Below are 57,671 nucleotides of genomic sequence, written 5' to 3'. Positions count from 1 at the left end.
TATCGATTGGGCATGATTTGCGGACTGGTGGTGCAACCTATAATGGCGAGGAGGCTGTTTTGGGTATCGCCATGATGATGATGGGTGAAAATAGCCGAACTGTGGCGAAAGCAGTCGATGCGAAAGTCAAAGAAGTTCAGCAATCTTTACCGAAAGGTGTGGTGATTGAAACTGTTTATGATCGTACTGACTTAGTCGAACGAGCGATAACCACTGTTCAGAAAAATCTCGTTGAAGGGGCGATTCTGGTTATTGTGATTCTCTTTCTATTTTTAGGAAATTTCCGAGCTGCACTAATTACCGCCTGTGTCATTCCTTTGTCGATGCTCTTTACATTAGCGGGTATGGCTGAGCAAAAAATCAGTGCCAATCTGATGAGCTTGGGGGCTTTAGACTTCGGTATTATTGTGGATGGTGCAGTGGTGATTGTCGAAAATTGTATTCGACGCTTGGCTGAAGCACAGCATGCCAAAGGGCGTTTATTGACGAAAAATGAACGCTTTAAAGAAGTTTTTCTTGCCGCACGGCAGGCACGTCGTCCATTGATTTTTGGGCAATTGATCATCCTCGTCGTGTATTTACCGATCTTCGCTTTATTAGGTGTAGAAGCAAAATTGTTCCATCCTATGGCGATGACCGTGGTGTTGGCATTGGTCGGGGCAATCATTCTTTCAGTGACTTTTGTACCTGCTGCCGTGGCTTTATTCGTCACAGGAGAGGTGAAAGAAACGGAAAGTCGTTGGATGCTGTGGTTAAAGCGAAACTACGAAAAATTACTCAATATTGCTTATGAATTTAAATTCTTCGTGGTTACTTTTGCGGTATGCATTCTCATTCTAACAGGCGTGCTGTTTACTAAGATTGGCAGTGAATTCGCACCGACGTTAAGTGAAGGTGATTTCGCTGTACAGCAAATGCGTTCACCAAGTACAGGCTTAGAGCAGTCTTTGCGTATGCAGGAAAATACGGAAAAGTTACTCTTGAAGGCATTTCCAGAGATCAAAGCTATATTTGCACGTACTGGAACTGCAGAAGTCGCAACCGATGTCATGCCACCTAATATTTCCGATGCAGTGGTATTACTCAAGCCACAGCAACAATGGCCTAATCCCCAAGAAAGTACCGATGAATTGCGTCAACGGATGATCGCTTTTCTAAGTACACTGCCTGGAAATAATAGTGAATTCTCTCAACCGATTGAATTGCGTTTTAATGAACTTATTTCAGGTGTACGTAGTGATGTCGGAGTAAAAATCTTCGGTGATGATATGGCGGTTTTAAACCAACAAGCCAATCATATTGCACAGCAAATCAAGACTATTTCAGGCGCTACAGCGGTCAATGTAGAGCAAACGTCTGGTTTGCCTTTGATTAATGTGGAAGTGAATAAAGCGATTGCTGCTCAATATGGGCTTTCCGTGAGAGCCATTCAGGACTTGGTTGCAACCAGTGTCGGTGGGCAAAATGTTGGGCAGATTCTACAAGGCGATCGCCGTTTTGACTTTGTGATTCGTTTAGATGATGCACAACGGACATCTGAGCATTTGGCTGTATTGCCCATACAAACCCCGAATGGTGGTCTGATTCAGCTTCAAGATGTCGCCAAGGTTGAAAATATTCTCGGGATTAATCAAGTGAGTCGTGAGGATGGTAAACGCCGTGTGGTGGTGACTGCCAATGTCGAGGGGCGTGATTTAGGTTCATTTGTCATGGAACTACAAAATACGCTTGCTAAACAAGACATGCCAGCAGGGTATTGGCTGAATTACGGTGGACAGTTTGAAAATTTAACTTCTGCAAAAGCGAGAATGCAGTTGGTTGTGCCCTTGGCTTTGATCACCATCTTTATTTTACTCATGGCTGTTTTCCATAACGTTAAGGAAAGTTTATTGGTCTTTACGGGTGTGCCTTTTGCATTATGTGGTGGTTTGGTCGCATTGTGGTTACGTGATATTCCACTGTCAATGTCTGCAGGGGTAGGTTTTATTGCTTTATCTGGTGTGGCTGTTTTGAATGGTTTGGTAATGCTGACCTTTATTAAAGAACTACGCCAACACATGGCTATTGATCAAGCGACATGGCAAGGTGCAATCCTACGTCTAAGACCTGTGCTAATGACTGCATGTGTCGCTTCATTAGGCTTTATTCCTATGGCGCTTGCGACGGGCACAGGGGCAGAAGTACAACGTCCCTTGGCGACAGTGGTTATTGGTGGAATTGTTTCATCAACACTTTTAACCTTGTTAATTCTGCCAGTGATTTATCGCTGGATGAATGAGGGAAGTAAAATCAAGTCTAAGCGAGTACAGATCAGTAAAGCGACATTTTAATGTGAATAGTGATTTAGGAGGATGATGGTATCTGCCTAGATCCTTAAATAACCTATTCTTTCGAAGGATGGTGTATTGACGTTATAGAAAGCTTCCTTGCTTGTCTTAAAGTGAAATGAGGAAGCTTTCTATCAGCAGGTCTTGAATAGATGGTGATGAATCTACAAGCGCATGATTCAATCTATCGACCTTATTTATTCATTTATTATTCTGTCGAAACAGGTAAAACCCCCAAACTAATTATGGTGTAGTACTGATTCACAGGTTTTGTTGTGGTATCGATTGTTTCACTGACTTCAATTAAATATTGACCTGAATGAGGGAAATTTAAAGTCGCTGAGCCATCTGAACTGACTATAACTTTTTGAGCTTGTTTGTCTGTTTGACCTTGAGCTCGAACTAAAAGTTCTACATTTTTCAGTGCTTGATCTGATTTTTTAATGATGATTTGTACAGGTTGCTGCGCGTAAATGCTATTCGGATGTGTTTTAAACTCAACTTGAATTGGCGAAGTGGTGATGCTGTGTACTGGAGAAGTTTTCTCTTTAGATACAAAACTTTGAATAGACCATTCACGGGTAATTTCTACAGGTGTTGGGACTTTTTTAAAGTCGGATGGGATGACGTAATCACGTTCACTAATGGGTGAAGCTTGATCTGCTGGCATATCAAACAACATTTTCCATTGTTTATTGTGTTGAACATATTTTAATGGGTAAGCGGTTTGAGCAGAAATTTGATAAGTCCCCTGATCTTTGAGTGTTAAATCAAAGACAGTGGCTGTTTTTGCATTTTCTGAGGTTTGAATTTCAGATTTTTTATTGTCTGGTTGGATAATGGTGAACGATATTTTGCCGAGTGCATGTTCGGCATTTAACGCTTCCTCTGCATAACCACCGATGACAGGAATCTGGGTATTGGATGTGATATAGCCTAAGGGCGCAACATAGGGTTCATGGGCTTGTACGATCGAGCAAAAAAGTGAGCTAAGTACTAAGCTAGGAATGATGTATTTTTTCATGTGAAATAGTCCTATAAGTGTAAAACGATTATTTATACAAGCGCTCATTGGTTGAAGAGTATATATGAGAATATTATTGTTTGATAATAATTATCATTATTGTTTTTTGGTGTTGAATTTAAATGGTCATAAAAATGAACAACTCAAAAGAGGTAAGTCATGGGTGAGCACGCTGGGCATGATCACAATCATGCAGTTGTCACAGAAGGCAATGCTAAAAAGCTAACTTTTGCGCTGGCATTAACAACAGCATTTTTAATCATTGAAGTCATCGCTGGTTTTATGACACAGAGTTTGGCTTTGTTATCAGATGCAGCACATATGTTTACAGATGCTGCAGCACTTGCGATTGCTTTGGTGGCAATCAAAATTGGTAAATTACCTGCCGATGATAAACGCACTTTTGGGTATCAGCGCTTTGAGATTTTGGCTGCGTTGTTCAATGCTTGTATGTTATTCATGGTCGCCATTTATATCTTGTTTGAGGCATACCAACGTTTTAGCCATCCTCCCGAAATTCAAAGTATGGGCATGATGATTGTTGCGGTGATTGGACTGGTCATCAATTTGATTTCGATGAAAATTCTATTCTCAAGCTCGCAAGAGAGCCTAAATGTAAAAGGTGCTTATCTTGAAGTATTGAGTGATGCAGTCGGTTCGATCGGGGTCATTATCGGTGGTGCAATCATTTATTTTACAGGGTGGATGTGGGTCGATACAGTGATTGCGGTTTTAATCGGGTTTTGGGTTTTACCTCGAACTTGGATTTTATTGAAGCAAAGTATCAATATTTTATTGGAAGGTGTGCCTGAAGAAATTGATATAGAAAAACTCCGTCATGATTTATTAACAGTGGATGGCGTTGAAAGTATTCACCAATTAAAAGTTTGGGCAATTACCTCTAAAAATATACATTTAACTGTGCATTTATTTGCGCCTACCGCGGATCGTAAGCAAGTGTATCAAGATGCGATTGAAGTATTGAGCCATGAGCATGGTATTACTGAAATGACTTTGCAGATTGAGGATGATGAGTGCATGGTGTATTCACACGAATCAAAGGAACATGTCGATCACGATCACGATCACGATCACGATCACGATGAGAAAAAGAACTCATTATAAAAAAGATATAAAGAAAAACAGCACCAGATAAATCGGTGCTGTTGTATTTGACGAAGCCTATTTTTAAAAGCAATTTAGAAAATTAAATCTTCCATTGGTGATTACAATCACGACATTTCCATTCTTTATTGGCTTGCATGAAAGATTGCATAGAAATTTTAAAATCAGGAAGATCACGCCAAAATAATAAACCTGCGATCACGGTTGCAATAAACACAACCACAGTTGCGATTTGTAAGGTTTGTCCTGCACCATCGCCAAAAAGCCACATTGCAATACTAATGACAACCAACAACAGTAGAATAAAAAGCAAAGGAATCAAAAAAACAAGGCTTTTAGGTACAACGGGACGTACTGCAGGTTCATTTGCACTCGCAACTGGAATGATTTTCCGACTCTGACATTTTGGACATTGGTATTGCATGGTTGCTCCATATTTTTCATCTGACTGCCATTTTAATCGTAATTAGGCAGAATGCAAAAGCCGTAAGAAAATGCCAAGTCAATCTTATCAATAAAATTTAGGCAATAAAAAACCCAAGTCACAATGCTTGGGTTTTTTATTAAGATGTCGCCATCTTGAATATGGCGTCCCTACGGGGATTCGAACCCCGGTTACCGCCGTGAAAGGGCGATGTCCTAGGCCTCTAGACGATAGGGACAAGTGAGGCAACACAACAGAGGATTTAAAAGTGGTGGAGCCAAGCAGGATCGAACTGCTGACCTCTACAATGCCATTGTAGCGCTCTACCAACTGAGCTATGACCCCAGTCTGTGTGAGCGCAATATTAGGGATATTACGCTCATACGTCAACAGGAAATTTAATTATGCCTCATCGATTGCATCATTTTTCGGCAATTTTAAGCTTTCGTTGAGTTTTTCCCAAACTTTCGCTTCTTTTTTACTCGGGCCACCTACAATTTCCAGTGCATGACGTAAACGAGCGAAGGTTAAATCAGGACCGAGAGTCACCATAGATTGCATCACTGGTGTAGATGAAGTTGAACCTGCAATCGCAATGAAGAATGCAGGCATGAAATCACGCAGTTTAATCTCCATTTGATTTGCCAGATCCATTAAGGTTTGGCTTACCGTGTCATTATTCCACGTAAATAAACTCTCTAAACGCCAAATTGCAAACTGTAAACTTTGACGAACTTGTTCTTCAGACAGTTTCTTGCTTTCAAATTGCTCTTTTGACAGGGTTGGGAATTGGTTGAAATAGAATCCTGCCCAATTCACAGCTTCTGACAATAAATGAATACGTGGTTGAATTGCTGCTGCGATTTCTTCTAATGTTTGACGATCAGATTTCCACGCAATCAGTCTGTTTAACAATTCAGCAGGTGTTAAACCTTTGATCCATTGGCCATTCAGCCAGTTCAATTTTTCAACATCAAAAATTGGACCGCCTAAAGATACACGTTGAATATCGAAATGTTCAATCATTTCTGCCAATGTGAATTTTTCACTTTCATCAGGCATAGACCAACCCATACGACCTAGATAGTTCAACAAGGCTTCTGGAAGCACACCAATATCTTTGTAATAGTTGATTGAGGTTGGGTTTTTACGTTTAGATAATTTTGATTTATCTGGGTTACGCAATAATGGCATATGGCATAAAACAGGCATGTCCCAACCAAAGTATTGGTAAAGTAACTGGTGTTTAGGTGCAGATGGAATCCACTCCTCACCACGAATCACATGTGTGATTTGCATTAAATGATCGTCAACGACATTGGCCAAGTGGTAAGTCGGTAATCCATCAGTTTTCAGTAGGATTTGCATGTCGACTTGTGACCAAGGAATTTCAACTTCACCACGTAATAAGTCATTAAATTTACAAACACCTTCTTCAGGTATTTTCATACGAATGACATGTGGTTCGCCATTGGCTAAACGTTGTTGTACTTCGTCTTGGGAAAGTTTTAAACCACGACCGTCATAACGAGGTGTTTCACCACGTGCTTGTTGCTCTGCACGCATTTGATCAAGCTCTTCAGCTGTTGCAAAGCAATAGAAAGCATGGTTTTTTTCAATCAGTTCCAAAGCATAATCTTTATAAATGCCCATACGTTCAGATTGGCGATAAGGTGCATGTGGTCCACCAATATCCGGTCCTTCTGACCAATTTAAACCTAACCAACGTAGTGAATCTAAAATCATTTGCTCAGATTCAGGGGTTGAGCGCAGTTGATCGGTATCTTCAATACGAAGAATAAATTCGCCGCCATGTTGTTTAGCAAAACATAAGTTAAACAATGCAATATAGGCAGTACCTACATGCGGAAAACCAGTAGGAGAGGGTGCAATACGAGTACGGACTTTCATAACTAAATATTATTCAGAATGTAAATTAAGGACATTATAACGAAAAAGCCCAATCGCTTAACGGTTAATTCACCAATAAACAACTGGGCCAATAAATTCTTTTGGGGAGTTTTGAATTTATTTAATTTAAATCAAAATTTTAAGAGCTATGTGGTTGAAATAAAGCTTGAACAAAACGTGAAAATTTTTGGTGTTGTTCAGCTAAAAAACTCTGTGCTGGTGCCACTTTAATTGACGTTAACACTTTGATTTGGTCTTTATCTGAAACCAATAGATAATCGCCACGCTTTTGCTGGCTTAAAGCTTTTTCAATCGGTGATTGCTTATCTATAACAATCATAGATTGAATTGGTTTATTGGTATCTTTAATTGCAGCTGTATGACCAGTTTGCGCAAGTAAAGCAAGGCTAAAACCTAAAATACTGATGAATTGTTTGTCCATGCCATCAACTCCCCCTAGATGGTTGATTATTGTTTTCCACAGACTAAATTGTAGCAAACTTAGTTACTAAAATGTATAACTGCGTCACATTTTTTAATAATACTACACAAAAAATGTCTAACAAACAATCATTGAAACGAAATGTAATAATTTAATAAATAACATATAAATATGAATGAATAGTGAAGAATTTCACTTTAATCCATGTTGTTGCCTAGATATTCAAATAAATAAAGATAAAGTTAACATTTTTTTAGATATCACGAATTATGAATTTGATAGTATTAAATATTATAACTATATGATTGTTAAAATAAAATATCCTGAATATAGTGCATTTAATCGTCGATAAATTGATTTTTAATGAGAAATTAAATGAAAAAATTACTGATATTAGGTTTGATCAGCTTGGTGGGTGCGGGGCAAAGTTATGCAGCAAAAGAGTTTTTGAATGTGTCTTATGATCCAACCCGTGAGTTCTATCAGGAATATAACAAAAGCTTCGGTACTTTTTGGAAACAAAGAACGGGACAAGATGTTGAGTTTAAACAATCGCATGGAGGCTCTGGAAAACAGGCTCGTTCAGTTGTAGATGGCCTGCAAGCGGATGTTGTGACTTTGGCTTTGGCGAATGATATTGATGAAATCGTCAATGCAGGCTTAATCGATAAAAACTGGCAAAAAGAATTTCCAAATAATTCAGCGCCATATACTTCGACAGTGGTGTTTTTAGTACGAAAGGGCAATCCCAAAGGGATTAAAGACTGGAATGATCTTGTAAAACCTGAGGTTGAAATTATTACGCCGAATCCAAAAACAGGTGGAGCACCACGGTGGATTTATTTATCGGCATGGGGCTATGTTTTAAAGCAACCAGGCGGAAATGATACAAAAGCAAGGGCGCTGGTAAAGCAACTCTATAAAAATGTCAAAGTATTAGATTCAGGTGCGCGAGGTTCATTAACGACTTTTGCAGAACGTGGAATAGGAGATGTTTTGCTGTCTTGGGAAAACGAGGCGCTTTTGGCAACATCAGGGCCTGATAAAGATAAATATCAAATTATTTATCCTTCAATTTCAATTTTGGCAGAACCATCGGTTGCGATTGTCGATAAAACTGTAGATAAAGATGGCAATCGGAATTTAGCCAAAGGCTATTTGAATTATTTATATTCACCTGTAGGACAAGACCTTGCAGCAAAATATAATTTCCGTCCACGCAATGCTCAAGCAGCTAAAAAGTACGCAGGAAAATTCCCGAGAATTAAATTATTCACCATAGATCAAGTTTTTGGTGGCTGGGCAAAAGCACAGAAAACACATTTTGCCAATGGTGGAATTTACGACCAATTTACTGCTGAAAGGTAATCAATTTACCTCTGAGAGATAATCAATATGACTCAATTTAAGGCTTCTAAATTCAATTTTGTTGAAGAAGCCTTAAATTTTTTCCATGTATTTATTACTCAAAGTAGTAGAAATATAAAGGAATAACTTGATTTATTCTCACAGATTAAAAACTAAGCGAGGTAAAAGCTGAATCTATAAAACTTTCTATTTAATCATTTATGAATATGAAATTGAAGTTTATTAGCCAATCTCATATATTGAAGTTCATTAGAGATGAATGATTGATATAGTGATGAAAATCAATTTTAAAGCGTTATTCGCTTCAACACTTTGTGTCGCTGGTTTGAATTTAACGCTCACAACAGCGTCGCATGCTGCTGATCGTGAATTTTTGAATGTTTCTTATGATGCAACACGTGAATTTTATGATGAATTTAATCAATCATTTGGTGCATATTGGTTAAAACGCACTGGAAAAACGGTTAATTTCAAACAATCGCATGGCGGTTCTGGAAAACAGGCACGTGCAGTCGTTGATGGTTTAAAAGGCGATGTGGTGACTTTGGCTTTGGCAAATGACATCAATGAAATTGCTAAATCGGGGCAGATTAATGCAGGATGGGAGAAAGAATTCCCTTATAATTCTGCGCCTTATACTTCAACTATTGTGTTCATGGTACGTAAAGGTAACCCAAAAAATATTAAAGATTGGACTGATTTGACCAAGCCGGGTGTGCAGATTATTACGCCTAACCCTAAAACGGGTGGATTACCACGTTGGATTTATTTATCGGCATGGGGGTATGCACTTAAGCAACCGGGGGGTAATGATGCCAAAGCACGTGAATTTGTATCGAAGATGTACCATAATGTGAAGGTTATGGATCCAGCAGCACGTGCTTCAATGACAACATTTGCAGAACGTGGCATCGGTGATGTATTACTGACTTGGGAAAATGAAGCCATGATCAGTAAGAAAACCTTAGGAAATAAATTTGATATTATTTACCCATCTATTTCGATTTTAACTGAGCCCTCAGTCGCGATTGTGGATAAGACCGTAGAGAAGAATGGCAATAAATGGTTAGCAACAGGCTATATCAACTATTTATATTCTCCATTGGGTCAAGAAATGGCGGCTCGTCATTTCTATCGTCCACGAAATGAAAAAGTTTTAGCAAAATATGCAAAACAATTTCCGCCGTTAAAAACCTTCACCATTGACGAAGTGTTTGGTGGTTGGGCGAAAGCGCAACAAACGCATTTTGTAAATGGTGGGGTGTTTGATCAAATTTATAGTTCGAAACGCTAATTTTTTAATCCTCCCCCTTGCGGAGTGTACTCCTCACCTTTGATAAACAAGGGATGAGCAGTACTGCTACGCAAGGGATCTAAAATTATTTTAAATTCTAAGTAGTTCCCCCTCTTTTCCTTGCGCCATATATTGCACAGGGTTAGGGGGGCTTAGATGAGTAGCTACTCAATTACTCTTAACTGACTGGCATTATCTACTTTGGAGGTTTTTTTATTGTGATGAGAATGGTTTAATCACACACCAATTTGATTATGTTTTGGTGTTTTTTTGCACTTAAATTTGATTCAATCAATCATAAAACGGTTTTCCCTATAAAAAGTAATATTTCCCTACAAAAAGTCGTTTGGAGCTTTGGCAAAACAAGGTAATAATGTGCAGTTACTTTTTTGCTTGAACTGAACCATACTTATGTCTCATATTTCTGTATTACTACATGAAACTGTCGATGCTCTACTTGCAGATCGCAATACAGGAATTTACGTGGATGGAACATTTGGGCGGGGTGGTCATACCCGTTTATTGCTGTCTAAATTAGATGAAAATGCACGTGTATATGCTTTTGATAAAGATCCTCAAGCTTTAGAAGTGGCTTATCAGCTCGAAAAAGAAGATTCAAGATTTAAAATTATTCATGCCAGCTTTGCAGATTTACAACAAGAACTCAATCGACTTGATATTTATCAGGTGGATGGTGTTATGGCAGATTTAGGTGTTTCATCGCCACAGTTAGATCAAGCAGATCGTGGTTTTAGTTTTATGAAAGATGGACCACTAGATATGCGTATGGACAATTCACAAGGGCAGACCGCTGCTGAATGGTTGGTTGATGTTGAAGAGGAGCATTTGGCGAATGTGATTTTTCAATACGGTGAAGAGCGTTATAGTCGCCGTATTGCCAAAGCTATTAAAAATGCAGGTTATATTGAAACCACGGCTCAACTGGCTGAAATTGTGAAAGTTGCCCATCCAAAGTGGGAAAAAAATAAACATGCAGCAACACGGACCTTTCAAGCGATTCGTATTGAAATCAATAAAGAACTCGAAGATGTTCATCATTTTTTACCTCAAGCTGTAGATTTGTTAAAATCACATGCACGCTTAGCTGTGATTAGTTTTCACTCACTTGAAGACCGAATTATTAAACAATTCATTCAAAAAGAATCAACTTTAGCAGAAGATAATGGTTGGGGATTACCACAAAAAGTCCAAGATACACGTAGACTGAAAAAAGTAGATCGAATTCGTGCAAGTGAAGAAGAGGTGAAAGTAAACCCTCGTTCACGTAGTGCTTGGCTTCGAGTTGCAGAACGCTTAGAGCAAAAAGGCGCAGAATGAAAGAACAAATTGTAGAAGAATCAACGCAGAAGTTGACCATCAAAAAATTTATTGTTTATGGCATATTGATTTTTTTGGTATTGATGAGTGCATTTATGGTGGTCATGCAAGTTTTTGCTTATCGTCATGACTTTCGTGATTTAAATAGCTATATGCGTGAGCGTGAAGATATCAATGCCGAATGGGGGCGTTTGCTCATAGAACAACAAACTTTTGGCGCAACAGCTCAGATTGGTACTCGAGCCGTTACACAACTTAGAATGTATTCACCGCCAGCTGCTCAAACAGTTGTCATTTCATTACCGTCCGAATCAGAGCAGAAAAAGTAAGGCATCTGTATGGTAGATAAGCAAACGAAACAGACTCGGCAGCCACGTAAAAAGCAGCCATCAATTACAGAGAAAAATACAGTTTCTTTGGAAATGTGGCGTTTTTATTTATTGTGGGGTGTCGTTTTACTCTGCTTTGTCGGATTGGTTGGGCGTGCATTTTATGTTCAGGTGATTAATAAAGACTTTTTACAAAATAAAGCCAATGCCAATATTTTACGTTCTGAAAAGTTGAAAGCCATGCGTGGCGTGATTAGTGATCGACATGGTGTTCCTTTGGCCATCAGTTCGCCGATTATGAAAGTGGTGATTGATCCACGTGAATATTTTGAGACCAAAGAACAGTTCGACAAAATCACAGCCGAATTACAAAAAACACCGAACAGTCGTAAATTAAAACGTCAATTACCTGATGAAAATTTAAATTTAGATGAGTTGGCAGATGTTGTAGGTATCGATCGAGCTGATTTAAAGAAAAAGTTAGCAGATCGTCCGCGCTCACGTTATTTGGTCCTTAAAAAGGAAGTCCCACCACCGCAAGCTGATTTAATTACACAACGCAAGTTTGCAGGTGTGTATGCGGAAAAAACCTATAAACGCTATTACCCTCAGCCTCAACCGAATGCACAAATTATTGGTTTGACCAATAGCGAAGGTACAGGTATTGAAGGTTTGGAAATGCAGCTCAATACTCGTCTTGCTGGTGAGGACGGTGAGCAAAAAATTTCTCGTGACAAACACGGTAACCGCATTACAACACCTGAAGTCGTTAAAGAAGTTAAAACAGGTGAAAATATTACGCTGAGTATTGATTCACGGTTGCAATATATTATGTACCGTGAGTTAACTGCTGTTGGTGTTGCAAATAGTGCCCGTTCTGCTTCGGCAATTGCTGTTGATGTGAAGACGGGTGAAATTTTAGCCATGACCAGTTGGCCATCTTATAATCCAAATGATAAAGATGGATTAAGCAATAAAGATGCAATGCGTAACCGTGGTGCAATTGACATGTTTGAGCCTGGTTCAACCATGAAGCCTTTCACAATTGCTGCAGGTTTGGAAAGTGGTCAGTACACACCAAATACAGTGATTAATACGGGTCCGGGTTCTATGCGTTTGGGTTCTCATACCATTCGAGATACGCATAACTATGGTTCATTGACTGTGACTGGGGTGATTATTAAATCATCAAACGTTGGCTCTGCAAAAATTGCGTTATCTCTTCCTAAGGAAACATTACCCAGTTTCTTTAGAAAAGTTGGTTTTGGTCAGCGTTCAGCAGTCAAATTTCCGGGTGAAAGTGGTGGTTTAGTTCTTCCACCTGAAAAATTAAATTCGTCACAAATCGGAACAATGGCTTATGGTTATGGTCTAAATGCAACTATTCTACAGTTGGCTCAAGGCTATGCCATGTTGGCAAATCATGGTGTTGAATATCCGCTGAGTTTATATAAGCTCGAAGATCAACCTAAAGGTAAGCAAGTTTTAGAGCCTAAAATTGCGGATGAAGTCTTACTGATGCTTGAGCAGGTAACGATGCCGGGTGGTACTGCAAAACAGGCCAATATTCCAGGTTATCGTGTAGGTGGGAAGACAGGTACGGCACATAAGTTGCGTCCTGACCATAGAGGCTATTCAAATACTGAATATCGTGCTTTATTTGCAGGTGTTGCACCAATTAGTGACCCACGTTTAGCGATTATTGTAGTGGTCGAAAACCCGCGTGGACAATACTATGGTGGTCTGGTGGCAGCGCCCGTATTTGCTCGAATTATGCAAGAATCATTAAGATTGATGAATGTTCCATTAGATAAGCCGCTTGAAACTGCGCAAGTATCCAAATAGGTAAAATATGACGATACATTTTCAAGACATCGTAAATGTCGAAACGCAACTACCTTGGATGTCTGAGCCCTTTGCTGGATTCAGTTTAGATAGCCGCTATATACAAAAAGGGCAAATTTTTATTGCTTTGACCAGTTATTCGCAACCAGAGAAAACACTGCAATTTGCACAATCTGCTTTAGAAAAAGGTGCTTTGGCAGTTGTGAGTGAAACAGATTTGGGACTTGCAAATGCTCTGATTTATCCTGAAGTTCGTCAACACATGGGGCAATGGCAAAAGCAGTTTTTACAAGCAACTGATCCAGTTCAAGCAGCGCATGTACTCGCGGTGACAGGAACCAATGGTAAAACCACCATTTCGCGCTTAGTTGCTGAGTTATTGATGTTGCAAGGTCAAAAGTGTGCAGTGATGGGGACGACGGGGAATGGTATTTTACCTCAGCTAGAAGCCTCATCGCATACCACCTTGGATGCATTACATTTACAAAATTTACTGCATGATTTTGCTCAACAAGGTGCGGAATTTGTTTCGCTTGAAGCAAGTTCGCATGGTTTGGAGCAAGGTCGTTTAAATGGCTGTAATATTGAGATTGCCGCGTATAGTAATTTAAGTCGTGATCACTTGGATTATCACGGAACGCTTGAAGCATATGCAGAAGCTAAATCTCGCCTATTTAAATTCTCAAGCTTAAAAGTTGCTGTCATCAATATCGATGACACATATGCCAATATCATGCTGAATGCTGCAAGTAGTAATCTTGCTCATCCTAAAGTATTGACCTATTCAACGTCTAAAGCTGCGGATTATCAAGTCTTTGGAATTAAATACAGTCTGGAAGGCGCCAGTTTTCATTTAAAAACAGTGAGAGGTGAGTTCACTGTGAATAGTCCTTTGCTTGGGCATTTTAATATTGAAAACTTAGTTGCGAGTTTAATTGTTGCTGAACAGGCAGGTTTTGACCTTGAGCAACTAATTGCAGCCGTTCCTAAACTTAAAGGCGCACCAGGGCGAATGCAGGTGATTCGTGATCAGGATCGTCTATTTGTCGTTGATTATGCGCATACCCCCGATGCTTTAACACAAGTATTAAAAACCTTAAAGCGTCATGTTGAAAATCAACTTTGGGCTGTGTTTGGGTGTGGTGGTGATCGCGATCGTGGTAAACGACCATTGATGACGAAAGCAGCATTGGAACAAGCGAATCCTGTGATGCTAACGTCAGATAATCCTCGCACAGAAGATCCTGAGCAAATTTTTGCAGATATGAAACGTGATATTGATTTTAGCCAACATGATGTTTATGAAATTCATGATCGTCGTGAAGCAATTAAGTATGCTGTAAAACATGCTCAAGCAGGTGATATCGTTGTGATCGCAGGCAAAGGGCATGAAAATTATCAAGAAATTGATGGCGTACGCCATTGGTTTGATGATGTCGTGGAGGTGCAATCAGCGATTGATGCACAACACCATAAACCAAATTCAGCTTATCCAGCTCAGTAGGAAAAGAGATGCACACCTCTACCACCAGTACTGTGCCTTTGGAGCCATGGTCAGCAGAGCAACTTGCTGAAGCGACTCAAGGTTATTGGTATTTAGATAAAGCACCACAAGGTGAAATTAAACGTATTTTAACCGATTCTCGTCATGCAGAATCTGGCGATGCATTTTTAGCCCTTAAAGGCGAGCGTTTTGATGCACATGATTTTGTAGCGCAGGTTGCGGCCAATGGTTGTCAAATTGCGATAGTAAGTCATCCTGTTGAAGTTGATATTTGCCAATGGGTTGTAGCAGATACGCGTTTGGCATTGGGGCATTTAGGTGCTTATCGTCGAGCGCAACATCCTCAGTTAAAAGTGATTGCATTGACAGGTAGTAGTGGTAAAACCACTACTAAAGAAATGTTGGGCAGTATTCTTTCACGTTTAGCGCCGACCTTAATTACACGTGGTAACCTCAATAATGATTTGGGTGTGCCGATGATGTTGTTAGAACTTCGAGCTGAACATCAATATGCAGTGATGGAGTTGGGTGCAAGTCATCAAGGTGAAATTGATTACACTTCAAACTTAGTTCAACCACATGTGGCAGGTATTCTCAATATCGGAACTGCGCATTTGGGTGAGTTTGGTGGGCGTGATGGCATTTGCCGTGCTAAATCAGAAATTTATGCACATATTGATTCGACAGGAACCTCAATCGTCCCTGCTGTTGATGATTTTACGGATACGATTCGCCAAGCAGTACAGACTGAAAAGGCGTTGAGTTTTGGGCAGAGTGGTGAAGTATTTGCAACAGAAATCCAATTACAGGCTCAATCTGCAACATTTACAATCAATACGCCTGTAGGTGTTCGTACAGTAAACTTACCTTTTGCAGGTGAGCATAATGTACATAATGCCGAAGCCGCGACAGCATTTGCTTTGGCGATTGGTATTGATTTAGATGATATTGTACAGGGTTTAGAGTCTGCCCAAGGTGCCAAAGGTCGTTTAAACTTTATCCATAAAGGCAATTATTTATTTATTGATGATACTTATAATGCTAACCCGACCTCGATGCGTGCAGCAGCAGAAGTACTCGCTCAACAAGAAGGGATCCGGGTAATGGTGATTGGTGATATTGGCGAGCTTGGGGATTCGGCTGCTCAACAGCATTATATGTTGGGACGTGACCTTGTTTCAGTAAAAGGGATTAATTTTGTGGTTGCTGTTGGTGAATTTTCACCTGCGACACAAGAAGGTGCAAGAAGCACTCAGTACGGTAAAAAAATGCAAGCTTTTCTTAACCAAGAACAAGCATTACCTTTATTATTAAGTTTAATTGAAACACATCAACCACAGTCCATGAGTTTCCTGTTTAAAGGTTCTCGTTATACCCATATGGAAACGTTGATGGCTGATTTGATGGAGAAAGTTTAATGCTGTTTTGGTTATTTCAGCACTTGGCGGGTTATGAAAATGCATTCCAAGTTGTTCGATATTTGTCATTTCGAGCACTGCTAAGTGTATTGACTGCATTGGCGATTGGTTGGGCTTTAGGTCCAGTCATGATTCGTAGATTGCAGGCCTTGAAATATGGGCAAGCTGTGAGTTCATTTGCACCTGAAAACCATGCAAAGAAAATGGGAACGCCAACGATGGGTGGGATTCTAATCCTACTTTCAATTGGTATCAGTACCTTACTTTGGGCTGATTTATCTAATCCGTATGTATGGATTGTACTGGGTGTTATGGTAATTTTTGGTGCTGTTGGATGGGCGGATGATTGGATTAAAGTTCGTTACAAAGACAATGCTGGATTACCTGCCAAGAAGAAATTCTTTTGGACTTCTGTGGGTTCATTGGGTGCTGGGATTGCGTTGTATATCATTGCGACACAACAAGAAAATCCTGTACATACTGCAAATATGCTAGATTTATTGATCCCATTCTTTAAAAATCTCAGTATTCCACTCTCTGCAATCCCATTGGGTATAGGTTTCATTATTTTCACGTATTTGGTGATTAATGGTGGTTCAAATGCAGTGAATCTAACAGATGGCTTGGATGGTTTGGCTATTATGCCAATTGTATTGGTTGCGGCAGGTTTAGGTGTATTTGCCTATTTGGCTGGTGATATTCGTTTTGCCAATTATTTACATATTCCGTATGTTAAATATACTTCTGAATTGGTCATTGTCTGCGCAGCAATGATTGGTGCAGGCTTGGCTTTCCTTTGGTATAACGCACACCCAGCTCAAGTATTTATGGGGGATGTTGGTGCATTATCATTGGGTGCAATGCTTGGTACGATTGCAGTAATGGTTCGTCAGGAGATTGTATTTGCAATAATGGGCGGTGTGTTTGTGGTTGAAGCCATTTCTGTATTTTTGCAAATCGGTTCATTGCGTATGCGTAATAAGCGTGTATTTCTTATGGCGCCTTTGCATCATCATTATGAGAAAAAAGGTTGGCGTGAAACCCAAGTGGTGATTCGTTTCTGGATTATTACAATTATGCTGGTAGTTTTAGGTCTAATGACTTTAAAATTGCGTTAAGCAAAAGTTGTTTGAGAAAGTCGGCAGTTGCCGGCTTTTTTTATGGCTTTAAAAGAGTTTGGAGAATGTTATGAATGTGTTGATGTGCCCAGTCTGTCGTGAAGCACTCAGCTTAACGGATAAAACGTGGCGCTGTATAAACAATCATAGCTATGATGTGGCAAAACAAGGCTATGTCAATTTACATGTCGTACAGCATAAACACAGTAAAAATCCGGGAGACACGCCTGAATCTGTTCAAGCACGCCGTGCATTTTTGAGTGGTGGTTTTTATGCACCCTTGCAACAAGCCATTGTTGAAAAAATTCGTGATTTAAGAATTGAAAATCTGTTGGATATAGGCTGTGGTGAAGGCTATTACACAGATGCAATGCAACAGGAAGTCATGCAATGTGTAGGCGTAGATATTGCCAAAAATGCAGTACAAGTTGCGGCGAAACTCAATAAAGAGGTGACTTGGGTTGTCGGTACTGGGGCAACTTTACCTGTATTAGATCATTCTATTGATTTGTGTACTAGTTTATTTAGTCCAATTCCGCAAGAAGAAATTCTACGTGTACTTAAAGCTAAAGCATATCTTATCGTTGTCACACCTGCACCTGAGCACTTATTGGCTATGCGTGAAGGGTTGTTTGAAGAAGTTAAAGCACATGAACCGCATAAGTTTGTGGAGCAGTTAAGAGAACATTTTGAATTGCTTGAGCATCCTATTGTTGAGTCTGTTTTCGAATTAGATCAAGTGCAATTGAAAAATCTTATCGCCATGACCCCTTATGCATATAAAGCAAAACCTGAAAAGCGTTTGGCTTTAGAAGCTCAAACAAAGACTCAATTAAAAGCAGCATTTCAAATTTATTTATTCCAGAAAAAATAATCTGGTCTATTTTCACAATCAATTTTCAATAAAAAACGCCATCATTGGATGGCGTTTTTTGAGAGCTGATTATTGGACTTCATTAATCAAGTTTTCCAATGCGTCACTTTCACGTTTTGGTGGACTTTGATCCATTGATGGTGGTGTTGCAGTACTTGGCTTAAGCGGTTGTTCTGCCTCATCAGGTAAATCATCAAAGTCATTTGATGGATTACGCGTTGGCGTAGTTGGTGTTGGGCGATAAAGAGGACGTGCTAAAGGTGGCGAAGTACGGTATTCCTCATTATTTTGATCAGCGGAAGGCTGTCCTCGTTGTTCACGAGAAATAGGTGCTTTGGCATTTTTATCGAAATGTACCCATGAAGATGGTGTGCCATCCAAAGCTTTACCCATGAAACTTGTCCATACAGGTAATGCTGCGATCCCCCCATATTCACGACGCCCTAGCGTAGTGGGTTGGTCAAAACCGACCCAAGCGATGGCAACCAACTTACCGTTGAAGCCAGCAAACCACGCATCTTTTGCATCGTTGGTGGTTCCTGTTTTACCGCCAATATCATCACGACCAATTTTAAGTGCTGCACGACCAGTACCATGTACAATCACATCACGTAAAATATTTGCCATATCAAAGGCAGACTGTGATTTTAAAATACGTTGTGCTTGGCGGTATTTGCTTTGTTCTTCTTTGCTAAGAGTAGTTTCTGGTTCAACAGCATCTTGAGTTGCACCTTCAATTACTTCGTCATCTGGGGTAACTTCAGGATCAGCACTAGTATCTTTAGTGTTAATACATGGAATACATGCATAATCGGGATTGGCTTCATAAATCACTTTGCCATAAGCATCTTCAATACGACTGATAAAGTGGGGTTGGATACGATAACCACCATTTGCAATGGTTGCATAACCTGTTGCCATTTGCACAGGCAATACTTGTGGTGTTCCTAGGGCAATGGTGAAATTACGTGGAATTTGATCTTCTTGAAGTCCAAAATCCATCAATAATTGTCGTGCACGTTCTACCCCAACATTTTGTAGTAATCGAACAGAAACAGTATTACGGGACAAATACAAGGCACGTCGTAAAGGAATCATTCCTAAATAACGTCCATCAGAGTTCTTTGGTGACCAGCGACCAATTGAAATTGGGCTGTCATTTACCATCGAATAAGGGGTCATACCACGTTCAAGTGCCAATGCATAAATGAATGGTTTAATGGTTGAACCAGGTTGACGCCAGCCTTGGATTGCACGGTTAAATTTAGATTGATAAAAGTTATAGCCACCTACAACAGCTTCAATCGAGCCATCATTGGGATTGATCGCAATCAATTGGCCTTGAACTTTAGGGGTTTGAACCAGTGACCATGCTGTTTTGTTGTCATTCGGTCTTAAACGGATAATATCTTTTACCGTAACAATTTGAGATGCTCGGCTTGGTGCTCCACCCACAGCATTGGCATTAATATATTTTCGAGCCCATGACATGCCTGACCAAGGCACAGTAACGGTTGAACCATCTTGTAATTTTGCTTCAAAACTATTATTACTGACTTTGACTACTTCAGCAGGGTAAGTATTTGCATAAGGTGTAAAATCTTTTAAGGGCTTATCATGTGCTTCCGCACCACGCCAGCCATGGCGTCGATCGTAATCCTCTAAACCTTTTTGTACGGCATCCTCAGCATACTGTTGGCGTTTACTGTCAATAGTTGTGTACACCTTATAGCCAGAATCAATCGCTAGTTCACCAAATTTTTCGACCAATTCTGAACGAACCATTTCTCCAACATATGGAAATTTATTGCTTAAACCACGATCTGGCATGCTCAGATTAATCGGCTCGGCAACTGCTTTTTGATACTCGGTTTGGTTGAGGTAACCCAGTTGTAACATTCGCCCTAAAATCCAATTGCGACGTTCTAAAGCACGTTCAGGATTAACCACAGGGTTATACTTGGAAGGTGCTTTGGGTAAGCCTGCAATCATGGCCATTTGGGCAACACTAAGCTGATCTAAATTCTTGTTATAATAAATTTTTGCAGCAGCGGCGATACCATATGCATTTTTACCCAAAAAGATTTTATTGACATATAACGATAAAATTTCTTCTTTAGATAAGTTCTGTTCTATTTTACGTGCTAAAAAAACTTCAGTCAGTTTGCGCTTTAAAGTTCGTTCTGGGGATAAATAATAGTTTTTAGCCACTTGCATGGTGATGGTCGAGCCACCAGTTTGGACGTTCGAGCCTGTCACACTTTCACTCACAGCTCGACCTAAACCTTTGAAGCTAATTCCACTATGTTCAAAAAATGAAGAATCTTCTGCAGCTAAAAATGCATGAATGAAATGCGGAGGGATCTGATCGTATTCAACAGGTACAGAAAGTTTGCCTCCATATTCTGCAATTAGCTGATTATCAGCTGAATAAACTTGCATAGGTTTAAGCAATGGCGCCTTTTTTAAAGAGCTCATTTCTGGCAACGATGGGGCAATATATAGATACATACCATAAAAGCCCATCGGAATTGCGACTAAAATAATAATAATCAGCAAAAAAAATGGATGAATATGACCTGAACAAGATAGCTTTTTCATAACAAGTAAGTTTTAATAATAGCTAATGGCAAACTAATTGCTGGTCAGTATAGCTTTTCATTTGATAGATTGTTAGATGGGATATTGTATCTGTAAAAAATTAAGACCAATTGCAGTCGGTTTGTGTTATGTATTGGGGATAAAAAAATAATAGGAAATGTATCGTGCTTAGACTATATCGTAAGCCAAATAAGGGGTTAATAGGAGTAGATATTAGTTCTACTTCTGTAAAAATATTAGAACTCTCTGTTAAGAACGGTCGTTACTGGGTTGAAAGCTATGGATTAAGCCCCTTGCTTGATGGGAGTGTTGTAGAAAAAAACATTCTGAATCCAGAAGCAGTTGCTGATGCGTTGGAAAGAGCAGTCAATATTGCCAATCCTCAATCGCAAAATGTAGCTGTTGCAGTTCCAACCTCTATGGTGATTCATAAAGTCATAGAAATGGATGCTGATATGTCTGATGAAGAGCGGGAAGTTCAGATTCGAATGGATGCAGAGCAATACATTCCATTCCCATTGGATGAAGTGAGTCTGGATTTTGAGGTTCTTCAAGATAAATTAGCAGTTTCAAACCGTGTGAATGTTTTATTGGTTGCAACACGTACAGAAAATATTGATTCTCGTATTGAAGTCTTAGAGATTGCAGGTCTATCCCCAAAAATTGCTGATGTCGAAAGTTATGCAATTGAACGGGCTTTTGATGTTTTTTCAGATACCTTGCCGATCGGCGCAAATATGGTGGGTGTCTTGGATATCGGCCATACCATGACGACACTTTCTGTGATGCAAAATGGCAAGATTATCTATACCCGTGAACAAGTTTTTGGTGGAAAGCAATTAACCCAAGACGTGCAAAATCGTTATGGTTTGTCTTATGAAGAAGCAGGCCGTGCCAAAAAAGATCGAACTTTACCTGATGATTTTGAAACAGAAGTACTCATGCCATTTCTTGAAGCTGTTGTTCAACAAGCTGCACGTTCATTGCAATTCTTTTTTTCATCTTCTCAGTTTAATGAGATTGACCATATTCTGTTGGCTGGGGGGAATGCAAATATTCCAGGGCTAGCAAAATTATTACAACAAAAACTAGGCTACCGCGTCACTATAGCAAACCCTTTTTTACAAATGGGATTCTCTCCACAAATTGACTTAAACAAAATAGAGAATGATGCGCCATCGTTGATGGTAGCGTGCGGCTTAGCTTTGAGGAGTTTTGATTAATGGCAAAGATTAACTTACTCCCTTGGCGTGATGAGCTAAGAGAACAGCGAAAAAAACAATTTATTGCGATTTGTATTGGGGTTGCACTTTTAGGTCTATTGAGTGTATTACTGACTTGGTTCTATTTTGATCATAAATTAGAAGATCAAGAGCAAGCCAATCAACTGATTACCAGTACTAATCAAAATTTGGATGCCCAATTAAAAACATTAGATGGCTTGCAAGAGCGTCGCAATGCCATTATTGAGCGAATGAAGTTGATTCAAGGCTTACAAGGACAACGCCCTGTTACGGTACGTTTGGTTGATGAATTAGTGCGAGTTACACCTGCACAAATGTATTTGACGAAATTCAGTAGAGTAGGTGATAAATTTACCATCGAAGGTCGAGCTGAAAGTCCAAACACAGTTGCAGAGCTTTTACGTGGCTTAGAGGCTTCAGAATGGTATCGTAATGCGTTTATGAATTCTTTCTTAGCTGTAGAAGAAAACAAAAATAAAACACCAACATCTGTTATTCCACGCGTTGAAGAGTCGTATGGAAGTTTTGTGGTTACGGTAGATTTAGGGGAAATTGCAGTATCTACAACAACAGATGAAAATACTGCGAATAAAGCTGAACAAGTTCCAGCTGCTGGGGGTGCGAAATGAATCGTGAAGATTTAGAAAAAATAGATTCATCCGTCAAAGATGCGCCAAAGAAAAACAGCATGACCGTTGAGAAATTTTTTCAACAGTTTAATACATTGGATATGAATAACTATGGAAGTTGGCCTTTCTCGGTCAAAATCACTTGTTGGTTATTCTTATTCTTTGTTGTATGTGCAATCGGTTATTTCTTAGCGATTAAACCGAAATTGGATGCGATTGATCAAGCCCGCACGGTTGAACAAAATTTATTGAATGAGTTTAAAGAGAAAGATTCTAAGCTAAGAAATTTGCAGCAATATCAGGCGCAATTACAGCAAATGGAAATCAACTTTACTCAGCAATTAGAACAACTTCCGAAAGAAACTGAAATTCCAAGTTTGGTTGAAGATATTAACGTTACTGGCGTAAGTTCTGGTTTGAAATTTAAAAATATCAAATTGGAACCTGAGGTTAAGCAAGAATTCTTTATTGAACAACCGATTTCGATTGATGCGACAGGTGATTATCACTCTTTTGGTAGTTTTGTGAGTAGTATTGCAGTGTTGCCACGTATTGTGACGCTCCATGATTTTACGATTACTGGAACACCGAGTAATGATAAAAAATCGGATGTACCTGTCATTGATTATACAATTAAAGCAAAAACTTATCGTTATGTCGGTAGCGATGAAAATCAAAAAAATACGCAAACAAATAATGTTGCTCCTGGTACAACGACACCACCGCAAGGAGGGAAGCCACAATGAAAAAGGTCTATAAAATAATTTGTGGGATCTCATTTGCTGCGTTATTGGTGGGTTGTGATTCACGAATTGATGCAGTAAATCAACAAATGGCTAATATTAGGAATGAACAGCCATTACCCATTGAGCCTGCTCCTGTATTTACACCTGTTCCGAGTTTTAACTATTCAGCTCAACAGTTGCGTAGTCCCTTTTTACCAAGCTCCTTGGCAAATGAATTAAAAATTATGTCTGGTAAGCGCGTTTATCCGAACTTTTCTAGACAGTCTCAACCCCTTGAAAGTTACCCTTTGGAGTCCTTGACACTTAAAGGCAGCATGAAAAGCAATACGGGACAAATAGTTGGTTTAATTCAAACGCCTGATGGTGAAATTGAACGTGTACAACGTGGTAACTATATGGGAATGAATCAGGGACGAATCATTGAGATTACACCTACTCGTATTGATTTATTAGAAATAGTACCAGATGGTCGGGACGGTTATATAGAGCGACCACGTAGTTTGGTTCTAATAGGTCCAGTGGATTGAAACTGAATTAAGGAATAAAAATGAAAAATAGTTTGAAAAGCATGTTTAGTGGGGATGGTCAATTTATGAATAGTCACCTTCGTCAATTCACTATGGCGGCTGTATCGATTGCAGTAATGCAAGTTGCAACAGCACAAACAACGATGACCAATGTCGTGCCAATGAAAATACCTGGGCAAGGGACTGAGATTCGTGTCATGTTTAATGGCCTACCACCACAGCCACAAGCATATCAATTAGAAAATCCATCTCGATTAATTTTGGATTTTGATAATGCAAAACAAAATCTAACGCAAACGACAATTCCAGTAGCAAGTGAAGAGGCATCCTCTGTAGATGTAAGTGCTGATGATCAGCGTTCCCGTTTAACGGTGAATTTAAAAAATAGCGGTGTTTTTACAACAAGAGTTGAAGGCAATACCTTTATTTTGAAAATGAATAGTGCAAGCCAAGCAACAGCGTTACCAACGTATTCAACGCCTGTTGCTACAAAGCAGGCTCAACAAGGGATTGCAGATATTGGTTTTCAGCGAGGAAATGTTGGTGAAGGTCAGGTTTTTGTGACCTTGGCTGGAGCGAATACGCCGATTGATGTGCAACAACAGGGGAGTAAAGTTGTTATTCGTACCTTGGGGAATAAAATCCCAGCACATTTAATTCGTCGTTTAAACGTCAATGATTTTGCAACGCCAGTCTCATCAGTTGATGCTTATAACGATGGTGCAAATGGTGTTATCACAATTCAGTCTTCTGGTAGTTATGAATATATGGCTTATCAGGCTGAAAATAAGCTAACTGTCAGTTTGAAACGTCCTGTTGAAAATAAACTTGCTCGACCAAGTGCAAGCCAATCCTATACAGGGAAGAAAATATCTTTAGATTTCCAAGATATTGAAGTACGTCGTGTACTACAATTACTTGCTGACTTTACGGGAATCAATATGGTGGCTTCGGATAGCGTACAGGGCAATATTACCTTGCGCTTAAAAGATGTACCATGGGATCAGGCGCTAGATATTGTTTTAAAAACCAAAAATCTCGATAAACGTCGTAATGGTAATGTGATTTGGATTGCGCCAGTAACAGAGTTGATTAAAGCCGAAGAAGAAGAGGCTAAAGCACTTGCGCAAAGCATAAAACTTGCGCCAATACAAACGGAATATATCCAACTAAGTTATACCAAAGCTGCTGATATTTTAAAGTTATTAGAAGATTCAAGAGAACCTAAGAATGCGCAGACTAATCGTACAAGCGCCTCAGATTCTTTGGCTTTAGAGAGTTTATTGAGCTCAAGAGGAAGTGTGGTTGCAGATACCCGTACCAATACATTAATTATCAATGATACCGCTCAGAATATTGATAAAGTGCGTAAAATGATTGATTTATTAGATGTGTCGGTAAAACAAGTCATGGTTGAGGCGCGTATTGTGCGAGCGAGTACTGATTTTACCAAAGAGATGGGGGTAAAGTGGGGTATTTTATCTAAAGGAATTAACCAAAATAATGATTTGCTGGTTGGCGGCAGTGATACAACTTTATGGGATTTAAAAACACCTGACGATGATGGAAAATATACAATCAATCGTCCAGATAACCTAAACGTAGATTTAGGTATTGAGAATGCAGCGGGTAAAATTGCCTTTGGTTTAATCAGTTTGTCTGATTTTATGTTGGACTTAGAGCTATCTGCATTACAGGCTGATGGTTATGGTGAGGTCATTTCTACTCCAAAAGTGATGACTGCGGATAAGCAAAAAGCCAAAGTAGCTTCGGGTCAACAGGTTCCTTACCAATCTGTAGAAACGGCCGGAGGTACTGCAACTGCAACAACTTCATTTAAAGATGTGTTGTTGAGTTTAGATGTAACACCTAGTATTACCCCTGACGGTAAAGTACAAATGCAACTCAATATTACCAGTGATACTGTGGGTGCTCCTGCACCAAATGGTGAGTTGACATTGAATAAAAATGAAATCAATACCAATGTATTGGTGGATAATGGCGAAACTGTTGTTTTGGGGGGGATTTTTGAACAACAAACTCAAAATAGCCAGACTAAAGTTCCGTTCTTAGGGGATATTCCTTATCTAGGTCGTTTATTCCGTAAAGATGTGAAATCTGATAACAAGCGTGAGTTATTAATCTTTGTGACACCTAGAATTGTTAATGACAGTCGCACTAGAAATCATTAATATACTTTCAATGAAAGCAATTCGATAGGTGACTCCTTGCCAAGCAAAGAGTTTGAAACCCTACCAAATATTTATTTGGTAGGGCCCATGGGAGCAGGCAAAACAACAGTCGGTCGGCATTTGGCAGAACTGTTAGGTCGTGAATTTTTAGATAGCGATCATGAAATAGAACGAAAAACTGGGGCGTCGATTCCTTGGATTTTTGAGAAAGAAGGTGAGCAAGGTTTCCGCACAAGAGAAACCATCGTTATAGATGATTTAACTTCCAAGAAAAATTTAGTTGTCGCAACAGGTGGTGGCGCTGTGACACAAGTGATGAATCGAGAGTATCTCAAGCATAGAGGTATTGTGATCTATTTATACACACCTGTGGAAATTCAACTGTTACGTACACATCGAGATAAAAATCGTCCTTTATTACAAGTTGAGCATCCAGAACAGAAATTAAAAGATTTGCTTAAAATCCGTGATCCGCTATATCGAGATGTTGCACATTATATTATTGAAACCAATCAAGGTGCTGCACGAGATTTAGCTTTGAAAATATTGCAGCTTATTGTTTCAAAAGAGATTGTTTAATTTATAAATCAGCTTTATTTATTATTTGGCAGAATCATGCAAACTTTACATGTAGAACTGGGTGAACGTCGTTATCCAATTTTTATTGGTAGTCATTTAAATCCACAGCAATTACTTGAGCCCTATATCCATGGGCGTCAGGTCATGGTTGTCACCAATACTACAGTGCAACCTTTATATTTATCTCATTATGTAGAAGCGATTGAAGAACTGGGTAAGCAGGTTGCGGTATGTGTATTGCCTGATGGCGAAAAGTATAAAAACATTGAACATTTAAATCTTATTTTCAATGCTTTGCTTGAAGCAGGTTTTAATCGTGATTGTACGGTACTGGCTTTAGGTGGTGGTGTTATTGGTGATATGGCAGGTTTTGCATCCGCATGTTTCCAACGTGGCGTATATTTTATTCAAGTACCTACAACTTTATTGTCACAAGTGGATTCAAGTGTAGGTGGAAAAACGGGGATTAATCACCCATTGGGTAAAAATATGATAGGGGCTTTTCAACAACCCCAAGTTGTTTTAGCTGATATGGCTCAGTTAAAAACTTTACCAGCACGTGAATTATCAGCAGGTCTAGCCGAAGTAATTAAATATGCTTTGTTGGGTGATGAAGACTTTTTGATTTGGTTGGAAACCAATATTGAGGGGTTGGTAGCAAGAGATTTTGAATTACTCGCTGAGGCGGTCTATCGTTCTTGTGCGCATAAAGCACGTATTGTTGCAAATGATGAAAAAGAGCAAGGAGAGCGAGCTTTACTTAACCTAGGACATACTTTTGGTCATGCCATTGAGTCATATCTTGGTTATGGGATATGGTTGCATGGTGAGGCTGTGGCAACAGGTATGGTGATGGCTGCAGACTTATCTTATCGAATGGGGTGGATTTCGCAAAATGATGTAGAGCGTACAAAAAACATCATACAACGTGCTCAATTGCCTGTAGCATGTCCTAAAATTCCACTCGATGAGTTTTTAGCATATATGTCGCATGATAAAAAGGTATTGAATGGGCAACTCCGTTTAGTCTTGTTGAAGCAGCTTGGTCAGGCGATTATCACGAAAGATTTTGATGTAGAATTGATGAAACAAGCGATTTTAGCAAATCAAGTATAGAAAAAGGTTAGTTTTACATGGTAGCAATTCGTACAAATTGGCAAAATATTCGACAATATATTTGGTTAGTTGGCGGATTGCTGTGTCTCCTTGTGGCTTTGATTTTTTGGGCAATCACGGATACCAAAGATTTGGTTACGGTAACAAATCCAATTGGTGAAACTCAAGTCCAGATTCAGCCTGAAAAAGTTGCTGCATCTGCTCATTTGGGAAGTTTGATGGACGAGGTGCGCCCACTTGAAATGACGACTCGTGTTGTAACCGCAGGGAATCATGCTGCTGAATTTCGTGGGACTAAATTCTTCCAAGAAAATAAGAAGACTTGGACAGTCGAGCTATTTAAAGTAACGGATGAAGATATTATTCGTAGCTTTTTACAAAAGCAGCTCGATCGTAAGAACTTTATCTATTTCCGTCTAAGTGGTGAAAATCAAACTGAACAATATGTTTTGGTTTATGGTGTATTCAAAAATGATGATCAAGCTCAGGCGCAATTAAAACAACTAAACTTTAAGTTTCCTAATACGATCCATCCTCAAGCAATTCAATTCGAAAAATATGCATCCTTGGTGAATGATCTAGGATCAGATGAAATGATGGGTACAAATAAGCTTTATGAAGTGAAATTGAAATCAGCACCACTTCCTGTGATTGATGAATCTTTATTGGCTCAAGCAAAATCAGCGCTTACGGCCATTGGTTCAGCAGCGCTCAATACTACACAAACAACAATTACTCGTCGTGATGAATCGGGTACGGTCGTAGATGTGCAAAAATCACAATCAACAATTGCACAACCACAAAACAAGACCAAAGATCCAACTGTGACTTCTACTGAGAAAAAGCCAGTAGAGCACGAAATCAGTGATCCTTTTAATTAATATTCAGCTCTAATATGGTGCAATTTTAAGTAATAAACTTATTTTTGATCACTATTGGTGCTTAAAGATTGATTAGGTATTTAAGCAAATTTATAGCAAGGCTTTTATTTTAATATATTTGAGTAGTTTGGTGACTAAGAATAATAATTGGCATATTTTTTGCTTTATTGTTGCGCTAATTGAGTTAATTGTCCCTATTTTGGCGCGAAATGATTCAATTGGTGTGCGATATTCGTCTATTTAAGTGCTTTAATACAGTGCGAAAGTTGTAAAACAATTTTTCAATTAAAGTGAAAAGAGACTGGTGTTTCATTGTAACTAAGTGGTTTACTAGCTTACGAAAATGCCTGAAAAGTCGTAATTTAAGGTTTGAATGTTTTTCGCCCTTAATGGGCCTATGTAGAAAGAAGGGTACGCTATGCACATGCCATCGCCTAACACTGTAGCTCCCGCTCAAGGTTTATACCAACCGGATGAGTTTAAAGATAACTGTGGTTTCGGCTTAATCGCCCATATGCAAGGTGATGCAAGTCACGACTTGGTCAAGACCGCAATTCATAGTCTAAGTTGTATGACGCACCGTGGTGGTATTGCTGCAGATGGTAAGACCGGTGATGGTTGCGGATTGCTCTTGGCTATGCCGAAAGCATTCTTCCGTGAAGAAGCAAAAAAAATTAGTGATATTACACTGAGCGAAATATTTGCTGTTGGAACTGTATTCTTAAATTTAGATCCAGCATTAGCCGCGCATGCAAAGCAAATTTTGACCAAAGAAATCGAAGAAGAAGGTTGCCGTGTGATTGGTTGGCGTGTTGTTCCAACCAATAATGATGCTTTAGGTTCGATTGCAATGCAGTCATTACCTGCGTTTGAGCAAATTTTTGTGAATTGCCCAATGGGTGTAACAGAAGCAGAATTCAATCGTAAGTTATTTATGGCACGTCGTCGTGCAGAACAAAAAATTACTAATGATCCATACTTTTATGTGACTACACTGTGTTCTACCGTGATTAGCTATAAAGGTTTGATGATGCCTGCATATATTGCAGAATTCTATACAGACCTTGCAGATGAGCGTTTAGATTCACATATTGTTGTGTTCCATCAGCGTTTCTCAACCAATACTTTACCACGTTGGCCTTTGGCACAACCATTTCGCTATTTAGCGCACAATGGTGAAATAAATACTATTACAGCAAACCGTAATTGGGCTGCTGCGCGTACACCTAAATTTGAAAACCCACTATTACCAGGTTTAACTGAGCTTAATCCGATCGTCAATCGTACAGGCTCAGATTCATCAAGTATGGACAATATGCTTGAAATCCTCGTTGGTGGTGGTATGGACTTGTTCCGTGCATTACGTATGCTTGTTCCACCAGCTTGGCAGAACGTAGAAACTTTAGATGCAGACTTACGTGCATTCTATGAGTTTAACTCGAAGCATATGGAAGCTTGGGATGGCCCTGCAGGTCTAGTTATTCAAGATGGTCGTCATGCGATTTGTATGTTAGACCGTAATGGATTACGTCCAGCGCGTTGGGTCATTACTAAAAATGGCTATATTACACTTGCATCAGAAATTGGTGTATGGGGTTATGAGCCTGAAGATGTGGTGTCTAAAGGTCGTGTAGGCCCAGGTCAAATCCTTGTGGTTGATACCTTTACAGGTAAAATGCTTGACACTAAAGATGTTAGCAACCATTTGAAAAAAATGCGCCCTTATCGTGAATGGTTACGTGAACACTCGATCCATTTACAAGGTAGCCCAGAGCTTGAAGAATACTTATGTGATCAAGGTTTGAAAGGTGATGATCTAAAAGCTGCTCAGAAAATGTTTATGGTGACATTTGAAGAGCGTGATCAACTTCTTCGTCCTATCGCTGAAAGTGGTCAGGAAGCTGTAGGTTCGATGGGTGACGATACGCCAATGGCAGTCTTGTCACGCCAAGTACGTCATGTAACGGATTATTTCCGTCAACAATTTGCTCAGGTAACTAATCCACCAATTGATCCATTACGTGAATCAATTGTGATGTCATTGGAAACGTGTCTAGGCCGTGAGCAAAATGTATTTGAGCAAAGCCCAGAACATGCGGATCGTTTGATTATTTCAAGCCCGGTACTTTCAAATTCAAAAATGCACCAAATTCGTACCATTGGTCGTAAAGGTTACGAAATTGCTGATATTGATATGAACTATGCGGAAGCGGAAGGTTTAGAAGCAGCAATTACACGTATTTGTGAAGAAGCGGCGCAAGCGGTACGTGATGGTAAAACTTTATTGGTTATTTCCGATAAAAAAATTCGTGAAGGTTATTTACCTGCGAATACTGCGATGGTGACTGGTGCGATCCACCATTACCTGATCAGCGTTGGTTTACGTACGGATGCCAATATTATTGTCGAAACTGCGATTGCACGTGATCCGCATCAATTTGCTGTGATCTTGGGCTTTGGTGCAACGGCAATTTACCCATATTTAGCGTATGACGTGATCAATGATTTGATTGCGAAGGGTGAGTTATTGGGTGACCCAATCCATGCTCAAGCAAACTTCCGTAAAGGTATTGAAAAAGGCTTACTAAAAGTCCTTTCGAAAATGGGTATTTCTACGGTCGCGTCTTATCGTGGTGGTCAATTATTTGAAGCGGTGGGTTTATCTGAAGAAGTTGTGAATAAATGCTTCACAGGTGTACCAAGCCGTATCAAAGGTGCAACTTTTGTTGACCTTGAAAATGATCAGAAAAAACTCGCTGAACTTGCTTGGAAAGCACGTAAACCTATTGAACAAGGCGGATTATTAAAATTCGTTTTCGATAAGGAATATCATGCATTTAACCCTGATGTAATCAATGCATTACATAAATCAGTGCGTTCAGGCAACTATGCTGACTTTAAAGAATATGCGGAATTGGTAAATAATCGTCCAATTGCAACGATTCGTGATTTATTTAAATTAAAAACGGATCATTCGATTCCATTGGAAGCAGTTGAGTCTGTGGAAGAAATTTTGCCACGCTTTGACTCTGCGGGTATGTCCTTGGGTGCTTTATCACCTGAAGCGCATGAAGCGATTGCGATTGCAATGAACACAATTGGTGGTCGTTCAAACTCAGGTGAGGGCGGTGAAGATCCTGCACGTTACGGTACGATTCGTAACTCGAAAATCAAACAGATTGCTTCGGGTCGTTTCGGTGTAACACCTGCATATTTAACTTCTGCTGAAGTTCTACAAATTAAAGTTGCTCAAGGTGCAAAACCGGGTGAGGGCGGTCAGTTACCGGGTGGTAAAGTGAATGGCTTAATTGCACGTTTACGTTATTCAGTTCCGGGTGTAACACTTATTTCTCCACCACCGCATCATGATATTTATTCAATCGAAGACTTATCACAATTGATTTTTGACTTGAAACAAGTCAACCCTCAAGCTATGGTTTCTGTGAAACTCGTATCAGAGCCAGGTGTGGGAACCATTGCAGCGGGTGTAGCAAAAGCATACGCAGACTTCATTACCATTTCTGGTTATGACGGTGGTACTGCAGCTTCTCCATTGTCTTCGATTCACCACGCGGGTTCGCCATGGGAATTAGGTCTTTCTGAAGCGCACCAAGCACTTCGGGTAAATGATTTACGTGGTAAAGTACGTGTACAAACAGATGGCGGTTTAAAAACAGGTTTAGACGTTGTGAAAGCCGCAATTCTTGGTGCTGAAAGCTTCGGCTTTGGTTCAACGCCAATGATCGCATTGGGTTGTAAATACCTACGTATTTGCCATTTAAATAACTGTGCGACTGGTGTTGCTACACAACAAGATAAATTACGCCAAGAGCATTATATTGGTGAGCCAGAAATGCTCATCAACTTCTTCCACTTTATTGCGGAAGAAACACGTGAATGGCTCGCTGCTTTAGGTGTTGCATCACTGAAAGACTTGATTGGCCGTACAGATTTACTAGAAGTACTGCCTGGTGAGACTGAGAAACACGCACACCTTGATTTAAGTGCTTTACTTGAATCACATCCATCTGCTGAAGGTAAGGCACAGTATTGTCAAGTTCAGGGGAATGCTCCATTTGACAAAGGTGTACTTGCAGAAAAAATGATTGCCGAAATGCTTCCAGCAATTGAAGCAGGTACAGGTGGTGAATATCATTTTACCGTAGGTAACTGTGACCGTTCTATCGGGGCGCGTATTTCAGGTGAAATTGCGAAACGCTATGGTAACTTGAGCATGGAAGCGCATCCTGTAAAAGTGAATTTAACCGGTACTGCGGGTCAATCATTGGGTGTTTGGAATGCAGGTGGTTTGCATATCAAACTTGAAGGTGATGCGAACGATTACGTTGGTAAAGGTATGGCAGGTGGTCGAGTATCGATTTTCCCACCAAAAGGTTCGCCTTTCCAAACTCAAGAAACAGCAATCATTGGTAACACATGTTTATATGGTGCAACTGGTGGTAAACTATTTGCTGCTGGTACTGCGGGTGAGCGTTTCGCTGTACGTAACTCTGGTGCATTTGCCGTGATTGAAGGTGCAGGTGATCACTGTTGTGAATACATGACGGGTGGTATTGTGACTGTACTTGGTAAAGTGGGTCATAACTTTGGTGCAGGTATGACGGGTGGTTTTGCCTATGTGCTTGATTTAGATAATGACTTTGTCGATCATTATAATCACGAGTTGATTGAGTTAAATCGTATTTCTACAGAATCGATGGAAGAGCACAAAGAGTTCTTAGGTCGTATCTTAGATGAGCATATTAAAGAAACAGGTAGTGCTTGGGCGTATAAGATCCGCAATGAGTTTGATTTCTATGGTCGTAAATTCTGGCTAGTAAAACCAAAAGCTGCAAATTTACAGACGTTGTTGAAAACAACTCAAGCTGATCCACAATAATTCCACTACTGTAGATATATAGGCAGGTGCAGCTGATAAATAAACAGTGCGCACCTACCCACGGAGAGAGACATGGCAGAGCGCCTAAACAATGACTTTCAATTTCTGGATGTAGCACGCCAAGATCCAGAGAAAAAAGATCTAACTGTCCGCAAAGCTGAGTTTGTGGAAATTTATAAACCTTTTACAGCGGAAGTGGCAGCAAACCAAACGCATCGCTGTTTGGGCTGTGGTAACCCATATTGCGAATGGAAATGTCCAGTACATAACTACATTCCAAACTGGTTAAAATTGATTGCAGAAGGTCGTATTTTCCAAGCGGCTGAACTTTGTCACCAAACCAACACATTGCCAGAAGTCTGTGGTCGTGTATGTCCTCAGGACCGTTTGTGTGAAGGTGCTTGTACCTTAAATGATGGTTTTGGTGCAGTAACCATTGGTAATGCAGAAAAATATATTAACGATACCGCTTTTGCACTCGGCTGGCGTCCAGATATGTCTTCTGTAAAGTGGACCAATAAGAAGGTAGCCATCATTGGTGCTGGCCCAGCAGGTTTAGGCTGTGCTGATATTCTCGTACGTAATGGGGTGAAACCTGTTGTATTTGATAAACGTCCTGAAATTGGTGGTTTATTAACGTTCGGTATTCCAGAATTTAAAATGGAAAAGGATGTGATGAAACGTCGTCGTGAAATTTTCACAGGTATGGGCGTGGAATTCCGTTTAAATACTGAAATTGGTACAGATATTACTATCGATCAATTACTTGCAGACTATGATGCTGTGTTCATGGGTATGGGAACCTATACCTACATGAAAGGCGGTTTTGCAGGCGAAGATTTTGATGGTGTTTATGATGCGCTTGATTTCCTAATCGCCAATGTGAACCGTACTCAAGGTTGGGAAAAAGATCCAGCAGAATACATCAGTGTTGAAGGCAAAAAGGTGATTGTACTAGGTGGTGGTGATACTGCCATGGACTGTAACCGTACTTCGATTCGTCAGGGTGCTGAATCTGTTGTTTGTGCATATCGTCGTGATGAGGAAAATATGCCAGGTTCACGTCGTGAAGTGAAAAATGCACGTGAAGAAGGGGTTGAATTCCAATTCAATCGTCAACCAATTGAAATCATTGGTGAGAATGGCAAAGTGACAGGTGTTAAAGTTGTGACGACACAACTTGGCGACCCTGATAGCCGTGGCCGTCGTAGCCCTGAGCCAATCCCAGGTTCTGAAGAAGTATTGCCAGCAGACGCTGTATTGCTTGCCTTTGGTTTCCGTACTAGTCCAGCAGATTGGTTTGCAGATGCAAATATTGGTTTAGATGGTTCTGGTCGAGTGATTGCAGCTGAACAGCAAGAATTTAAATTCCAAACCTCTAACCCAAAAATCTTTGCGGGTGGTGATATGGTACGTGGTTCTGACCTTGTTGTGACTGCGATTTGGGAAGGTCGTGAAGCGGCTGAAGGTATTTTAGATTACCTTGGTGTTTAATTCTAAAACCTCAATCTCTTAAACTTATTTTCAAAGCCTGCATATATGCGGGCTTTGTTTTTCATCGGATACGCAATCGTTTTAGTGACAAGATGTGAATCACATTGAAAATAAAAAAAACTGTTAAACTTATAATAATCATAAAGTTTTATTTTATTCATGCACATATTTGCAGTTTCATATCATTGCTTTTTCCATAAACTGAGCATTCTGGCCATTCTGAGATTTATTTTGCAATATACAAATGTATAGTTTCTGCCAATATAGATTTATATTCAGACAAATGTAGGATTAGACCTATGACAGTAGCTCAAGCGACGGCAGAAAAAGCATATTTAAATCGTCCAAAAGCCATTGGTATTAAAGTCCGTAAACCCAGCTTTAATCCGAAAGCCATTCGTAGGCATTTTTTTGCTAACTCACCTGTAATGTCACATTTATTAACCGCATTATCATCCACATTCCCTATTGGTGAGCAATTTTTTGTGCGTAGTGTGCGTAATGTGCGTGACAAAATCAGCGATGAAAAACTACAAGCTCAGATTGCTGCCTTTATTGGTCAAGAAGCCATGCATTCTAAAGCACATGCAGAATTTAATGATGCGTGGCGTCGTGATGACTATAACCTAGATAATTTTCAAGCATGGCTGGCTCGCCGTGATGATTTTATTAAAAGTGTTCATCCAAAATTGCAGTTGGCGGTAACCTGCGCTTTTGAGCATTTTACCGCTTTATTAGGCGGATATATTTTACGTAATCCACAAGTACTGAGTACTTTAGATGATGATGCAATCAAACTTTGGGTTTGGCATGCGATTGAGGAAATAGAGCATCGTGCAGTGGCTTTTGATGTCTACCAAGCGATTTATAAGGATAATCAGACTCGTCGGACAGTCATGCGTAATGTAACCACAGGTTTTGCAAGTTTAACTTTTTATTCTGCAACGCGTTTGTTTATACAGGATTGGCGCCAAAGTGTACCGAAAGTGACACAGAATCTGTATGGTATCTATCTGATTTCAAAAATGTTGATTTCATTGATCCCTGAATATTTATCTTATTACAAAGCTGACTTTCATCCTGACGAAATTGATTACAGTAAAATTGTGGCATATTGGAAAGAAAAATTAGCGGAAGAATATGGTATGGAAAGCTTTCAAGAAGAAGTACATCCAAAGCTATATAGTTAATGGATTGCTCTGTCTATGAAATAAATAGAAATAAATAAAAAGCCAATGATGAATATTGAATGCCAGTCAGTTAAGTCTTTTTAAATCCTCCCCAACCCTCCTTTGATAAAGGAGGGAGTATCCAGAATCTAAAATTATTTTTAAATTCTCAACAATTCCCCTCTTTTTTAAAGAGGGGTTAGGGGAGATTCTTAAATGAGTAACTACTAAATTACTCTTAACTGATCAGTATTAAATGATGAACATTGGCTTTTTATTGCAGTTATTTTTATACGGATTCTAGATCCTTAAAATTTACCATCTTTAAATTGTTTGATCACTTTTTGGCGTTGCCATGGCAATGGTCGATCTAACGCTTCAGGGACATCACCAGATCTGGAACGTAACCGCAAATGTATTGCAGCTTGGGCAATTAAGTTTGCAGATACAGGTGCAGTAATGAAGGCAAGTAAAGTAATTAATCCTTCTGCGAAACCAAAGCGGTGATTAAATGCTGCATATATCATCGCCGCGATCAAAAAACTTCCCAACCCTAAAGTACTGGACTTGGTTGGTGCATGTAAACGCATAAACAAGTCAGGAAGCTTTACGATGCCAATCCCTCCAACCAGAGTAAAAAAGGCACCAATGATTAAAAAGAAAGAAACAATAATTTCCATAATAAGTTGCATATTATTTTCCATGAATCTCTCCTTTTAATCCACAACATGACCCGTTGTGAAATAGCGTGCTAATGCAGCGGTAGATACAAAACCGAGCATTGCAACCAATAATGCACCTTCGAACATAGAGGTACTTGCCCAATAAATTCCGAGAATGATAATTAGACAAGTTGCATTCAAGAATAATGTGTCTAAAGCCAATAATCGGTCAACGATAGAAGGCCCTATGACGAGGCGAACAAGGCAAAGCAACATGGAGATTGTGACAGCAATCAAGCAAATCCCGAGTGCATAAGGCAATATCATGATGATGATTCTCCTTGTTGAACGCTAAAAATGGCCAGCAAACGATATTCATAACGTGCTTTAATTTCCTGAATTTCAGCTTCAGGGTCATCTGAACTTAAGGCATGCACCAGAATATCACCACGTTCTTGATCGATCCCTGCACTGACAGTTCCAGGGGTTGTAGTAATAATCATCGCAAGCAGTGAATTTACATGTTCGTGGTCAGTATCTAAAGGAACACGGAACCATTTTGGCTGTAAATCTTTCGTTGGACCAAGCACTTGTTTTGCGACACGAATATTGGAAATACAAATATCCCAAACCACGATAAAAAACAATTCAACTGCCAAACGCCAATGAATATTGGGTGTATTGACAATAAAGGGTTGAATCATTTTGGGAATAATGAAGCCAAGAATAATCGCAACAACAAAATCAAATAATTCTGCACTGTGATTCAGCATCAACCAACTCACAGCAACAATCACCGAAACAAATGGATGCGGTAAGCAACGATCAAGTAAAGACATGTTTTGCTTCATTTATTGCTCCATTGGTTTGAGTTTAGCATCGTCAGGTGTATGGCTTTGTTTCACCTGCTGCTGTATTTGCTGTTGTTTGTATTGTGAAATATGCTCGCCTTGTAGAGTATTTTTATCAATGATATGCGGAATATATTGTGCATTTTTGTCGGCAATTTCTCCACCATATTTGGTTTCAGGCACGTAGTGAGCATCATAAGGTTGTACACTGATGGTATTACCTTGTGCATCTTTCTTCAAAATAGCCTGCTCGTATGCAGTACTATTTACAAGTTGTAATGCCGTTTGATCCATATATTTGAGAATAGGCGCCGCACAAATGACATAGAGCATTAAACCTGAAAGTAAAAGGTAAATACTTTTGTCGTTACGAGGTGGTGCTTTTTCAGGTAGCGCTTGATAGGCTGCAAAAGTAGGTTTTCGAGCATCTGTTTCGGGTGTGGTCGCACGCCAAAAGAGGATAAAACCAACACGGGTAAACGCAATAATACTTAAAAGACTAACAACCAAGACAATTGCAATCACCCATGCTTGATAAGGGAAATCTGCTGTTGATTGAAGTAACAGTACCTTGCCTAAGAAGCCACTAAAGGGTGGTAAGCCTGCCATCATTAAAGCAATAATAAAGAATGTTGCAGCGACCAATCCATCTTGCTTCATTTTTGGAGCAACTTTTAAATGATCTTTAAACTCGCCACGTTGTGATGTGATCCAACCGCACAGTAAATAAAATGCGGCTGCAATAAGCGTACTATGAACCAAATAATAAAGTCCTGCTGCCCAAGCAGAGGTATTCATAATCGATATGGCAATCAGAATAGTTCCGACGGATGACAGCACCATAAAGCCAGCAAAGCGTCTTAAACGATCTGCCCCCATCGCCGCAATCACCCCATAAAGTGAAGTGATTAAACCAATCGGTAATAACCAATAGTTCAAATAGTTTTGTGCTAAATCATCATGAAAAACTGTACCATTGACACGTAAAATCGCATAAATACCGACTTTGGTCATGATGGTAAAAATAGCCGCAACAGGGGTTGCAGCGACAGCATAGGTTTTGGGTAACCAGAAGCCAACTGGAAGCATAGCTGCTTTAATTCCAAAAACTGCGAATAACAGTAAACCACCAGAAATGGCTAATTGATGTTGATCATTTTCAAGTGTTGGTAATAAGCGAGCAACATCCGCCATGTTTAAGCTGCCTACTGCGCCATAAATCATGCCTAAGCCGATAAGAAATAGTGCAGAAGCAACTAAATTGATGGTGACGTAATGAATACCGAGTTGGAAGCGCGCTTTACCTTGCCCATGCAAGAGAAGAACATAGGAGGCCATTAACAATATTTCAAAAAATACAAATAAGTTAAATAAGTCGCCTGTTAAAAATGCACCACAAATTCCCATTAACAAAAAATGAAACATGGCATGGAAATAACGACCACGTTCATCCCATTGTTTACTTGAAAACCACAAGACAGGAACGGCAAGCGTATATGTTAAAACCACCATCAAGGCTGATAAACGATCTAATACAAGGACAATACCAAAAGGTGCAGACCATTCACTCAGTTGATAAACAAAGATTTGTCCTGAACTGGCTTGAATCAAATAAGTGATTGCTGTTGCTAGTCCAAGTATCGCAGAAATTAAACTGAGGGCTCGACGCCAAGGTTGACGCCAGTCACGCGCTAAAGAGCCTGAACCCGGATTGCCCAGTAATACCAATAAAAATGCTGTAAAAGCAGGGATTAAAATACTCAGAATAGGCGTGTGAGTATGCCAAAAATTGAGAAAAGTCATCATCAAGGCTCATCCTCACGCGAGTCAAAAGTATTTAATTCATCTTTAGAATCGACATGGTCGTTTCCAGATTCAAAACGACTGCGTAAAGCCAATTGAACGATAAAAGCGGTTGTGGCAAAGCCAATAACAATGGCTGTTAAAACCAAAGCTTGTGGAAGCGGGTCGGTCACTTTACTTGCATTGGTTAAAATAGCAGGGGAGCTGACTTGTAATCGCCCCATGGCAAATAGAAAAATATTGACAGCATAACCAATCATTGCCAAACCAAGAACCACTGGAAAGGTACGTGCACGCAGGATTAAATAAATCCCTGTTGAAATGAGTAATCCAATCGCAGATGCAATTAAAAATTCTAAACTGATCATGGCTTACTCCTTAGGCACAGGACCAGACATACTCGAATGTCGAGAGTCGCCCAGTACAGAAATTAACAACATGGTTGCGCCGACAACAGTGCCGTATACACCGAGGTCAAATGCAGCTGCAGATGCAAAGTGGAATTTTCCAAAAATACCTGATTCAACATAGACATGCGCACTGGTGAGGAATGGTCGGTTCCAAAGCCATGCTGCGATACCTGTTAAGCCTGCGATCATTAAACCAATCCCAATCCACACTTCATATAGACGCCCTGATTTGGCTTTTAGCATGTTTTCAGCTTGATCTTGTCCAAGTGCAATATATTGAATAATCAACGCCATTGAGGTGATTAGACCTGCAATAAAGCCACCACCTGGGTAGTTATGACCACGTAAGAAAATGTAGAGGCTTACCACCAATGCAATCGGTAGTACCCACGATGCCGTCATACGGAACATCAGTGGTGAAGGGTTAAAACGGTAGCTTAAACCTTGGGTCATGGTGGTGCCGTGTGCACGCATACCATCCATTAAACAAAGTGCGCCAATGGCAGCAATCCCGAGTACTGTGATTTCACCGAAGGTATCAAAACCACGGAAATCGACGAGGATAACGTTGACAATATTTGAACCACCACCAAGCGGTAAAGACTGCTGTACAAAGAACCATGAGATAGAATTATGATCTCGGGTCATGATTAACCATGCAATCCAACCAACCCCTAAGCCACCACCAATTGCAACGATGGCATCTCTCCAGCGGCGTGTTTGGCTAGATTCATAAGGAGTAAGTTGTGGTAATAATGATAAACTCATCAACAGTAGAACCGTTGTTACCACATCGACTGTGATTTGGGTTAGGGCCAAGTCAGGTGCAGACAAAGTCACAAAAATCATGGTGACCACTAAACCTACTGCACCACTGATCAGCACGGCTTTAATGCGTTCATGGTGAAACCAGAGCATCATCCAGCACGCTGAAAACAGCAATAACCAAAGTACAATGGCAATGAATGGCGCATGCGTTAATTCGCGAGCACCTGTGGTCAAATTTTGATTCAGTAGTGGTGTAGCAACCAGCGCAATACTGAATACAACGATCCATAAAAGATAATTTTGTAATGAACCTGTTTCAGTTTTGAGTTTAACTTTGCGTGAGAATAACAATAAATCTTTAAGGAAATTTTCAAAAACAAGTTTACCTTGGAGCTTTCCAATCATTGGGTCAAGGTCAATATGGCGAATACGACTACCTTTTGCCAAAAAGAAATAAAAAGCGATACCACCCAATAGTGCAATTGCACTCATCAATAACGGAAGATTGAAACCATGCCAAAGGGCTAAATGAATCCCTTCAAAAGCAGGCAGTTGTGTACTGGCACGTGTTCCCGAATTGACAATATTTTCAACCAATAGCGCAGGTAGAATACCCACCAAAATACACAATGTCGCCAATAAAATTGCAGGTGCACGCATGCCTAAAGGTGGCTCATGTGCATCTTTATTTGGAACATCTTTCCCGACATCACCATCAAAAAATACGCCATGTACGAGGCGAACTGAATAAGCAACAGCAAATAAACCAGCCAGTGTTGCAACAATAGCCGCCAGTACGACAAAACCACCAGATAAATTCGCCAATAACTCGGTAAAGAACATTTCTTTAGATAAGAAGCCATTGGTGAGTGGTACACCAGCCATGCTTGCTGCGGTAATCATGGTGAGTGTTGCAGTAAATGGAAGCAGTTGCCACAGTCCACTTAATTTTCTTAAATCACGTGTCCCAGACTCATGGTCAATAATACCAGCAAGCATGAATAATGCAGCTTTAAATGTCGCATGGTTGATAATGTGGAAAATCGCAGCAGCGACAGCAAGCGGGGAGCCTATTCCCAATAAACACATGATCAGGCCTAAATGGCTGATCGTTGAATATGCCAATAAGCCTTTTAAGTCTTCTTTGAATATGGCAAAAAAAGCGGCCATGCATAGGGTAAAGAGACCAATTGTTGTAACTAGGTTGTGATACAGCGCTGAACCAACAAATATTGGCAACAAGCGAGCCAATAAGAAAATCCCAGCTTTGACCATGGTTGCTGAATGTAAATAGGCAGATACTGGGGTTGGGGCTGCCATGGCATTGGGTAGCCAAAAGTGAAACGGAAATTGTGCACTTTTGGTGAATGCACCAAGTAAAATGAGTAATAAAGCAGGAACAAACAGTGGGCTACTTTGAATGGTTGTCGCCATCGTGGTGAGTTGGTCAATCTGATATGTTCCTGTGATTTGTCCCAATAAGACGAAACCACCGAGCATAGCCAAACCACCCATTCCCGTGATGGTCAGTGCCATACGAGAACCACGTTGTGCAGCATCATAGTTGCTCCAATATCCCACCAATAAGAACGAGGAAATACTGGTTAGTTCCCAAAAGACCAACAGAATCATTAAATTATTAGACAGCGATATTCCCAACATTGCTGTCATAAACATCATGAGCAATACATAAAGTTTGCTGAGAGAGTTTTTAGGATTTAAATAATAATAGGCATAAATATAGATCAATGTACCTATGCCACTGATCAACAAAGCAAAAATAAGGCTGAGCGCATCTAAGCGAAAGCTGAAATCGATACCAATTTGAGGTAACCATTGCCAATGTTCTAAAACAGTTTGACCGCTGAATACTGATTTGGTTTGAGTCAGTAATAGAATAAAACTGCTTAGACTAACCCCTATCGCTCCTAAAGCTGTTAACCCGCGAGAAAACTGCTTCAGCCACAGGACAAGGGTTGTGCCAAGTATTAATGGTAACAATACAATAATCGGAAGCACACGCGTATCCATTGTCGTGAATAGGTCAGAAACCTATGTAAATCTTATCTTTCAAGGACTTGAGGAGCGCAAAGAGCAATCCAAGAACTTAAATCTTGAAAGCCGAATTAAATTAATAAGCAAAAACAAGTTGTGTTGCGCAACTTGATAAAACGATTGGAAGATCAATTTAGATTGATAAAATCGAATTTAAATCAATTTTTTCATCTTATTACATGATCGGAATAACATCAAATTATTTTGTCAATTTTTGCGCAAACAAGACAAATTATACGCCTCATCACACTTTTATAGTGTTTGAAAATGATTTCTAACCGATGAAATTGTTTATTGAATATTTTTTATTTTTATACAGAAAGACTCGATTTCTCAGCTTGATCATCGCCTGCTGAGAAATATCGTATCGTTTTTGAATCAAGAGCTGTAGCAGTAGAACGGTGTAAGAACCATATTTAAAGTAATGATTTATGTGGAGATAAGTCATCACCTTGTTGAATTAATCGTTTTAATTCAACTTGTTGTTCTTCAGTTAAAGCCTGAAATTGTAAATACAGTTGTTGTGCATTCAATGCATCCACGTTCGGTTCAATCAATTCTTGTTCTGCATATTGCGATGCTTCTTTGAGTAAATTTTCATAAATATGTTGATATTCTTGCCATGCAGAATCAGCTTGAACTTCATGTAATTGCTTATTTTTCAAATGGAAACATTGATATTCATCTGCTTGTTCGAGCAATTCTTCATGACTACCAGTTGCAATGATTTGTATTAATGGAAAGGCTTGATGTAAACGATCTAAAATCACCTGAATCGAATATTGGTCTAAATCTACATCAATTTGATCAATCAACAGCACACCATCGCCCTCTAAACAAGGGTATAGACTGAGAGGATTCAGCAAGCACAGACGACGTACCAAATCACCGACTAAACCAATCCAATTTTTCACAGTATTCGATAGTTGTTGATAGGTAAAAGTTTGGTTTTTATAGCTAACCATCAATTGCAATTTGGGATGATATTCTAAAAAAATATCGGTAATTTCTGGAATTACGGTTCTCAGTGCGGTTTTTAAAGCCTGTAAGCTTGGCGCATGTAACTGTGAATACGCAAGATATAATGTATTTTGAAAGTCTTGATTTGATTTATTCGATGTATCTTTATGTTTAAGAATATTTTGAAAAAGTTGCGCCGTTTGTGCATTTTCAATATCACTGATTTCTCTGAACCATTCAAAAAAACGTGCAAATGTCGTGTATGGAATACTTGCCAATTCATAAGCATTGTACTGTTGTAGAACAAGCGGATTATTTTTACTGAGAATGTTTACTTCGTTAACAAAGCGTTCAGCAGGGTAGTAGGCAAGTAATGGGAGACCTTGAACAGGGTCTTTTTTAATGACTTGATTATACAAAGTAACGGTTTGTTCTAATTGTTCTAATTCAACTTTGCTGATGCCTACACCATTGGCATTCAATGTTTTATACAGTTGCCAACGACAACTTTGTGTATCTGTTTCAGTGGTTCCATCACTTTCAGGTAATGTACCAAATTCAGTTGGAATATGGATAGTTACATCAATTTTTGCTTGCACTCGATCAAGCATAATATCTTGATCAAGCATGACCACACCAGGTGTACGTAAGTCTTTATAACGTGCAGGAAACCAGGTTAAAGCTTGGTAAATATTTTTAATAATTGCTGTTTTACCTGAAGCTTGGTCGCCGACAATTATGGTGATGGGTTTATGTGAATGGTTAAAATTTATTTTTAAATCGGCAAAATGATAAACATGTCGAAAATGAATGGCTTGTAGTTTCATGGGACACCTGTAAAGAAAAAACTACAGTGTTATGCAGTCGCTTTATTTTTGAATGGCACTTTTTGTTTAAGTTGTTGTACTAGATCATAAATATGATGAATATTTAAACTAACTTTTGCTCGTGTACAAGCAACATATAACAGTCTTAATTCTTCGTCACTGATTTTATGTTCAAGACCATTGATCTTAAATTGGTAATCATCTTCGATATGCACACGATTCCATTCTAAACCTTTGGCTTTGTGCGCAGTAGAGATAACATAATCAGCTTGCTCTATTGGGGTAATTTTAGCAAGTGCTTTTTTCAGCGGTTCAGTACCGTGATCATCAACCAGTTTAACTAAAGGTTTGATATCACTACCATCATTGGTTTCGCAATATTCATGTACGTCATGCCAAGAATTAAACCAAGCCAATTCAGGCACATCTGTGACACGTTTACCTTGTTTGAGCAGGCTTGCTGCATCGACAAAACGATTTAATTTGACATGATCCGCTTGTAAGCTAACTTTATCACCCTGCACTAAACCTGAAAGTAAGAGTTCCATCGCACGTGCATTGGTGCGACATAAAATTGCATCACGCATTTTGGTATGTGGCTTATTGACCACATGAGATTTCATATCAGGATTACCCAATAACGGCACAGTTTCATCTAAAGCACCAAGTAAGTGATTGGCAACATCAGCAATGGCATCGCCAAAACGGAAAGATGTGGTTAAACGTGACTCAGGTAAAGGCATTTTCTGCATGGCATTGACAGCACCACGCCATGCATAAATCTGTTGATGTGCATCACCGACATAGATCACTTGAGTGCTACGTTGGCGTAGTAAAATACCCAACATCAAAGGATCTGCATCTTGTGCTTCATCAAATAAAACATAATCCGCAGGAATATACGGGTCTGATAATGCCCATAATTTCAAGTAAATATCATGTCCAATGCCTGCTTGATGGTTTGGATCAATGGATTCTAACCAACGCTTTTCGACAGCAGGATAAAGATGTTTTTGTAAAGACTCTACATCATCAGGATGTAACCAACTCGGTGCTTGTATGTGACGAGGTGCAGGGTATTGTGAGCTGGTTGAACAATAATAACTGACAGCATTGGCCACTAAACTGGCTAAGCGACTCGGCATCAAGATATATTTTTCATAACGCCCCCCCATCAGTCGTCGTAGTGTGATGGGTTCGAGACGATATTCTTTGGCAATAAAACTTGGACTTAACCGAGGTAAACGTAATTTATCCGTCACACCACGTGGCACACTTCGAAACGCCAATGAGTGAAAGGTTCGACAGTCGACATTGTTGTGAAATTTATTTTGTGCTTCGCTGGCTATGGCTTTATTAAAAGCCAAATACATCCCCCGTCGATTCGGCATTGCGTCGCTAATCAACTGTAAAGTCGTGGTTTTACCTGTGCCAGCATAGGCAATCACTTTAAAGGATTGTCCCTTTTTTGCTTCTGCAATTGCAAAACTTTGTTCTGTTGTTGGGGTAAAGGAATAAGGCACAGGTTTATAAAATCTTATACGTTAAAATTTAATACAGCTTGGAGTATAGCAAAATTTGCTCAATACAAGGGGTAATTCTAGCGTGATATAGTTTGAAACATCTATATGAGAATCATCTAGGACTTATCCCTATAATTTTTATCACAATATGAATTTTTAAGTTTTTGTCTTTAAATTGACTTAAAAGTGAAATCGAACTGTCATACCGCATTTTTAAAATCAGCTGAGGAAAAATTCTAAAATTAAATTGGAAACTCTAGATGACAAACTCAGCCAACCAACACACCCGTCGTGAAATTTTAAAATGGTTAGCCAGTGTACCTTTTCTTCCACTTGGGGCTATGGCAACTTCAGCAACGCTTGCTGGATGTAATGATGACAATAATAACGAAACGGCAGTGAAGCCTCCTGTAAATTTAGCTAAATTGAAATCAGCGACATTTACTCCAATGGATGCACCGACATTGGCAAATGCAGCGGCGATGGCAACTACCACTGTGGCGTCAGGTTTGGCTGTAACTTGGGATGATAATACCAAGACTGAATATAAACTTGCGTATAAAACCTTTTTCCAAACGGGTGATATGGTGAGTGATGGAAAGGGTGGTCAAATTTTAGCTGGTGGTTATTATGATATTAATAATAAAGCCATTATGGATAAATCTGTTGCAGGTAAAGAACGTCAATTCTTTTCAGATTGCCCAGACGGTACTTCTTTATTGACCGTTAAAGATGCCAAAGTTGACGGTGTGAAAGGTAATCCTGTATTTGCAGTTGTGCAATTTGAATATACCACTCGTGATTTAGCAGGCAGTGATATGTATGGAAAATTGCCATCGCCAATTGCCGTGATTTCGCTAGATCAAGACCCAAAAACGGGACACTTAACTTTAGTGAAATATCACAATGTCGATATGTCTAAAGTACATGGATTATGGATTACTTGTGGTGCAAGTTTATCGCCATGGGGAACACATCTTTCAAGTGAAGAATATGAGCCTGATGCTTTTGGTCAGGGTTTAGGGACTGATATGGCGACCATGAAAGCCTATAGTAAAAATGTCTATGGCGATGAGACCTCTGCCAAACCATATAATTATGGACACTTACCTGAAATTACAGTGAATAAAGACGGGACAGGTTCTGCGAAAAAGCATTATTGCTTAGGTCGTATTTCACATGAGTTGATTCAAGTCATGCCTGATAATCGAACCGCGTTAATGGGGGATGACTATACCAATGGTGGACTGTTCATGTTTGTTGCGGATAAAGAAAAAGATTTATCTGCTGGAACACTGTATGTCGCCAAGTATTTAAATGAATTGAATGAAAGCTCAACTGCACAAATTCAATGGATTAAATTGGGTCATGCGACCAGCCAAGAAATTGAAGATTTGGTGAATGTTAAAAATATTCAACCAACAGATATTATGGAAAGTTTAGACAAAGACCCACAAGATGCTAGTTTCACCAAAATCATTCTGCAAAAGAAAACCATGTGGGTCAAAGTCAAAGTGGGTATGGAAAAAGCAGCCGCTTTCTTGGAAACCCATCGTTATGCTGCTTTGATGGGCGGTAGTATGGCATTTACCAAAATGGAAGGTACAACAGTCAATGCCAAAGACAAAGTAGCCTATTCTGCTTTAGCCAATATTCAAGATTCGATGGTCAAAGGTCATGCGGCTTGGACAGAAACGAATAATGTGACCTTTGCCAAGAAAATCTCTGCAGGTGGTATTGTTGCGCATGATCTTGCAGGGGCTAAAAATGATAAATCAGGTAGCCCAATTATCAGTGACTGGGTGCCATATCAATCACATATGCTATTGATTGGTAAAGATATCGATCCAGCAACTGATCCTCTCGGTATCGGAAATACGGCAGATCCAAACACGATTGCAAGCGCGGATAACTTAAAATTCTCTGAAACTTTCCGTACCTTATTCATTGGTGAAGACAGTGGCAACCACGTGAATAATTATTTATGGGCTTATCATGTGGATACGAAAAAGTTAGATCGAATTCTTTCTTGCCCAGCAGGTGCGGAATCTACAGGCTTACATGCGGTCGATTCAATCAATGGATGGACTTATATTATGAGTAATTTCCAGCATCCGGGCGATTGGGGTTCTTTGCACAGTAAAGTTCAAGCAACTTTAGATCCAATGATCCGTGCCAATTATAAAGATCGTTATGCAGCGGCAGTAGGGTATCTAACGGCTGATCCGATTGCACCTTCTGTAGAGAAGAAGCCTGTTTAATGTGTTTTTAGAGAAATACAAATCTATTCTCTAAGCTTGACTACTTATGACTCACGCTTAGAGGAATATTCAACGATTTAAGAATTTCTTCCTGATATTGAAGAATCTCCACCTATGCCCCCTCTTTACCAAAGAGGGGGAACTACTCAGCATATAAAATTATTTTGATATTTTTGAAATGCGCTGCTTTTTCAAAGCTGAGGAGCTTTCGTAAGAAAGGAGATTTCTAAGTGTTTAATGGCTACGATTGGCTTTTTCAACTAGGCCTGAAAGGCCTTGGCGACGTGCCAATTCATTTAACACCAATTGAATGTCTAAGTCGAAATAACCCAGCATCACAATTGTGTGGAACCACAAATCAGCAACTTCATAAATTAAATCATTTTTGTTATCGGTATTCGCTTCAGTATTGAAATCTTTGGCAGCGATGATGGTTTCGACACTTTCTTCACCAATTTTTTCTAAAATCTTATTTAAACCTTTTTGATAAAGCTTTGCCACATAAGAAGAATCGGCATCTGCTGATTTTCTTTCAGCCATCATTTTGCCCAAATAATCGAGTACTTCAACTTGTTCAGCTTGGGTATTTGACGCATTCATTGCAAGAGTATGTGGGTTTGTTGATGCTTTTTCAGCATAAATAGCAGAAGGATCTTTGAGTTGTGCATCGACAATTTCCCAACCATTCGGCGTAAGCTTGCGATAGAAGCAAGATTCACGACCTGTATGGCATGCGATTCCGCCGTGTTGTTCAATTTGTAATATGATGACATCTGCATCACAATCTAAACGAATTTCATAAACAGTTTGAAAATGTCCAGACTCTTCGCCTTTAAACCAGAGTTTATTGCGTGAACGAGAAAAATAAACACCACGATTTTTTTCGGCAGTGAGTTGCAGTGCTTCACGGTTCATCCATGCCACCATCAAAATACGTCCCGTTTGATGATGTTGTGCAATAGCAGGAATAAGTCCTTGTTCGTTAAATTTTACTTCATCGAGCCATTGCAGATTGTTCATAAGATTTCACCAAGCGAATAATTATTGAGAGTGCTACGATGTCTATGTAGCGCGCTATAGTTTACGTGATTTAAGCAGGATTGAGGAGAAACTTTCTACAGTTATCTCACAGTGATTGAATAGATGTATTTTAGAAATTCATCTTTAAACCACCAATCCAAAGCTGATTACAATCATTTTGTTGCCGTAATCTACACAGGATTATTGTTTCGTTTTGCAATATCCTCATACTTCATCTGACTCAACATACCTGATTTTAAACCAGAAACAGTGATCGCCATTTCTTTACGGAAATAGGGGATTCGATACATCCAAGCAAAGCTTAAATCACGTAAACCACCCGCCCACCAAAGATCAGACTGATAAAGCGGAGTGAGTAAGCGACTTAAAAATTGATAAAAGGCAGTCGAACTTTTACGGTGTTGATGGTAAGTTTGCCAAAGTTGAACATAATCAAGACTTTCATTTTTTCTTGCGCTTTGAACTGCTTGCCCCAAAGCCCATGCATCCAAAAGAGCCATATTCGCACCTTGACCAAGTTGTGGACTCATTGCATGTGCAGCATCTCCAATGACACCAATACGACCCTCCCCAAACTTTGACAGCACTACATCACGATAATTTGCAGTTAACCATTGTGGTTTTTGTTCAGGTTTGGCAATGACTTGTTCTAACCAATCTGCAGCAGGTTTCCAACGCTTAGAGACTTCATTTAACCAGTCTGAGTGCGATTGTGAATTATGCAAAAAGTTATTCAGTTGATGGCTTGGAAGACTCCAAAATACACTCGACAGTCTTTGCTTGGGTTCATGCGGGACTGTACCTGTGGGTAAGATTCCCATCATGATTTTAGAGCGGTCATAAAATTGATGTAAAATTTCTGTATCTAATTCAAGGCATTCGGGAACAATTGTCCATTTAGCTCCCCAAGGATAAGCTTGATCAACCTTCACCCATTTTTTTGGTCTTAAAAGGCTACGTGCGCCATTGGCAATGATCACCGCATCAAAAGCTTGATCAAATGATTCACCATCTTTTGTACCCAAAACCTGAACTTGATTTGATGTTTCTTCTAATTTTTGAATGTCAGTATTCATATACCACGTGATTAATTTGGAATATTCACGGCATTTATTTTCTAAAACATGACATAACGTTGCTCGATGAATACCCACTCCATAAAAATCAGGATGTGCTTGTTGATAATGGCTATTGACCAATAAATTTCCACTTGGTAACTGACCTTGGAGTCCAGTCACTTTTGCACCAAGTCTTAAAACTTCATCTAAAAGGCCTAAATGCTCAAAAACAGCTAAACCAGAGGGCTGTAGTAAAAGTCCTGCTCCGACAGGTTTAAGTTCGGAGGCTTTTTCTAAAATAGTGACTTGAATATTTTGCTGAGCAAGTAAAATCGCAGTGGCTAATCCTGCTGTTCCTGCACCGATGAAGGCAAAGTGGGGTGATTTGATCATTATTTTAAGTATTTAAATTTTAATCGTAATTTAGCAGATAATGCGATGAATAGCATACAGGTTAAATCTAGTTTAAGTATTTATTCTATTTGGGGAATATATTTTATGAATCCGTTCATGCTTTAACAGCAGATTAAAACGATGGATAAAAAATGAGGAACACATTCAGGGGAATTTATTCCTCAATGATATACGTAAAGTTTTTGGAAATTAAAATTTAAAGTGTTTGAATAACTTGAGCAAAACTTTGCTTTTCAACCAATTCTAAAAACTCATCACCCATACGCTGACTTTCTGCAACAGATTGTTTCCACAATTGAATACGTTGCTTTTCATCTAAGCCTTTTAATACAAAATCTTTACGATCAGGTAAACGCCCCAAAGGTAAAGATTTTAAATAGTCTTGAGAGGGAGAGATTAATAAAGTCCGAGCTTGATTTTCAGGATTGGCTTTACGTGATTTAAACATTTTATCAAACCAGCCGGGAGTAATACTGTCGGTAAAATGTGGATATAAAACAATACCTTTACTTTGAAATGGTAAATCAATATGGTAATCAATCAAACCACCATCACGGTATGCACCTTGAGGTGCATCGGCAATATTTTTTACAGCAGGCGTAACCCCAGGAATTGAACCTGAGGCCATGAGCCAATCTGCAACATTGTCTTGATTAAAGTTGACATAATGGGTTTTAAAAGCATCTTCCTGAATTTTAAATTGTGGAAAATCAGCAGGCTGACAAATGACACGTTGCATAAATTTATTTAAATGATCGCGTGAAATTGCGTTACCACCAATAATGCCAAGTAAGGACCCATACAATGCAAGCTTTTGATCACTTTGAAATAAATGTTGAGCTTTTGCTGCGATAATGGTCAGATGATAGTCGGGATGATCCACCAATTTATGTGTTTGATCGGTGATGATTCCAGACAGCATTTCTCTCGAAATCTTTTCAATTTCAGCAATCTTCATGCCTTTCTGGAAAGGAAGGTTGATATACAATTCAGCCAATTTTTCAGGCCCAATCTTTTCACCTTGTGCCACAATTCCTGCAAAGCGCCATGCACCAACAGATGAGCCAATTAAGAAACGGCGTTGTTTTGCTTGAGGGAGAAACTCACCAAAAATGGCTTGATCGATTCCTGTCAATCCGATGCCTTTTGGACCACCTGCCGCACCCGGAATGATATCTACTTGATTCGCATAAAAACCTTCTTTTTCAATTAGTTGCTTGGCGATTGAGCCTGCTCGTATACTGATTGAAGAAGGGCGCTTTTGCAGAATTTGGGTCATCGCTGTACTCACTCAAATTGATGGATTTATTTTAAGTTGAGTAGAAAACTGAACAATGGCGAGAGGTTCCAGTAAGTGACTTTGGAGTCATTGTTATACAAAAAATAGCGACATTGTTGTCGCTATTATGCTGATTGCTTTGATCTTATTTTGAATTACAGCCTAAAGCATTATTACTTGGCAATCCGCCAAAGCGCTAAAATACTCGCTAAAATAATTAGTACAATACCCACATACCACGGCGCAATAATCGCAATGGATAATAAAATCGCCATGATACTACCGAAAATCCAGCTTCGCTTTTGTTGATGTTCAACTTCCAACCGCATCATTTGTAATTCATGCAATTGTTTAGCATGCCATGCAGACTGGTTTTTTAGACCATTTAAACTGTCAACGATCAGTGTTGGGAAATCTTGCGCACCTAACAGTAAATCAGGAATTTTCTGTCCCAATTCTTTTAGGTTTTTCTGTGGATTCATCTGCGCTTTGACCCATTCGGTAAGAATCGGTTTTGCCAGTTTCCAAATATCCAATTCAGGATATAAATCGGTTCCTAAGCCTTCTACATGTACCAATGTTTTTAGGAGCAACATCAACTGTGGCGGAATTTCTAAATGGAAGCGTCGAGCAATATCCATAACTTGCAGCAAAATCCCTGCAAAGTCCAATTCATGCATCGGTTTAGACACCATCGGGCCTACAGTACGACGCATTTCACGTGCTAAAGCATCTTGATCGGTTCCCGGTGGAATCCATCCTGCTTGATGCACAATTTGAATCAGTTGCATAAAATCGCTGTTCATGACCGCAAGTAACATGCGGGCAACAGTCATTTGGTCTTGCTTAGACAACTCTCCCATGATTGCGCAGTCTAGTGCAATATAACGAGGCTGAGTTGGATTCAATGTTTCAACAAAGACATTTCCAGGGTGCATATCTGCATGGAAAAAATTGTCACGAAACACTTGGGTAAAAAAGATCGTTAAACCTTTTTCAGCAAGATCTTTGCGATCCATTCCAAGTCTTTCAAAGGTTTCAATATCTGAAATTGGAACGCCAGTAATACGCTCAGCGACCATCACCTCTTTGCTGTCCATATACACTTCAGGCACGTACATCATGCTCGAACCTGTGAAGTAATGGCGCATACGGCGAGTATTATCGGCTTCTAGCGTCAGATCTAATTCATTTAAAATCACTTGACGATAGTTCTGAATAATCTCAGATAAATGCACAGCGCGAGCGGCTTCTAAGCGCTTTTCAAGGTTTGCACCGAGCCAAGTCAAAATTTCAAAGTCTTGTAAAATTTGGCTACGAATATCAGGGCGAGTGACTTTAACCACCACTTCACGACCATCATGCAAAGCGGCGGTATGAACTTGAGCGATGGATGCTGCGGCTAAGGGTTGGTCATCAAATCGTGCAAATAACGTGTTGATATTGGCTTTCAGCGATTCTTCAACTCGAGCTTTCGCTACTTTTGAATCAAAAGGTTTGACACGATCTTGCAATAACACCAATTGTTGTAAAATTTCAGGTGAGATCAAATCACGGCGAGTTGAAAGTAATTGTCCCAGTTTGATCGTTAAAGGCCCCATTTCCTCCAAAGCCAGTTTAAGCTTCAATGGATTTTTACGTTCTTTACTTGACCAAGCTGCAGGGTGTAGGCGGATCAATGCCAAAGCATGTTTTGCTTTTTCTGGGAGTTCATCCGCAGGAACCAGTGTGTCGAGTCTATAGTGCGCGGCAATGCGCCAAAGTTCGAATAAACGGGTAATGTGCGGAATCATAAAATCAATCACCGAGTTGAGTAGGAGTAAAAGCCGCTTGAAGCTGTTTAATTTTTGCTTCTAGACGGTCAATATTTTGGTTAAGTTGGCGAGTATCTTGTTGTAGATCATCCATTTGCCAACGAGGTGCGAACAAGCCGCTATCTTCTTTTAAAAAGTCTTCAGCAAAAAACAAATGGCTTTGCAAAGAGCGTTTCAGATGCTTAGGTGCGAGCTGAATTTTAGCAACCTCATGGGCAAGTGCAGGGCCAATCCAAGGACTTAAATGTGATGCTAAATCAGGTTCAGCCTGTTGGATAATGCGTTGAATATCCTGTAAAAGGTGATAATCACCTTGTAAAGGAATATTACCCACATCGTCCGCCAGTAAAAGCTTTAATAATTCGACAGCATTTTTTACATGCAAGGTTGCAGTTGCTTCGGATATCGCCGTTTTTTGATCAAAAGGACGTTGTTCAAAGATTGAAGAAACCTCACTATGACCCGTCACTGTTGGTTCTAAACGAACTTTATTTTCATCAAAATAAACATCAACTGAAAGCTGTGGCGTATCAATCACGACACGCAACATTTGAGACTGCAATCTATTCAATTGGATACGAGTAATCGCATCCAAGTTTATGAATTGATTGATGAATCGTTCAACTGCACCGAGTGCCAGAATCGACCACATAGTTTACCTGATCCGTTGACTGTGAATGATTACAGTTTAAAGCCACGATGAACTGCGACAATACCACCTGTAAGGTTGTGGTAATCACAATTTTGGAAGCCTGCATTTTCCATCATACTTTTGAGTGTACGTTGATCAGGATGCATACGGATCGACTCTGCTAAATATTTATAACTTTCAGCATCATTGGCAATGATTTTGCCCATGATTGGAAGTGCTGTAAATGAGTATAAATCATAGAGTTTTGAGAACGGTTCAAACACAGGTTTAGAGAATTCTAATACCAATAAACGACCACCTGGTTTAAGTACACGATACATGGCAGCAAGCGCGGCATCTTTATCGGTCACATTACGTAAACCAAAACTGATGGTTAAAAGATCAAAACTATTATCTTCAAAAGGTTCTAGTGTTTCAGCATTGGCCAAAACAAAATCAACATTGGTACAGCCCGCATCGATTAAACGATCACGACCGACATTTAACATCGATTCATTAATATCAGACAATACAACATGACCTGTTGGGCCAACTTCACGGCTGAAAACTTTGGCTAAGTCACCTGTACCGCCTGCGATATCAAGTACACGCTGACCACGACGTACACCAGACATATTGATTGCAAAACGCTTCCATAGACGGTGAATACCAAAAGACATTAAGTCATTCATAATGTCGTATTTGCTTGCCACAGAATGGAAAACTTCAGCAACTTTTTGCGCTTTGTCTTCACTGCTTACAGTTTGATAACCAAAGTGAGTTGTTGCGCCTACATTTCCTGTATTGGCACCACGTGGCAAATTGTATTTAGGTACAGTGCCTGAAACTGGCGTATCTACCGACTGTTGTTGTAATGATTGTTGCTGCCCCTGTGGGGTGCCTTGCGGTAATGGTTCACTTAAAAAAGGACTGACTTTGTCTGTATGTGTTGCCGACTCTGTTTGTGGGGTTGGCTTTTGGTTTTCATTCGACATTTAAGTCACTCCTGAACACAAAAATTAGAAATTTCGTCTTGCGTTGCATAATGACAGATTCTGTAAATTTTTGCAGTGTTCATCATGCAATTGTTATGAATAATATACAGAAAATGATTGTGAATAAAGTGAGGGAAGGTCGTGATCTTTATTCTAATTATCTGAAATAATTTAAAAAATACAATAATTTTTGTCGATTTACCACGATATAAGAAATTCATTCTCCAGCCTTATATTTGATAAAAGGCAAGACGTTTATGGCATTTAAGTGAGGTTTAACAAGTGGAAAGAATTTTTTTATGCAAGCCACATCATGAAGATATACCTAGAGAAAATGAAATGGATTCAACATAAGATTTTAAATGAGTCAAAACACACATCACTTTGACTCATTGATTTGTAAGTGGATTTTAAATTAGCCTAACCAGCGTCTATCTTATATAAATACGAATTAACGAAATGGATATGCTTGTCCTGAATGGACTTTTTCCACGATTTCACGCTCTTTTAGCGTAAATTCATGAATAAATTTTTCTGCCGATTTCATGGGTTTCATGGCAACAAAACCCTCACCAATAAAGTCATACATCAGCTCAAAATGATATTTAGCGGCAGTGCCTTTACACATTTTAAATGCAGCATACATGATGAATGAACGCATGTATTTATCTAATGCTACGCCCAAATCATCTAATAATTGTAATTGTTGATAACGTGCTTGTTTTTGATCCAGTTTAATCAAGGTTAAACGCATCATTTCATCATCAATCGCCTGATTAGCTGGATAATCTTTCAGAAGTTGAGCTGCAACCGCTTCATCGAGTTGCATGGCCAATACAGCCAAACCAACCGATTTTAATCCTGTTTTAATTGCATTTTCAGGAATCATTTTTTCAGCTTTGTGAGCATATTTTAGCAGACGCTCGATTTGAATTGCTAAATCATCAAATTCTGGTCCACCATATAAACGATTGATAAAATATTTTGCCATCAATTGATATTCAGGCTGATTAAACAGTGCATGGTGAGTATGTTGAATGCGTATTTTTAACCAATCTTGCGCATCGTGTAAGCGTTGTTTCAAAATTGGATCGCTATGATAGCTCAGTTGTTGGTATTGTTCTAAAAGCTGATCCAGTGCTGCAAGTTTCGACATGTAAAAACTCTAAATATCATTTTTTAAAAGCATAAAGACAGTTTAACGCTATCTCTATGACAATTAAATCAAAAGAAAGCATGAATAATGCCAGTCAGCTTTTTTTTAATCGTATTATTTTTTATTTTCTATACATAAAATATATAAATTTCAATATGTGAAGTGGTTATACTCAAATGAAACAACTCATTTGAATGTGAAACTTATGTTAGAACAACAATTACAAATAGCTGTACGTGATGAAGAAGAATTATCAGTCGATTTAATTGAAGCACAGTACGCTTTGAAAAATTCTCGAGATCAAAATAACGCAAAAAGCTTAGTCATTTTGGTCAGCGGAATTGAAATGGCGGGAAAAGGTGAAGCGGTAAAACAACTACGTGAATGGGTTGATCCTCGCTATTTACGCGTTAAAGCAGATCCTGCACATCTATTTGAAAGCAAAAAAACGTTTTGGCAACCGTACTCCCGTTTTATTCCTGCCGAAGGTCAAATTCAGGTGTTTTTTGGCAATTGGTACAGTGACTTATTGGCTACAGCTTTACATGTATCGACGCCTTTAGATGACACCTTGTTTGATGCCTATGTCGAAAATATGCGTGCTTATGAGCAGGATTTAAAAAATAATAATGTCGACGTAATCAAGGTTTGGTTTGATTTACCTTGGAAAAATTTACAAAAACGCATGGACGATATGGATGCTTCGCAACAACGTTGGCATAAATTATTCGGTTTGGATTGGCG

The 57,671-nt window shown here is 39.4% G+C and carries 44 protein-coding genes and 2 tRNA genes (2 of these 46 only partly in view); 24 read left to right on the top strand and 22 right to left on the bottom strand.

Annotated features, from left to right (window positions below; genetic code table 11):
- A protein-coding gene (locus tag D7V20_RS02160) for an efflux RND transporter permease subunit (protein WP_328588403.1) crosses the window boundary here: on the top strand, positions 1–2,330 show its 3' portion. 925 nt of this gene lie to the left of the window's left edge; only the last 2,330 of its 3,255 coding nucleotides appear in the window; its start codon lies beyond the left edge, outside the window; its stop codon occupies positions 2,328–2,330.
- 205 nt (positions 2,331–2,535) lie between these two features.
- Here D7V20_RS02160 and D7V20_RS02155 read toward each other — a convergent pair whose 3' ends face one another.
- Positions 2,536–3,351: a DUF4198 domain-containing protein gene (locus D7V20_RS02155; protein ID WP_120382701.1), complete on the bottom strand. Its 816-nt coding sequence runs from the start codon at positions 3,349–3,351 to the stop codon at positions 2,536–2,538.
- Between the two features lie 159 nt (positions 3,352–3,510).
- Between D7V20_RS02155 and D7V20_RS02150 the strand changes: the two genes are divergently transcribed.
- The gene (locus tag D7V20_RS02150) at positions 3,511–4,476 is read left to right on the top strand and encodes a cation diffusion facilitator family transporter (protein WP_120382700.1); all 966 of its coding nucleotides are present in this window, start codon (positions 3,511–3,513) and stop codon (positions 4,474–4,476) included.
- 82 nt (positions 4,477–4,558) lie between these two features.
- Here the strand turns inward: D7V20_RS02150 and D7V20_RS02145 are convergent, their stop codons facing one another.
- From D7V20_RS02145 to D7V20_RS02125, 5 genes are all read right to left on the bottom strand, one after another.
- Positions 4,559–4,900 (bottom strand): hypothetical protein, encoded by a 342-nt coding sequence (locus tag D7V20_RS02145; RefSeq protein ID WP_120382699.1) that lies wholly within the window; start codon positions 4,898–4,900, stop codon positions 4,559–4,561.
- 162 nt (positions 4,901–5,062) lie between these two features.
- Positions 5,063–5,138 (bottom strand) — tRNA-Glu (locus D7V20_RS02140).
- A 31-nt stretch (positions 5,139–5,169) separates the two neighbouring features.
- Positions 5,170–5,245, bottom strand: a tRNA-Ala gene (locus tag D7V20_RS02135).
- Positions 5,246–5,302: 57 nt separating this feature from the next.
- Complete coding sequence (gene gltX / locus D7V20_RS02130) at positions 5,303–6,811, bottom strand: glutamate--tRNA ligase (RefSeq protein ID WP_120382698.1); 1,509 nt, start codon at positions 6,809–6,811, stop codon at positions 5,303–5,305.
- 139 nt (positions 6,812–6,950) lie between these two features.
- Positions 6,951–7,253 carry a DUF4179 domain-containing protein gene (locus D7V20_RS02125; protein WP_120382697.1) on the bottom strand — a complete coding sequence of 101 codons (303 nt, stop codon included), beginning with the start codon at positions 7,251–7,253 and terminating at the stop codon, positions 6,951–6,953.
- A 375-nt stretch (positions 7,254–7,628) separates the two neighbouring features.
- On the opposite strand from D7V20_RS02125, the gene D7V20_RS02120 reads away from it, so the two are divergent.
- The 9 genes from D7V20_RS02120 (at position 7,629) to D7V20_RS02080 (ending at position 18,341) form a co-directional block, all read left to right on the top strand.
- Positions 7,629–8,621, top strand: a complete 993-nt coding sequence (locus tag D7V20_RS02120) for a sulfate ABC transporter substrate-binding protein (RefSeq protein ID WP_120382696.1) — start codon at positions 7,629–7,631, stop codon at positions 8,619–8,621.
- 274 nt (positions 8,622–8,895) lie between these two features.
- Entirely contained in the window at positions 8,896–9,915 is a 1,020-nt protein-coding gene (locus D7V20_RS02115; RefSeq protein WP_120382695.1) for a sulfate ABC transporter substrate-binding protein, read from the top strand.
- Between the two features lie 411 nt (positions 9,916–10,326).
- Complete coding sequence (gene rsmH, locus D7V20_RS02110) at positions 10,327–11,253, top strand: 16S rRNA (cytosine(1402)-N(4))-methyltransferase RsmH (RefSeq protein WP_120382694.1); 927 nt, start codon at positions 10,327–10,329, stop codon at positions 11,251–11,253.
- Positions 11,250–11,582, top strand: coding sequence for a cell division protein FtsL (ftsL, locus tag D7V20_RS02105; RefSeq protein ID WP_120382693.1), 333 nt, complete (start codon positions 11,250–11,252; stop codon positions 11,580–11,582). Before rsmH ends, ftsL begins: the two co-directional genes overlap by 4 nt.
- Positions 11,583–11,591: 9 nt before the next feature.
- Positions 11,592–13,427, top strand: coding sequence for a penicillin-binding protein PBP3 (ftsI, locus tag D7V20_RS02100; RefSeq protein WP_120382692.1), 1,836 nt, complete (start codon positions 11,592–11,594; stop codon positions 13,425–13,427).
- Between the two features lie 7 nt (positions 13,428–13,434).
- On the top strand, positions 13,435–14,931 hold the full coding sequence (locus D7V20_RS02095) for a UDP-N-acetylmuramoyl-L-alanyl-D-glutamate--2,6-diaminopimelate ligase (RefSeq protein ID WP_120382691.1): 1,497 nt from the start codon (positions 13,435–13,437) through the stop codon (positions 14,929–14,931).
- A gap of 8 nt (positions 14,932–14,939) precedes the next feature.
- Positions 14,940–16,349, top strand: a complete 1,410-nt coding sequence (locus tag D7V20_RS02090) for a UDP-N-acetylmuramoyl-tripeptide--D-alanyl-D-alanine ligase (RefSeq protein ID WP_120382690.1) — start codon at positions 14,940–14,942, stop codon at positions 16,347–16,349.
- On the top strand, positions 16,349–17,467 hold the full coding sequence (gene mraY, locus D7V20_RS02085) for a phospho-N-acetylmuramoyl-pentapeptide-transferase (protein WP_120382689.1): 1,119 nt from the start codon (positions 16,349–16,351) through the stop codon (positions 17,465–17,467). Before D7V20_RS02090 ends, mraY begins: the two co-directional genes overlap by 1 nt.
- A gap of 70 nt (positions 17,468–17,537) precedes the next feature.
- Positions 17,538–18,341, top strand: a complete 804-nt coding sequence (locus D7V20_RS02080) for a putative RNA methyltransferase (protein ID WP_120382688.1) — start codon at positions 17,538–17,540, stop codon at positions 18,339–18,341.
- Between the two features lie 69 nt (positions 18,342–18,410).
- Here D7V20_RS02080 and ponA read toward each other — a convergent pair whose 3' ends face one another.
- Entirely contained in the window at positions 18,411–20,942 is a 2,532-nt protein-coding gene (gene ponA / locus D7V20_RS02075) for a penicillin-binding protein PBP1a (RefSeq protein ID WP_120382687.1), read from the bottom strand.
- 164 nt (positions 20,943–21,106) lie between these two features.
- On the opposite strand from ponA, the gene D7V20_RS02070 reads away from it, so the two are divergent.
- From D7V20_RS02070 to D7V20_RS02020, 11 genes are all read left to right on the top strand, one after another.
- Positions 21,107–22,165: a pilus assembly protein PilM gene (locus tag D7V20_RS02070; RefSeq protein ID WP_120382686.1), complete on the top strand. Its 1,059-nt coding sequence runs from the start codon at positions 21,107–21,109 to the stop codon at positions 22,163–22,165.
- Positions 22,165–22,815 (top strand): PilN domain-containing protein, encoded by a 651-nt coding sequence (locus tag D7V20_RS02065; protein WP_120382685.1) that lies wholly within the window; start codon positions 22,165–22,167, stop codon positions 22,813–22,815. Before D7V20_RS02070 ends, D7V20_RS02065 begins: the two co-directional genes overlap by 1 nt.
- Positions 22,812–23,561, top strand: a complete 750-nt coding sequence (locus D7V20_RS02060; protein WP_120382684.1) for a type IV pilus inner membrane component PilO — start codon at positions 22,812–22,814, stop codon at positions 23,559–23,561. The genes D7V20_RS02065 and D7V20_RS02060 overlap by 4 nt, the downstream gene beginning before the upstream one ends.
- A complete protein-coding gene (locus tag D7V20_RS02055) occupies positions 23,558–24,088 on the top strand; it encodes a pilus assembly protein PilP (RefSeq protein WP_120382683.1) in 531 nt (176 codons plus the stop codon). The genes D7V20_RS02060 and D7V20_RS02055 overlap by 4 nt, the downstream gene beginning before the upstream one ends.
- A gap of 20 nt (positions 24,089–24,108) precedes the next feature.
- Positions 24,109–26,280: a type IV pilus secretin PilQ gene (gene pilQ, locus D7V20_RS02050; protein WP_120382682.1), complete on the top strand. Its 2,172-nt coding sequence runs from the start codon at positions 24,109–24,111 to the stop codon at positions 26,278–26,280.
- A gap of 36 nt (positions 26,281–26,316) precedes the next feature.
- A complete protein-coding gene (gene aroK, locus D7V20_RS20085; protein WP_029574407.1) occupies positions 26,317–26,859 on the top strand; it encodes a shikimate kinase AroK in 543 nt (180 codons plus the stop codon).
- A gap of 36 nt (positions 26,860–26,895) precedes the next feature.
- Positions 26,896–27,975 carry a 3-dehydroquinate synthase gene (gene aroB, locus D7V20_RS02040; protein ID WP_120382681.1) on the top strand — a complete coding sequence of 360 codons (1,080 nt, stop codon included), beginning with the start codon at positions 26,896–26,898 and terminating at the stop codon, positions 27,973–27,975.
- Between the two features lie 17 nt (positions 27,976–27,992).
- Positions 27,993–28,856 (top strand): SPOR domain-containing protein, encoded by an 864-nt coding sequence (locus D7V20_RS02035; protein ID WP_120382680.1) that lies wholly within the window; start codon positions 27,993–27,995, stop codon positions 28,854–28,856.
- Between the two features lie 424 nt (positions 28,857–29,280).
- Positions 29,281–33,756: a glutamate synthase large subunit gene (gltB, locus tag D7V20_RS02030; protein ID WP_171407727.1), complete on the top strand. Its 4,476-nt coding sequence runs from the start codon at positions 29,281–29,283 to the stop codon at positions 33,754–33,756.
- A gap of 72 nt (positions 33,757–33,828) precedes the next feature.
- Positions 33,829–35,250, top strand: a complete 1,422-nt coding sequence (locus tag D7V20_RS02025; RefSeq protein WP_120382678.1) for an FAD-dependent oxidoreductase — start codon at positions 33,829–33,831, stop codon at positions 35,248–35,250.
- Between the two features lie 299 nt (positions 35,251–35,549).
- A complete protein-coding gene (locus D7V20_RS02020; RefSeq protein WP_120382677.1) occupies positions 35,550–36,440 on the top strand; it encodes a metal-dependent hydrolase in 891 nt (296 codons plus the stop codon).
- A 287-nt stretch (positions 36,441–36,727) separates the two neighbouring features.
- On the opposite strand, the gene D7V20_RS02015 is transcribed toward D7V20_RS02020, so the two are convergent.
- The 8 genes from D7V20_RS02015 to D7V20_RS01980 all read right to left on the bottom strand — a co-directional run bounded on the left by D7V20_RS02015 (position 36,728) and on the right by D7V20_RS01980 (position 46,278).
- Positions 36,728–37,111 (bottom strand): Na+/H+ antiporter subunit G, encoded by a 384-nt coding sequence (locus D7V20_RS02015; RefSeq protein WP_120382769.1) that lies wholly within the window; start codon positions 37,109–37,111, stop codon positions 36,728–36,730.
- A gap of 24 nt (positions 37,112–37,135) precedes the next feature.
- Complete coding sequence (locus D7V20_RS02010) at positions 37,136–37,411, bottom strand: monovalent cation/H+ antiporter subunit F (RefSeq protein ID WP_120382676.1); 276 nt, start codon at positions 37,409–37,411, stop codon at positions 37,136–37,138.
- The gene (locus D7V20_RS02005; protein WP_120382675.1) at positions 37,405–37,932 is read right to left on the bottom strand and encodes a Na+/H+ antiporter subunit E; all 528 of its coding nucleotides are present in this window, start codon (positions 37,930–37,932) and stop codon (positions 37,405–37,407) included. The genes D7V20_RS02010 and D7V20_RS02005 overlap by 7 nt, the downstream gene beginning before the upstream one ends.
- Positions 37,933–39,738 carry a monovalent cation/H+ antiporter subunit D gene (locus D7V20_RS02000; protein WP_120382674.1) on the bottom strand — a complete coding sequence of 602 codons (1,806 nt, stop codon included), beginning with the start codon at positions 39,736–39,738 and terminating at the stop codon, positions 37,933–37,935.
- On the bottom strand, positions 39,738–40,103 hold the full coding sequence (locus tag D7V20_RS01995) for a Na+/H+ antiporter subunit C (protein ID WP_120382673.1): 366 nt from the start codon (positions 40,101–40,103) through the stop codon (positions 39,738–39,740). The genes D7V20_RS02000 and D7V20_RS01995 overlap by 1 nt, the downstream gene beginning before the upstream one ends.
- A 3-nt stretch (positions 40,104–40,106) precedes the next feature.
- The gene (locus D7V20_RS01990) at positions 40,107–42,944 is read right to left on the bottom strand and encodes a monovalent cation/H+ antiporter subunit A (RefSeq protein WP_120382672.1); all 2,838 of its coding nucleotides are present in this window, start codon (positions 42,942–42,944) and stop codon (positions 40,107–40,109) included.
- A gap of 440 nt (positions 42,945–43,384) precedes the next feature.
- Positions 43,385–44,755: an AAA family ATPase gene (locus tag D7V20_RS01985; protein ID WP_120382671.1), complete on the bottom strand. Its 1,371-nt coding sequence runs from the start codon at positions 44,753–44,755 to the stop codon at positions 43,385–43,387.
- Positions 44,756–44,784: 29 nt separating this feature from the next.
- On the bottom strand, positions 44,785–46,278 hold the full coding sequence (locus tag D7V20_RS01980; RefSeq protein ID WP_120382670.1) for a UvrD-helicase domain-containing protein: 1,494 nt from the start codon (positions 46,276–46,278) through the stop codon (positions 44,785–44,787).
- A 260-nt stretch (positions 46,279–46,538) separates the two neighbouring features.
- Here D7V20_RS01980 and D7V20_RS01975 point away from each other — a divergent pair, with 260 nt between their 5' ends.
- Positions 46,539–48,539 (top strand): PhoX family protein, encoded by a 2,001-nt coding sequence (locus D7V20_RS01975; protein WP_120382669.1) that lies wholly within the window; start codon positions 46,539–46,541, stop codon positions 48,537–48,539.
- Positions 48,540–48,773: 234 nt separating this feature from the next.
- Here D7V20_RS01975 and hisIE read toward each other — a convergent pair whose 3' ends face one another.
- The 7 genes from hisIE to D7V20_RS01940 form a co-directional block, all read right to left on the bottom strand.
- Positions 48,774–49,559 (bottom strand): bifunctional phosphoribosyl-AMP cyclohydrolase/phosphoribosyl-ATP diphosphatase HisIE, encoded by a 786-nt coding sequence (gene hisIE, locus D7V20_RS01970; RefSeq protein ID WP_120382668.1) that lies wholly within the window; start codon positions 49,557–49,559, stop codon positions 48,774–48,776.
- A gap of 191 nt (positions 49,560–49,750) precedes the next feature.
- Positions 49,751–51,031: an FAD-dependent oxidoreductase gene (locus tag D7V20_RS01965; protein WP_120382667.1), complete on the bottom strand. Its 1,281-nt coding sequence runs from the start codon at positions 51,029–51,031 to the stop codon at positions 49,751–49,753.
- A gap of 217 nt (positions 51,032–51,248) precedes the next feature.
- The gene (locus D7V20_RS01960) at positions 51,249–52,331 is read right to left on the bottom strand and encodes a patatin-like phospholipase domain-containing protein (RefSeq protein WP_120382666.1); all 1,083 of its coding nucleotides are present in this window, start codon (positions 52,329–52,331) and stop codon (positions 51,249–51,251) included.
- Positions 52,332–52,504: 173 nt separating this feature from the next.
- Positions 52,505–54,124, bottom strand: a complete 1,620-nt coding sequence (locus tag D7V20_RS01955) for an ABC1 kinase family protein (RefSeq protein ID WP_120382665.1) — start codon at positions 54,122–54,124, stop codon at positions 52,505–52,507.
- Positions 54,125–54,128: 4 nt separating this feature from the next.
- A complete protein-coding gene (locus D7V20_RS01950; RefSeq protein WP_120382664.1) occupies positions 54,129–54,797 on the bottom strand; it encodes a ubiquinone biosynthesis accessory factor UbiJ in 669 nt (222 codons plus the stop codon).
- 29 nt (positions 54,798–54,826) lie between these two features.
- Positions 54,827–55,771, bottom strand: coding sequence for a bifunctional demethylmenaquinone methyltransferase/2-methoxy-6-polyprenyl-1,4-benzoquinol methylase UbiE (ubiE, locus tag D7V20_RS01945; RefSeq protein WP_120382663.1), 945 nt, complete (start codon positions 55,769–55,771; stop codon positions 54,827–54,829).
- A gap of 451 nt (positions 55,772–56,222) precedes the next feature.
- Positions 56,223–56,927 (bottom strand): FFLEELY motif protein, encoded by a 705-nt coding sequence (locus D7V20_RS01940; RefSeq protein WP_120382662.1) that lies wholly within the window; start codon positions 56,925–56,927, stop codon positions 56,223–56,225.
- Positions 56,928–57,132: 205 nt separating this feature from the next.
- Here D7V20_RS01940 and pap point away from each other — a divergent pair, with 205 nt between their 5' ends.
- On the top strand, positions 57,133–57,671 hold the 5' portion of the coding sequence (pap, locus tag D7V20_RS01935) for a polyphosphate:AMP phosphotransferase (RefSeq protein WP_120382661.1). Its footprint extends 880 nt past the window's final position; only the first 539 of its 1,419 coding nucleotides appear in the window; it begins with the start codon at positions 57,133–57,135; its stop codon lies off the right edge, out of view.

Source organism: Acinetobacter rongchengensis (assembly GCF_003611475.1).
Taxonomy (GTDB): Bacteria; Pseudomonadota; Gammaproteobacteria; order Pseudomonadales; family Moraxellaceae; genus Acinetobacter; species Acinetobacter rongchengensis.
This window is presented reverse-complemented; position numbering and strand designations above follow the sequence as displayed.

What these genes read in the sequence shown, in the direction of transcription:
- gltB (WP_171407727.1), top strand. Translation starts at nt 29,281, where the DNA reads ATGCCATCGCCTAACACTGTAGCTCCCGCTCAAGGTTTATACCAACCG.
- D7V20_RS01975 (WP_120382669.1), top strand. Translation starts at nt 46,539, where the DNA reads ATGACAAACTCAGCCAACCAACACACCCGTCGTGAAATTTTAAAATGG.
- D7V20_RS02055 (WP_120382683.1), top strand. Translation starts at nt 23,558, where the DNA reads ATGAAAAAGGTCTATAAAATAATTTGTGGGATCTCATTTGCTGCGTTA.
- D7V20_RS02060 (WP_120382684.1), top strand. Translation starts at nt 22,812, where the DNA reads ATGAATCGTGAAGATTTAGAAAAAATAGATTCATCCGTCAAAGATGCG.
- D7V20_RS02125 (WP_120382697.1), bottom strand. Translation starts at nt 7,253, where the DNA reads ATGGACAAACAATTCATCAGTATTTTAGGTTTTAGCCTTGCTTTACTT.
- D7V20_RS02065 (WP_120382685.1), top strand. Translation starts at nt 22,165, where the DNA reads ATGGCAAAGATTAACTTACTCCCTTGGCGTGATGAGCTAAGAGAACAG.
- D7V20_RS01985 (WP_120382671.1), bottom strand. Translation starts at nt 44,755, where the DNA reads ATGAAACTACAAGCCATTCATTTTCGACATGTTTATCATTTTGCCGAT.
- D7V20_RS02000 (WP_120382674.1), bottom strand. Translation starts at nt 39,738, where the DNA reads ATGATGACTTTTCTCAATTTTTGGCATACTCACACGCCTATTCTGAGT.
- D7V20_RS02080 (WP_120382688.1), top strand. Translation starts at nt 17,538, where the DNA reads ATGAATGTGTTGATGTGCCCAGTCTGTCGTGAAGCACTCAGCTTAACG.
- D7V20_RS02020 (WP_120382677.1), top strand. Translation starts at nt 35,550, where the DNA reads ATGACAGTAGCTCAAGCGACGGCAGAAAAAGCATATTTAAATCGTCCA.
- D7V20_RS01990 (WP_120382672.1), bottom strand. Translation starts at nt 42,944, where the DNA reads ATGGATACGCGTGTGCTTCCGATTATTGTATTGTTACCATTAATACTT.
- pilQ (WP_120382682.1), top strand. Translation starts at nt 24,109, where the DNA reads ATGAAAAATAGTTTGAAAAGCATGTTTAGTGGGGATGGTCAATTTATG.
- ponA (WP_120382687.1), bottom strand. Translation starts at nt 20,942, where the DNA reads ATGAAAAAGCTATCTTGTTCAGGTCATATTCATCCATTTTTTTTGCTG.
- D7V20_RS01940 (WP_120382662.1), bottom strand. Translation starts at nt 56,927, where the DNA reads ATGTCGAAACTTGCAGCACTGGATCAGCTTTTAGAACAATACCAACAA.
- D7V20_RS02025 (WP_120382678.1), top strand. Translation starts at nt 33,829, where the DNA reads ATGGCAGAGCGCCTAAACAATGACTTTCAATTTCTGGATGTAGCACGC.
- D7V20_RS02005 (WP_120382675.1), bottom strand. Translation starts at nt 37,932, where the DNA reads ATGAAGCAAAACATGTCTTTACTTGATCGTTGCTTACCGCATCCATTT.
- D7V20_RS02015 (WP_120382769.1), bottom strand. Translation starts at nt 37,111, where the DNA reads ATGCAACTTATTATGGAAATTATTGTTTCTTTCTTTTTAATCATTGGT.
- D7V20_RS02155 (WP_120382701.1), bottom strand. Translation starts at nt 3,351, where the DNA reads ATGAAAAAATACATCATTCCTAGCTTAGTACTTAGCTCACTTTTTTGC.
- D7V20_RS01950 (WP_120382664.1), bottom strand. Translation starts at nt 54,797, where the DNA reads ATGTGGTCGATTCTGGCACTCGGTGCAGTTGAACGATTCATCAATCAA.
- D7V20_RS02090 (WP_120382690.1), top strand. Translation starts at nt 14,940, where the DNA reads ATGCACACCTCTACCACCAGTACTGTGCCTTTGGAGCCATGGTCAGCA.
- D7V20_RS02145 (WP_120382699.1), bottom strand. Translation starts at nt 4,900, where the DNA reads ATGCAATACCAATGTCCAAAATGTCAGAGTCGGAAAATCATTCCAGTT.
- D7V20_RS01965 (WP_120382667.1), bottom strand. Translation starts at nt 51,031, where the DNA reads ATGATCAAATCACCCCACTTTGCCTTCATCGGTGCAGGAACAGCAGGA.
- D7V20_RS01995 (WP_120382673.1), bottom strand. Translation starts at nt 40,103, where the DNA reads ATGATCAGTTTAGAATTTTTAATTGCATCTGCGATTGGATTACTCATT.
- D7V20_RS02150 (WP_120382700.1), top strand. Translation starts at nt 3,511, where the DNA reads ATGGGTGAGCACGCTGGGCATGATCACAATCATGCAGTTGTCACAGAA.
- D7V20_RS02120 (WP_120382696.1), top strand. Translation starts at nt 7,629, where the DNA reads ATGAAAAAATTACTGATATTAGGTTTGATCAGCTTGGTGGGTGCGGGG.
- hisIE (WP_120382668.1), bottom strand. Translation starts at nt 49,559, where the DNA reads ATGAACAATCTGCAATGGCTCGATGAAGTAAAATTTAACGAACAAGGA.
- gltX (WP_120382698.1), bottom strand. Translation starts at nt 6,811, where the DNA reads ATGAAAGTCCGTACTCGTATTGCACCCTCTCCTACTGGTTTTCCGCAT.
- ftsI (WP_120382692.1), top strand. Translation starts at nt 11,592, where the DNA reads ATGGTAGATAAGCAAACGAAACAGACTCGGCAGCCACGTAAAAAGCAG.
- D7V20_RS01955 (WP_120382665.1), bottom strand. Translation starts at nt 54,124, where the DNA reads ATGATTCCGCACATTACCCGTTTATTCGAACTTTGGCGCATTGCCGCG.
- rsmH (WP_120382694.1), top strand. Translation starts at nt 10,327, where the DNA reads ATGTCTCATATTTCTGTATTACTACATGAAACTGTCGATGCTCTACTT.
- ftsL (WP_120382693.1), top strand. Translation starts at nt 11,250, where the DNA reads ATGAAAGAACAAATTGTAGAAGAATCAACGCAGAAGTTGACCATCAAA.
- D7V20_RS02115 (WP_120382695.1), top strand. Translation starts at nt 8,896, where the DNA reads ATGAAAATCAATTTTAAAGCGTTATTCGCTTCAACACTTTGTGTCGCT.
- D7V20_RS01960 (WP_120382666.1), bottom strand. Translation starts at nt 52,331, where the DNA reads ATGACCCAAATTCTGCAAAAGCGCCCTTCTTCAATCAGTATACGAGCA.
- D7V20_RS02095 (WP_120382691.1), top strand. Translation starts at nt 13,435, where the DNA reads ATGACGATACATTTTCAAGACATCGTAAATGTCGAAACGCAACTACCT.
- ubiE (WP_120382663.1), bottom strand. Translation starts at nt 55,771, where the DNA reads ATGTCGAATGAAAACCAAAAGCCAACCCCACAAACAGAGTCGGCAACA.
- mraY (WP_120382689.1), top strand. Translation starts at nt 16,349, where the DNA reads ATGCTGTTTTGGTTATTTCAGCACTTGGCGGGTTATGAAAATGCATTC.
- D7V20_RS02035 (WP_120382680.1), top strand. Translation starts at nt 27,993, where the DNA reads ATGGTAGCAATTCGTACAAATTGGCAAAATATTCGACAATATATTTGG.
- aroB (WP_120382681.1), top strand. Translation starts at nt 26,896, where the DNA reads ATGCAAACTTTACATGTAGAACTGGGTGAACGTCGTTATCCAATTTTT.